44 protein-coding genes, 4 tRNA genes and 1 pseudogene (2 of these 49 only partly in view) are annotated in these 57,671 nt (G+C 55.7%); 25 read left to right on the top strand and 24 right to left on the bottom strand.

The window, feature by feature from the left end; all coding sequences use genetic code 11:
• A protein-coding gene (ribD, locus tag FEF65_RS01070) for a bifunctional diaminohydroxyphosphoribosylaminopyrimidine deaminase/5-amino-6-(5-phosphoribosylamino)uracil reductase RibD (protein ID WP_238701095.1) crosses the window boundary here: on the bottom strand, nucleotides 1-904 show its 5' portion. 194 nt of this gene lie to the left of the window's left edge; 904 of the gene's 1,098 nt are visible here — the first part of the coding sequence; its start codon is at nucleotides 902-904; its stop codon lies beyond the left edge, outside the window.
• Between the two features lie 53 nt (nucleotides 905-957).
• Here ribD and yaaA point away from each other — a divergent pair, with 53 nt between their 5' ends.
• Nucleotides 958-1,725: a peroxide stress protein YaaA gene (yaaA, locus tag FEF65_RS01065; RefSeq protein ID WP_138237923.1), complete on the top strand. Its 768-nt coding sequence runs from the start codon at nucleotides 958-960 to the stop codon at nucleotides 1,723-1,725.
• 50 nt (nucleotides 1,726-1,775) lie between these two features.
• On the opposite strand, the gene FEF65_RS01060 is transcribed toward yaaA, so the two are convergent.
• Together FEF65_RS01060 and FEF65_RS01055 are read right to left on the bottom strand one after the other, a co-directional pair.
• Complete coding sequence (locus tag FEF65_RS01060) at nucleotides 1,776-3,422, bottom strand: tetratricopeptide repeat-containing sulfotransferase family protein (protein WP_138237922.1); 1,647 nt, start codon at nucleotides 3,420-3,422, stop codon at nucleotides 1,776-1,778.
• Between the two features lie 36 nt (nucleotides 3,423-3,458).
• Entirely contained in the window at nucleotides 3,459-4,166 is a 708-nt protein-coding gene (locus tag FEF65_RS01055; protein WP_138237921.1) for an SEC-C metal-binding domain-containing protein, read from the bottom strand.
• A gap of 338 nt (nucleotides 4,167-4,504) precedes the next feature.
• On the opposite strand from FEF65_RS01055, the gene polA reads away from it, so the two are divergent.
• The 4 genes from polA to FEF65_RS01035 all read left to right on the top strand — a co-directional run bounded on the left by polA (nucleotide 4,505) and on the right by FEF65_RS01035 (nucleotide 9,705).
• Nucleotides 4,505-7,261 (top strand): DNA polymerase I, encoded by a 2,757-nt coding sequence (gene polA / locus FEF65_RS01050; RefSeq protein WP_138237920.1) that lies wholly within the window; start codon nucleotides 4,505-4,507, stop codon nucleotides 7,259-7,261.
• Between the two features lie 95 nt (nucleotides 7,262-7,356).
• Nucleotides 7,357-7,743, top strand: coding sequence for a cupin domain-containing protein (locus tag FEF65_RS01045; RefSeq protein ID WP_138237919.1), 387 nt, complete (start codon nucleotides 7,357-7,359; stop codon nucleotides 7,741-7,743).
• 76 nt (nucleotides 7,744-7,819) lie between these two features.
• Nucleotides 7,820-8,500: a histidine phosphatase family protein gene (locus FEF65_RS01040; RefSeq protein ID WP_138237918.1), complete on the top strand. Its 681-nt coding sequence runs from the start codon at nucleotides 7,820-7,822 to the stop codon at nucleotides 8,498-8,500.
• A 14-nt stretch (nucleotides 8,501-8,514) separates the two neighbouring features.
• Complete coding sequence (locus FEF65_RS01035) at nucleotides 8,515-9,705, top strand: SEL1-like repeat protein (RefSeq protein WP_138237917.1); 1,191 nt, start codon at nucleotides 8,515-8,517, stop codon at nucleotides 9,703-9,705.
• 63 nt (nucleotides 9,706-9,768) lie between these two features.
• Here the strand turns inward: FEF65_RS01035 and FEF65_RS01030 are convergent, their stop codons facing one another.
• From FEF65_RS01030 to FEF65_RS00980, 11 genes are all read right to left on the bottom strand, one after another.
• Nucleotides 9,769-10,392: a DUF4126 domain-containing protein gene (locus tag FEF65_RS01030; protein WP_138237916.1), complete on the bottom strand. Its 624-nt coding sequence runs from the start codon at nucleotides 10,390-10,392 to the stop codon at nucleotides 9,769-9,771.
• A 192-nt stretch (nucleotides 10,393-10,584) separates the two neighbouring features.
• Nucleotides 10,585-12,288 carry a 2,3-bisphosphoglycerate-independent phosphoglycerate mutase gene (gene gpmI / locus FEF65_RS01025; protein ID WP_238701094.1) on the bottom strand — a complete coding sequence of 568 codons (1,704 nt, stop codon included), beginning with the start codon at nucleotides 12,286-12,288 and terminating at the stop codon, nucleotides 10,585-10,587.
• Nucleotides 12,272-13,639, bottom strand: a complete 1,368-nt coding sequence (locus tag FEF65_RS01020; protein ID WP_138237915.1) for an MFS transporter — start codon at nucleotides 13,637-13,639, stop codon at nucleotides 12,272-12,274. Before FEF65_RS01020 ends, gpmI begins: the two co-directional genes overlap by 17 nt.
• A gap of 225 nt (nucleotides 13,640-13,864) precedes the next feature.
• Nucleotides 13,865-13,941 (bottom strand) — tRNA-Asp (locus tag FEF65_RS01015).
• Nucleotides 13,942-14,060: 119 nt separating this feature from the next.
• Nucleotides 14,061-14,136 (bottom strand) — tRNA-Val (locus FEF65_RS01010).
• A gap of 56 nt (nucleotides 14,137-14,192) precedes the next feature.
• Nucleotides 14,193-14,465, bottom strand: a complete 273-nt coding sequence (locus FEF65_RS01005; protein WP_138237914.1) for an HU family DNA-binding protein — start codon at nucleotides 14,463-14,465, stop codon at nucleotides 14,193-14,195.
• Nucleotides 14,466-14,547: 82 nt separating this feature from the next.
• On the bottom strand, nucleotides 14,548-16,986 hold the full coding sequence (lon, locus tag FEF65_RS01000; RefSeq protein WP_138237913.1) for an endopeptidase La: 2,439 nt from the start codon (nucleotides 16,984-16,986) through the stop codon (nucleotides 14,548-14,550).
• Between the two features lie 93 nt (nucleotides 16,987-17,079).
• Nucleotides 17,080-18,348, bottom strand: a complete 1,269-nt coding sequence (gene clpX / locus FEF65_RS00995) for an ATP-dependent Clp protease ATP-binding subunit ClpX (RefSeq protein ID WP_138237912.1) — start codon at nucleotides 18,346-18,348, stop codon at nucleotides 17,080-17,082.
• Nucleotides 18,332-18,955 (bottom strand): ATP-dependent Clp endopeptidase proteolytic subunit ClpP, encoded by a 624-nt coding sequence (gene clpP / locus FEF65_RS00990; RefSeq protein ID WP_138237911.1) that lies wholly within the window; start codon nucleotides 18,953-18,955, stop codon nucleotides 18,332-18,334. The genes clpX and clpP overlap by 17 nt, the downstream gene beginning before the upstream one ends.
• Nucleotides 18,956-19,039: 84 nt before the next feature.
• Entirely contained in the window at nucleotides 19,040-20,365 is a 1,326-nt protein-coding gene (gene tig / locus FEF65_RS00985; protein WP_138237910.1) for a trigger factor, read from the bottom strand.
• A 100-nt stretch (nucleotides 20,366-20,465) separates the two neighbouring features.
• Nucleotides 20,466-20,549: transfer RNA gene (locus tag FEF65_RS00980), tRNA-Leu, on the bottom strand.
• A 192-nt stretch (nucleotides 20,550-20,741) separates the two neighbouring features.
• On the opposite strand from FEF65_RS00980, the gene purB reads away from it, so the two are divergent.
• Together purB and FEF65_RS00970 are read left to right on the top strand one after the other, a co-directional pair.
• Complete coding sequence (gene purB, locus FEF65_RS00975; RefSeq protein ID WP_138237909.1) at nucleotides 20,742-22,127, top strand: adenylosuccinate lyase; 1,386 nt, start codon at nucleotides 20,742-20,744, stop codon at nucleotides 22,125-22,127.
• Between the two features lie 66 nt (nucleotides 22,128-22,193).
• Nucleotides 22,194-22,269, top strand: a tRNA-Val gene (locus FEF65_RS00970).
• 73 nt (nucleotides 22,270-22,342) lie between these two features.
• Here FEF65_RS00970 and rfbD read toward each other — a convergent pair.
• Both rfbD and rfbC read right to left on the bottom strand, forming a co-directional pair.
• Nucleotides 22,343-23,215, bottom strand: a complete 873-nt coding sequence (gene rfbD, locus FEF65_RS00965; protein WP_138237908.1) for a dTDP-4-dehydrorhamnose reductase — start codon at nucleotides 23,213-23,215, stop codon at nucleotides 22,343-22,345.
• A 2-nt stretch (nucleotides 23,216-23,217) separates the two neighbouring features.
• The gene (gene rfbC, locus FEF65_RS00960) at nucleotides 23,218-23,769 is read right to left on the bottom strand and encodes a dTDP-4-dehydrorhamnose 3,5-epimerase (RefSeq protein ID WP_138237907.1); all 552 of its coding nucleotides are present in this window, start codon (nucleotides 23,767-23,769) and stop codon (nucleotides 23,218-23,220) included.
• Between the two features lie 433 nt (nucleotides 23,770-24,202).
• On the opposite strand from rfbC, the gene glgX reads away from it, so the two are divergent.
• From glgX to vapC, 8 genes are all read left to right on the top strand, one after another.
• Nucleotides 24,203-26,287: a glycogen debranching protein GlgX gene (gene glgX / locus FEF65_RS00955; protein WP_138237906.1), complete on the top strand. Its 2,085-nt coding sequence runs from the start codon at nucleotides 24,203-24,205 to the stop codon at nucleotides 26,285-26,287.
• A 47-nt stretch (nucleotides 26,288-26,334) separates the two neighbouring features.
• The gene (locus tag FEF65_RS00950; protein WP_138237905.1) at nucleotides 26,335-26,802 is read left to right on the top strand and encodes an LEA/WHy family protein; all 468 of its coding nucleotides are present in this window, start codon (nucleotides 26,335-26,337) and stop codon (nucleotides 26,800-26,802) included.
• Nucleotides 26,803-26,969: 167 nt separating this feature from the next.
• Entirely contained in the window at nucleotides 26,970-29,258 is a 2,289-nt protein-coding gene (locus tag FEF65_RS00945) for a PAS domain S-box protein (protein WP_138237904.1), read from the top strand.
• Nucleotides 29,251-30,306, top strand: coding sequence for a sensor histidine kinase (locus FEF65_RS00940; RefSeq protein ID WP_161595145.1), 1,056 nt, complete (start codon nucleotides 29,251-29,253; stop codon nucleotides 30,304-30,306). The genes FEF65_RS00945 and FEF65_RS00940 overlap by 8 nt, the downstream gene beginning before the upstream one ends.
• A 2-nt stretch (nucleotides 30,307-30,308) precedes the next feature.
• Entirely contained in the window at nucleotides 30,309-30,773 is a 465-nt protein-coding gene (locus tag FEF65_RS00935) for a response regulator (RefSeq protein WP_138238089.1), read from the top strand.
• A 92-nt stretch (nucleotides 30,774-30,865) separates the two neighbouring features.
• On the top strand, nucleotides 30,866-33,919 hold the full coding sequence (locus tag FEF65_RS00930) for a response regulator (RefSeq protein WP_138237902.1): 3,054 nt from the start codon (nucleotides 30,866-30,868) through the stop codon (nucleotides 33,917-33,919).
• A gap of 204 nt (nucleotides 33,920-34,123) precedes the next feature.
• Nucleotides 34,124-34,360 (top strand): type II toxin-antitoxin system VapB family antitoxin, encoded by a 237-nt coding sequence (vapB, locus tag FEF65_RS00925; protein ID WP_138237901.1) that lies wholly within the window; start codon nucleotides 34,124-34,126, stop codon nucleotides 34,358-34,360.
• 3 nt (nucleotides 34,361-34,363) lie between these two features.
• A complete protein-coding gene (gene vapC / locus FEF65_RS00920; RefSeq protein WP_170304399.1) occupies nucleotides 34,364-34,762 on the top strand; it encodes a type II toxin-antitoxin system tRNA(fMet)-specific endonuclease VapC in 399 nt (132 codons plus the stop codon).
• 80 nt (nucleotides 34,763-34,842) lie between these two features.
• Here the strand turns inward: vapC and FEF65_RS00915 are convergent, their stop codons facing one another.
• From FEF65_RS00915 to FEF65_RS00905, 3 genes are all read right to left on the bottom strand, one after another.
• The gene (locus tag FEF65_RS00915; protein ID WP_138237900.1) at nucleotides 34,843-35,919 is read right to left on the bottom strand and encodes an alpha/beta fold hydrolase; all 1,077 of its coding nucleotides are present in this window, start codon (nucleotides 35,917-35,919) and stop codon (nucleotides 34,843-34,845) included.
• 252 nt (nucleotides 35,920-36,171) lie between these two features.
• Nucleotides 36,172-37,050: a BLUF domain-containing protein gene (locus FEF65_RS00910; protein WP_138237899.1), complete on the bottom strand. Its 879-nt coding sequence runs from the start codon at nucleotides 37,048-37,050 to the stop codon at nucleotides 36,172-36,174.
• A gap of 57 nt (nucleotides 37,051-37,107) precedes the next feature.
• Complete coding sequence (locus tag FEF65_RS00905) at nucleotides 37,108-37,647, bottom strand: glutathione peroxidase (protein WP_238701093.1); 540 nt, start codon at nucleotides 37,645-37,647, stop codon at nucleotides 37,108-37,110.
• Between the two features lie 96 nt (nucleotides 37,648-37,743).
• Here FEF65_RS00905 and FEF65_RS00900 point away from each other — a divergent pair, with 96 nt between their 5' ends.
• Genes FEF65_RS00900 through FEF65_RS00890 form a run of 3 tightly spaced genes read left to right on the top strand, consistent with a single transcriptional unit; the run spans nucleotide 37,744 to nucleotide 39,528 of the window.
• Nucleotides 37,744-38,637, top strand: coding sequence for a MerR family transcriptional regulator (locus tag FEF65_RS00900; protein ID WP_138237898.1), 894 nt, complete (start codon nucleotides 37,744-37,746; stop codon nucleotides 38,635-38,637).
• 11 nt (nucleotides 38,638-38,648) lie between these two features.
• Nucleotides 38,649-38,945: a hypothetical protein gene (locus FEF65_RS00895; RefSeq protein ID WP_138237897.1), complete on the top strand. Its 297-nt coding sequence runs from the start codon at nucleotides 38,649-38,651 to the stop codon at nucleotides 38,943-38,945.
• The gene (locus FEF65_RS00890) at nucleotides 38,926-39,528 is read left to right on the top strand and encodes a lipocalin family protein (RefSeq protein WP_420813923.1); all 603 of its coding nucleotides are present in this window, start codon (nucleotides 38,926-38,928) and stop codon (nucleotides 39,526-39,528) included. Before FEF65_RS00895 ends, FEF65_RS00890 begins: the two co-directional genes overlap by 20 nt.
• A 74-nt stretch (nucleotides 39,529-39,602) precedes the next feature.
• Here the strand turns inward: FEF65_RS00890 and FEF65_RS00885 are convergent, their stop codons facing one another.
• From FEF65_RS00885 to ppsA, 5 genes and pseudogenes are all read right to left on the bottom strand, one after another.
• Nucleotides 39,603-40,559, bottom strand: coding sequence for a transposase (locus tag FEF65_RS00885; protein ID WP_138237896.1), 957 nt, complete (start codon nucleotides 40,557-40,559; stop codon nucleotides 39,603-39,605).
• 31 nt (nucleotides 40,560-40,590) lie between these two features.
• Nucleotides 40,591-41,082, bottom strand: a complete 492-nt coding sequence (locus FEF65_RS00880; protein WP_138237895.1) for a superinfection exclusion B family protein — start codon at nucleotides 41,080-41,082, stop codon at nucleotides 40,591-40,593.
• A gap of 87 nt (nucleotides 41,083-41,169) precedes the next feature.
• The gene (locus FEF65_RS00875) at nucleotides 41,170-42,231 is read right to left on the bottom strand and encodes a DUF4062 domain-containing protein (RefSeq protein ID WP_138237894.1); all 1,062 of its coding nucleotides are present in this window, start codon (nucleotides 42,229-42,231) and stop codon (nucleotides 41,170-41,172) included.
• A 180-nt stretch (nucleotides 42,232-42,411) separates the two neighbouring features.
• Nucleotides 42,412-42,561, bottom strand: a pseudogene (locus FEF65_RS13770) (IS30 family transposase); the annotation flags it as partial.
• 166 nt (nucleotides 42,562-42,727) lie between these two features.
• The gene (gene ppsA, locus FEF65_RS00865; RefSeq protein ID WP_138237893.1) at nucleotides 42,728-45,160 is read right to left on the bottom strand and encodes a phosphoenolpyruvate synthase; all 2,433 of its coding nucleotides are present in this window, start codon (nucleotides 45,158-45,160) and stop codon (nucleotides 42,728-42,730) included.
• A 586-nt stretch (nucleotides 45,161-45,746) separates the two neighbouring features.
• Here ppsA and FEF65_RS00860 point away from each other — a divergent pair.
• The 7 genes from FEF65_RS00860 to FEF65_RS00830 form a co-directional block, all read left to right on the top strand.
• Nucleotides 45,747-47,618, top strand: coding sequence for a hypothetical protein (locus FEF65_RS00860; RefSeq protein ID WP_138237892.1), 1,872 nt, complete (start codon nucleotides 45,747-45,749; stop codon nucleotides 47,616-47,618).
• 122 nt (nucleotides 47,619-47,740) lie between these two features.
• The gene (gene ade, locus FEF65_RS00855; protein WP_138237891.1) at nucleotides 47,741-49,396 is read left to right on the top strand and encodes an adenine deaminase; all 1,656 of its coding nucleotides are present in this window, start codon (nucleotides 47,741-47,743) and stop codon (nucleotides 49,394-49,396) included.
• 128 nt (nucleotides 49,397-49,524) lie between these two features.
• Nucleotides 49,525-50,076 carry a hypoxanthine-guanine phosphoribosyltransferase gene (locus tag FEF65_RS00850; RefSeq protein WP_138238085.1) on the top strand — a complete coding sequence of 184 codons (552 nt, stop codon included), beginning with the start codon at nucleotides 49,525-49,527 and terminating at the stop codon, nucleotides 50,074-50,076.
• Between the two features lie 59 nt (nucleotides 50,077-50,135).
• On the top strand, nucleotides 50,136-52,664 hold the full coding sequence (locus FEF65_RS00845) for a PAS domain-containing hybrid sensor histidine kinase/response regulator (protein WP_138237890.1): 2,529 nt from the start codon (nucleotides 50,136-50,138) through the stop codon (nucleotides 52,662-52,664).
• Nucleotides 52,665-52,734: 70 nt separating this feature from the next.
• Nucleotides 52,735-55,509, top strand: a complete 2,775-nt coding sequence (ileS, locus tag FEF65_RS00840) for an isoleucine--tRNA ligase (protein WP_138237889.1) — start codon at nucleotides 52,735-52,737, stop codon at nucleotides 55,507-55,509.
• The gene (locus tag FEF65_RS00835; protein WP_176582333.1) at nucleotides 55,509-56,924 is read left to right on the top strand and encodes a hypothetical protein; all 1,416 of its coding nucleotides are present in this window, start codon (nucleotides 55,509-55,511) and stop codon (nucleotides 56,922-56,924) included. The genes ileS and FEF65_RS00835 overlap by 1 nt, the downstream gene beginning before the upstream one ends.
• Nucleotides 56,921-57,671, top strand: the 5' portion of a protein-coding gene (locus FEF65_RS00830; protein ID WP_138237888.1) for a DNA repair helicase XPB. Its footprint extends 914 nt past the window's final position; the window shows 751 of its 1,665 coding nt (coding positions 1-751); it begins with the start codon at nucleotides 56,921-56,923; the stop codon falls past the right edge of the window. Before FEF65_RS00835 ends, FEF65_RS00830 begins: the two co-directional genes overlap by 4 nt.

Raw genomic sequence — 57,671 nt, 5'->3', positions numbered from 1 at the left:
AAAACGAGGCATGCAGATCCCCGCCCCCCTCCAGCAACAACTGCAGGCGGCCATCCTCAGCCAGATGCGACAGCGTTTCGGCAAGACTTGTCACCTGCACCACATCAACCCCGGCCTGACGCCAGGCATCCGTATGCTGGTTCACGCTGCGCACATAAAAACGTGTCGGAGCATCACCGGCAAGCAACTTGCAGTCGGCAAAAAATGATGGCGTCTGCAGCGCAATCACAACACGCAACGGGGTATCGCCGACCACAGGCACATCCCGCACCGTCAGCGACGGGTTGTCACGCCGCAATGTGCCTGCCCCCACCAGCACGGCATCGCATGCAGCCCGCAAATGATGTGCATGCAGGCGTGAAGCCTCACCACTGATCCACTGTGAATGATGGGTACGCGTTGCCAGCCTGCCATCGAGTGAAATCGCGGCCTTGGCAATCACATATGGACGCCCCGTACGTACATAGTGAAAAAATGCGGTATTGAGTGCATCGGCCTCCGCCTTTAATACACCCGCCGTCACTGTGATACCTGCTGCTTCCAGAACACGATGGCCGCCGGCCATTTTCGGATTCGGATCAGACGATGCATAGACGACATGACGAATTCCGGCGCGCTGAATCGCATCGGTACATGCCGGTGTGCGCCCGTGTGCAGCACATGGTTCCAGCGTCACATAAAGCACGCCGTCCCGGGCTCTGTCACCCGCCTCCTGCAGTGCAACCACCTCGGCATGCGGACCACCCGCCCGCTGATGCCAGCCGGTCCCGACCACAGCACCATGATTGACCACCAGCGCCCCGACCCGCGGGTTGGGGTGGGTCGTACCCGTCCCTTTTGCAGCCAGGCCGATTGCCTGCCGCATCAGTGTTTCGCCATATCCAGAGATCTCTTCCGCCATCATTCCATCAGGATGGCGCCTTCCTTTCTGTAAATCAAGCCATAGCATAAGGGACCATGTTGATACTCATTTCCCCTGCAAAAAAACTGGATACGGCCACTGCAGCGACTACCGCATTCGCCACCATGCCTGAGCTGCTGCCGCATGCGTCGACGCTGATCACCATCGCGCGCCAGCTCGACAGCTTCGCACTCTCGGAACTGATGAAGCTATCCATGCCGCTGGCCAGCCTGAACATGCAGCGCTTTCAGCAATGGCATACACCATTTACCACTGACAATGCCCGCGAAGCCATTTTCAGTTTTCGCGGCGACGTCTATCAGGGTATGGATGCCGACAGCTTCAGCCGGGAAGAGCTTGAGTTTGCCCAGCAACACCTGCGTATTCTCTCAGGGCTGTACGGGGTATTGCGGCCGCTCGACCTGATACAACCCTATCGACTGGAGATGGGGACCAGGCTGGCCAATCACAGAGGTAGCGATCTTTACAGCTTCTGGAAGGGCATTATCAGCGACACATTGAACAGAGCGCTTGATATGCAAGCGGAACGGGTACTGATCAACCTGGCATCGGAAGAGTACTTCAGGACCGTTCAGCCGAAGGCCATTCAGGGACGTATCGTCACACCTGTTTTCAGGGAGAACAGGAACGGCACATACAAAATCATCAGCTTCAATGCCAAGAAAGCACGCGGGCTGATGAGCCGCTTTATCATTCAGAACCGGCTAAATCAACCGGAGGAGATCAAGACATTTGATCTGGCAGATTACCGTTTTTCGGAAACCATGAGCACCGAGGACAACTGGGTCTTTATTCGCGGCTGAACAGAAGCGTGACTGTCACAGCGCGAATAAAGACCCGTCATCAGAGCTGATCAGGCAGCTGCTGCGAGAATCGCCGCCAGTGGCTGCAACTGCGTTGCATACTGGGCCGCTGACACGACCGCATCAGCACGGATTGCGCGAATCACCGGCAATACCGCATCACTCCACTCCAGACCACAGGCGGCAAGAAGCTTGCGCGCCTCATCTTCGGGTGCAGCCAGCAGCTTCTCATAATCAACTTCATACATCACACCGGCGGGCAACACCTCACGCCAGTGCTGCATCACCTGCTGATAGTGGCGATAGTAATGCCCCAACTGCTCAAGATCGCAGGCAAAATCCAGTTGCCCCGCCTCGAGATTATGCTTGTAGATCGACAGACAATGATCCAGCGGCTGACGACGCACATGAATCATACGTGCATGCGGCAGCGCGCAATGGATGGCACCAACAAGGCGGAAATTTGCCAGTGTGTTATCCACCACCCGTACTGCATCACCTGCATCAAGCTTTGCAAGGTAAGAGTGGCCGACCTCCTGCCACTGCTGCGATGAAAAAGTGGCGATATCCTCGAATGTCAGTCGCTGATTGGGCGGTCTCTGCTCAAACATGGACTGTTCAAAGCCATTCGCTGCACCCGATCCACCTGCATCCGGGTGAACGGCGAGGATTTGCTCAACCAGTGTACTGCCACAATGGGGAAGGCCGACAATAAATAGCGGCCGCTGATCTTCCAGCCCGCTGCTGCCGCCCAATACCTCCGGCGTATAAAACGCCGTCACCGCCTGGAGATGGGCAATCTCGGCATCCGCATGATAGCCGGACATACGCTGCCTCAGGGCATTGCCCTCCCGGGTAAAGGCAAAGGCTTTCTCAAACTGCTGCAGCTCCTCATTCGCCTTGCCAAGTGCAAAGCAGAGTGGAATTCGCTCAGGCGCATCTTCAGGACACTGGTTATACAGTGCCTCTATCGCCAGCTTGTCGGCATCATCATCACAGGTAAATGTCTTCAGGCCGGCCAGCATGGCCCATGCCCGGATATCACCCGGGTTGAGTGACAGCGCCTCTCGCAGCACGGACTCTGCCGAACTGCCTGCGCCCTGTTGCAGCAGTAATTGAGCCATCTGGATACGTGCATCAAAATAACCGGGAGCAGCTGCTATGACATGCTCCAGACAGGATTTCGCCTCATCCAGACGTTGAGCCTGATGCAATGCGCTATAGCGGGCCATGACCACATTCAGATCATCCGCATACTGCGCCTGCAGCTCCTGCAGCAGCGACAATGCCCTGTCATGATCACCCAGACCGCTCAGCGCAGCACAATATCCAAGTTGCACATCCAGAACGGCCTGAGGGTTCAGCGCCAGTGCACTGTTAAAACGCTCGAGTGCATCGCTATACAACCGCTGTCTCAGATACAGACGGGCCAGGTTGGCATGCAGATCGGCTCTTTGCGGAGCTGCATTGATCGCCTTGACGAACAACTGCTCGGCATACACCAGCTGACCCGATTGAGCACTGACAATGGCCAGAATATTGGCCACATCGGGATGGCCCGGCTGCAGTGCTTCAATATCGACACAGAGCCGCTCACAGACGTCGAACTGTCCCTCGGCAAAGGCCCGGGTCGCTTGCTCGACCATCTCATGAAGCTTCTGTTCTTTCTTATCGGCTATGGGTGTGACTACCGCCATTCAACCTTCCTCCAGATTTGTTGCAGAGTTTGTGCATCAAACGTGACGAGCCACCAGCTGCAGCCAGTAATTGGTCAGGATTGCGCTATATTTGTCGCCGGCAGCTTCAAGCTGAGGTTGCAGCTCTGCCACATAAGGCTCGGGAATATGATAAATGGCACCGGATGTTTCCCAACCACCTTCGGTCTGCATCATACGCAGACCTACCACATCACCCGGGTCGAACATACGGCTGGCCCAGCGATCCTCAACACGATACGGCTCGGCAGTGATGCAATCTTCCACCGTAAAGTTTTCACTGACCTGGCAGGCTGTCACACGATACAGCCGCAATGGACGCCGCTGCAGCTGTTCAATGTAGTCACGCTGACCGGCATCAAGCTGAAGGTCGGCAGCAGAGAGAATCAGCTGCAACGGACGATTTTCACCCTCAAGACCGGCAAAGCGCCCCTCGGCAACCAGCTGCTCAAGCAGATTCACATCATGAATACCGCGAATTTTCGGATCCGCCTGGGCAATACCCTGACGTTCTGCCGCATTAATATGGCCCAGCCACTCTTCTTCCACCCACTGGTCAATCTGACTCCGGTAGTGGCTGCTGATCCACATCAGTGCCTTCTGGATACCCTCGCGCCGATCGGCCCGCGCCGCTTCCTGTTGGCGAACCTGCTCCATACAGCATTTCTTATACTTCTTGCCACTACCGCATGGACACGGCTCATTGCGCTGAACTTTGTGACTCACGAAAACTCCCTCTTTTACACACCTGGTATTCCTGCCGGATAACCCTGGACCGGCACAAAAACTAACCGGATCACGCTTTAAAGCATGCGGTGATCACCCCTTATACACATACGATGACAACTTTCCGGCCAATCAGGCCGAATTGCCCGAGCGCCATGTACGAACTGCCGAATCCATTGAAAATAAAAGGATATCAGTACCATTTCAACGCTGCACAAAGCATCAGGGGCTGCAGCTGTGCAGCGATCAGGGAAGCGATCATAGTGATCTTTTCAAAATTGCCAACCTGCACCCGCGATCTTCTGTGCAAATACGATGGAATCAGGCATGCTGCGCCGATGCCCCATCTTGTCCTGATTGATGGCCCGAACTATGTATTCAGGGCCTTTCACGCCGTCCGCCACAACCTCACCAACTCAAAGGGTGAACCGACCAATGCTGTTTTCGGCTACGTGCAGATGCTTCGCAGCATTCTCAAGGAGCTCACCCCGACCCATGTAGCCGTTGCCTTTGATCCGAAAGGCGGAACGTTCCGCAACCGGATCTACCCGGACTACAAGGCCCATCGCCCGCCCATGCCGGAAGATCTGGCAGCGCAGTGGCCGGCCATTTTTGAAGTGACCGATGCCTACCGTCTCAATCGTATCTGCATGGATGATTTCGAAGCGGATGATGTGATCGCCACACTGGCGCGACAGGCTGAAAAAAGAGGATGGGATGTCACCATTGTCTCTACCGACAAGGACCTGATGCAGCTTGTCGGGGCACGCACGTGGATGCTCGATACCATGAAGCGTAAGGATTATGGCCCTGAAGAGGTGAAGGAGCGCTGGGGCGTCGGTCCGGATCGCATTCACGATCTGCTGGCACTGACCGGTGACACGGCCGACAACATTCCCGGCATCCCGGGTATCGGCCCGAAAACAGCCGTTCAGCTGCTGGAAATCTATGGTGACCTTGAGAGTGTGCTCATGCGTGCCGGTGAAATCACGCAAAAGAAACGTCGTGAAAACCTGATCGAATTTGCTGACAAGGCCCGACTCGCCTACCGGCTGGTGGCACTGGATGAGCAGGTTCCGCTTGCCGTGGAGCTGGATGATCTCGCCGTCAGGGAAGCGGATCAGGAACAACTTGCCACATTGTTCAGACGACTGGAATTTCGTCGAATGCTGTCAGAACCGGGACCGACAGCAGCGACGGTACCGGATGAGGAAACAGCTGCCCCTGCCGATGAATCGTCCGCAGTCGTTGCTATGGAAGCGGTGCCGGCAAACAACCCGCGCATCGACCACCTGGTCGATGACGAGGAGAAGCTGCAGGCACTGATCGCCACCCTGAACCAGGCTGAACTGATTGCGGTGGATACCGAAACAACATCGCTGCACACGCACGATGCAGATCTCGTCGGCCTCTCCTTTGCCACCAGAAGCGGTGAAGCATGGTATGTACCGGTTGGCCACCGCAGCAGCGACCTGTTAACAGCGGCACCGAAACAGCTGCCGAAACAGCTGGTACTGGATGCACTCCGGCCACTGCTGGAGGACCCTCTCCGTCTGAAATGCGGCCATAATCTCAAATATGATGTGCAGGTCCTGCGCCGGGCAGGCATCCGTCTTGCGGGCATTACGGCCGACTCGATGCTGCTGGCCTATTGCCTCTACCCCGGCAAATACCCGCCCAAACTGGATACGGTCGCGGAAGAACAGCTCCATCATCACTGCATCAGCTATGAAGAGGTTGCCGGTAAAGGGGCAAAACAGATCGGTTTCGATCAGGTCGCCATCGACATAGCCACCCCCTATGCCTGCGAGGATGCAGAGATTGCACTGCGTCTGACCCGCCATTTAAGCGCACAACTTATCGATCGGCTGGCACGCCACAATGATATCGAGCTGCCACTGTCGACCGTGCTGGCCGATATGGAGTGGAAAGGTGCGCAGGTGGATGCCGCCATGCTGGCGCAGCTTTCCGGCCGTTTCGGACGCAGAATCAATGAGCTTGAAGCACAAATTCATGCTGCTGCCGGAGAAACATTTAATATTCAGTCCCCCAAACAGCTCGGCACCCTGCTGTTTGAAACACTGGGCATTGCCGGTGGCAAGAAAACCAAATCAGGCCAGTGGGCAACCGGTCAGGAGGTGCTGGAAGAGCTGGCCGATGAACATGAGGTACCACGCCTGATTCTGCTGGTTCGCCAGCTCAGCAAGCTGAAATCGACCTATACCGATGCCCTGCAAAAACTGATCCACCCTGTCACCGGGCGCGTTCATACCTCCTTCAACCAGGCGATTACATCAACCGGGCGCCTCTCCTCATCCGAACCCAATCTGCAGAATATCCCTATTCGCAGCGATGAGGGGCGCGAGATTCGCAAAGCCTTTATTGCTGCACCGGGCCACACACTGATTTCAGCCGACTACTCACAAATTGAACTGCGGCTGATGGCTCATTTCTCAGGCGATGGCGCACTGTGTCAGGCATTTGCCAATCATGAAGACATCCACGCCACCACCGCTGCCGCCGTCAATGGCATCCGGCTTGATGCCGTCAGTGGTGAAATGCGCCGGCGTGCCAAAGCAATCAATTTCGGCATTCTTTACGGCATGAGCGCCTTCGGACTGGCCAAACAACTGCATATTGCACGCGGAGAGGCGCAGGCCTTTATCGACACTTATTTTGAGCGTTACCCGTCCGTACGCGGCTTCATGGACGAGACGCTGGTACGCGCACGCCAGCAGGGATTTGTCGAAACACTGCTCGGGCACCGGGTCTATGTGGATGAAATCAACAGCAGCAATGGTATGCGCAGGGCCTATGCCGAACGCACGGCCATCAACGCACCACTGCAAGGCTCGGCTGCCGACATCATCAAGGTGGCCATGATCAACCTGCACCACCAGCTGCAACAGCAACTACCACAGGCCGCCATCATTCTGCAGGTACATGATGAGCTGATTGTCGAAGCACCGACCCATCTGGCGGATAGCGTGTCGGCCATGATGAAACAGACGATGGAAGAGGCCGCCACCCTGCGGGTACCGCTGACAGTGGAGATCGGATCGGGTTCCAACTGGTATGAAGCCCATGGCCTGTAAACACCCTGCGCACAGGGAGCACTGACGATGCGGCTGCCACTCCGGCAAACTGAAAAAGTGCCGACCGTTTGGGAGCAGAAAATCCGGAGTACGTCATGCCGCATTCGATAGCGGCTGATGCCCGCCATGAGACAGGCCATATATTTGCACCATCCGGCCATGCCACAGATCAGGAGCTGATCGAAATACTGGCCAGTCATGACGGGATGCGTATTGAGCGCATCGTTTCACATGGTCAGTGCTCTCCGGATGGCTTCTGGTATGATCAGGATGAAGATGAATGGGTACTGCTGCTCTCCGGTGCTGCTGCCATCGCCTTTGCATGTGACGAGTCACTGCAAGAGCTGAAACCCGGGGACTACCTGCTTATCCCGGCCGGAAAGCGCCACAGGGTTGCCTGGACAAGCCCGCAAGAGGCTACGGTCTGGCTCGCCATCTTCTCCTCACAACCGCTGATTGCGACAAAACAGGCGGAAAAATAAAGCGCCATCTTTGCCTTCCCCACGTGATACGAATATTGTTCCCGGCTATCATCGCAAAATCTGACCGGAGGCTCTCATGTTTATAAGATATGCTATTGCATTGGCACTGTTTCTGGCTGCCACGGCTCAGGCAGTGGCAGCTGAAACAGAGATCTATTTTGTCCGTCATGCCGAAACCATGGGCAACATCACCCAAAGCCATCAAAAGAAAGACGATCAAACCCTTTCGCCCAATGGCATCCGGCAGGTTGAAACATTAACAGGCAAGCTGAACAAACTGCATTTTGATGCCATTGTGGTCAGCCCCAAGGTACGCGTACTGAAAACCATTCTGCCATACCTGAAAGCACACAAAATGAAGGCTGAAATCTGGCCGGAACTGGCTGAATGCTGCTGGCAAAAAGAGGGGCGCGAGGACTCCGCCTTTGATCTGCAGCGCGGTGAATCCATCTCGCTCGATAAAGAGATGCAGCCGTGGTTCACTTTTCCCGACAGCGCCTCGCATACCAGTTACGACAGTCGCAGTTATGCGGATGGCATGTTGCAAACATTTCTGGCTGTCGACCGCCTGCAAAAGCGCTTCGCCCACTCCGGAAAAACTGTACTGGTTGTCGGCCACTATCATGCCGGCTCCCGCCTGATGGAGATCCTGCAGGGCATTGAGCCGAATGGACGCTATAACCTCCCCAACACCAGCATCAGCCACCTTGTTGAAAAGCCGGATGGCTCTTTTCAGTTAATCGACAAGCCTGAATAGGAGCCGATGTAGCCTTGAACCCCCGCCTTATTCCGGGCGTCCTTCTGTGTCTGCCTGCCATTGCCCTGGCAGATGAGGTAAGGCCGGCCGACACATGCCTGCAACAATATTATATCCACGCCTATGAGCAGGCACTGCCGGCCTGCAACCTTGCCGCCAACGAAGGGGATGGTCATGCCCGCTACATACTGGGAATGATGTACCTGCATGGTCGGGGCGTTGAGGCCAACCGCAATCAGGCAATCGACTGGTTCAGCAAATCTGCCGAGCTCGGCTATGAGCCGGCTCAGTACAAAATGCACTTTATGCGCAAGGAAAAACAGAACGCCCGTCCCTTGCTGCCGGCAAAACAACATCAACCTGTTGCACAACCGATACACAGAACAGCCATCCTTCCCCCGCTCTCAACCGCCACCTCAGCTTCCTCTCCGCAGACAGGCTCCGCTCCGCCGCCTTCGGCAGAGAGTCAGCTATTCCGCGAGTATCTCGAAAAAGCACTGGCCGGCGACAGTTATGCCCGCTATCTGCTGGGGCTGATGTATTATGAGGGGAGGGGCATCGCCAAAGATGAGATGCTGGCAGCCAATATGTTCATGCTCAGTGCCAAACAGGGACTCACTGAAGCACAACATGCCATCGGCCTGATGTATTATCAGGGCAGCGGGCTCCCTCAGGATACCGGCAAGGCCATGCAGTGGCTGGAAAAGGCCGCCCGCCATGGTCATGCCGATGCAGCCTATTGTCTCGGTCAGCTGTATGCAGCCGGAGAGAGCAGGAAAGACAAGCTGGCAGCAGCATCATGGTGGCAAACCGCCGCCCGGGAAGGGCATCCGCTGGCCCAGCACAACCTGGCCGTCCTCTACCTGAAAGGTGAAGCCGGACTGGAAAAAGACCCGGACAAAGCTCTGGAATGGTTTATCCGGGAGGCGGAGCAGGGAGAGCCGGCAGCGCAGTTCAACCTTGCCCATATGTACCGTATCGGAACCTGGGGCAGCAACCACAACAATGAAGCCGCCAACTGGTATTATCGTGCTGGCGAATCGTGGGTACGCCGGGGAGATACGATACAGGCAAGAAAATCCATGGAAAACATCCGCGCACTGAAAAGCAGCCAGCACGGCCCGATTGCCAATGCTTTTCTCGCCGATGCACTGAGCAAACAGATCACACAGGCAGAGAAAAAAAACGGGACAGCGACCAGGTAGCGGCACACCACTTCAGCCCTGTTGCCGTTGCTCGCTGATCAAACACCGGCAGTAAGCGCAATCTCAGTCGGAGTGATCTTTTTTACCACCGAACCACTCGCCCAGCTTGCGGAAAATGGCGTGAATTCCGCGCCACAAACGAGGCAACAACCAGATCATCAACAGAATAAAGACAAACAGAAGCAGCAGATAAAGCGTCGGGTGATTGAGCGCCGTCCACAGACCGGCAATCACCATTACATCCTCCCCGACTGATGCGGCCCAATTGGTGAATGGTTCGGGAGAGGTATTAATCAGCACCCTGGAGCCTGCTTTGGTGGCATGGGTTCCGGCGGCAAGCCCTCCCCCCATGATACCGGCCGCCAGCATCAGGGCAGGAGAAACATCGCCAACTGCACCGGCAGCAAGCATCGCACCGGCCGGGATACGGATAAATGTATGCAAGCCATCCCAACCGGTATCCACACCTGGAATTTTATCAGCGACAAACTCGGTCAGATACATCGCCCCTGCCGCAAACAACACCATCGGATCGGTCAGGATCTCAAGACCCGGCGGCAGCTGAATATTGCCCGTAGCCCCCATAAGCCCGAGCATCAGGATAGCCGCATAGAGGTTTATGCCACTCGCCCACGCGGCTCCCATCGACATTGCCAGAGTCTGGGAAATCTGGTCAAGCTGCTCCATAGTCTTCTCCTTAAGGAGGTGCTGATTGATTGCCTTCCCGGCAAAAATCAGCTCGCAAAGGCAAAAGCATGGATTTGCCTTTAGCTACCAATCACCCACATGATAGGATAATCATCATAAACAGGCTAAGCGCATATTCTGCACCCTCGCGGCAACAGGACCTCCCTGCCACCACAGAAAGACGGAGATTCCCTACGATAAAAAGGAGACCGGCTCAATCAGCGAAGGGTTGAAATCTGCCGGCGGCAATTGCCCCATCATGGCATAAAGTGTCGCTGCCAGATGTGAAAGTCCGGGGCGAATGGCGGTAGTGTCGCCATCACGAGGCTGACGCAGGCTGTAGCTGCCATCAAATGTCGGATCAAAAAGAATGCATGGAACCGGATTAATGGAATGCTTGGTTGAGGCTTCGGCATGCCCCGCCTTATCAAACACCTGCATCTCTTCGGCATTGCCATGGTCAGCAGTAATCAGCGCACGGCCACCGCACTTCTGCAGGGCATCGATGATCCGCCCTACCGCCTCATCCACCGCCTCAATGGCTGCGATCGCAGGCTCAATCTTGCCGCAATGGCCCACCATATCGGCGTTGGCAAAATTGATCAGACCAAAGCCATAGCGCCCCGACTCAATCAGTTCCACCGCCTTATCCGCGATTTCAGCCGACTTCATCTGCGGTGCATCCGCAAACGATACCCCGCGATCCGACTGAATCAGAATGTAATCCTCCATGGCAGGATCAAGCGGCTGGCGATAACCGCCATTAAAAAAGAAGGTCACATGAGGGTATTTCTGGGTTTCGGTCAGTCGAAACTGCCTGATTCCCATCTCAAGCACACGTTTACCAAATGGCTCTGCCACCTTGGTCGGCCCCATCAGCTGCAGGTCGGGAAGATTGCGGTCCTCATCATAGACCATCATACCGGCATAGATCACATCGGGCCGCACACCACGATCAAATCCATCGAAATCATCCAGCTCAAAGGCCTCGGTCACCTCAATCGCACGATCACCGCGGAAATTGACCATCACCACGGCATCACCATCGCGAATGGTACCGACCGGCACATCATCCGAGCCGACAATCACAAAGCCTGGCATATCCTGATCCACCAGCCCTGCATCCTGCGCTCTGAAATAGGCAATCGCCGCCATCATGGAAGGGAAACGGGCCTCACCACAGCCATGCACCATCAGGTTCCAGCCCGCCTCCACCTTCGACCAGTCACGATCACGATCCATGATGATCCGCTCGCGCCCGCCACCGGAGGCAAAAGCATAATGGAAGCCCTCATGGCTGTTAATGGTGGCAAAAACCGACTCAAGCACTGCCACATAGTTTTGCGCCGACTGAATCGCCACATCGCGCCCATCAAGCAGCGCGTGCACATAGAGGCGACGAATACCACGCTCAAAAGCGATATCAATCAGCGCTTTAAAGTGGTCCAGATGCGAGTGAATGTTTCCGTCGGACAACAGACCGAGCAAATGTAGCGCCGCCCCCTGCTCAATGGAGAGCACCTGCTGCAACGCTTCAGAGTGATAGAAGGAACCGTCAGCGATTGCTTTATTGATACGGGTTGGCCCCTGATCAAGAATCTGACCGGCCCCCATCGTCAAATGTCCTACTTCCGAGCCGCCCATATCCTTGCCGGATGGAAGTCCGACATAGTGGCCATGCGTCATCAGCTCCGTATGGGCATAATCGCGCCACAGACGATCAAAAACCGGTGTATTGGCACGGGCAATGGCGTCTTCAGGACCACCGGAGCCGACGCCCCAGCCATCCATAATCAACAGCAGCACAGGCCCCGGGCAGCTGCCCAGAATGGCGTGATTGGTTTCTACAGGGGGGTGTTGCATATTCAATGAAAGCTCCTCAGTCATCCTGACCATTCACCGTTACTCCGAGCAGCGCATCCACTGCCGCCCGGTCAAACAGTTTCTTATCCACACGTAAAAAAGCCACGTTCTCTTCCGGTACCACCCTGGCCTCATAGATGCCGGCCACCTGCAGCAGCGCCGCCTCGAGGGCCGGGCCATCTGCGTCCGAGGCAACATGCAGCATCATCGCCGAGCGCATCACCGGCATGCGCATACCGAGGGCAACAACCAGCCAGAGCAGTGCTATCGCTGCGGCAGAGAAAAACACACCCTGCACATCATAATGGCCATAACACCAGCCTCCACCGGCGCCACCGAGAAAGGCGCCAAAGAACTGGGAGGTCGAATATACGCCCATCGCCGTTCCCTTGGCGTCGATCGGTGCCATCCTCGAAATCAGAGATGGCAGCGTCGCTTCCAGCACATTATATGCAACAAAAAACAGAAACAGACCGGCGATCACACTGGTTAAAGAATCATGCAGCAAGCCCAGCATGCCACAGGCAAGTGCAATCATCGTAATACAGGCGAGGAAAACCTGTTTCATTTTCCCCTTTTTCTCAGCCATGATGATCAGTGGCACCATCACGCCCATGGCAACCACCAGCACCGGCAGATAGACCCAGGGATGGCTGGCGGATGCAATCGACAGATGGTCCCGCAACACAAACGGCAACGCGATAAACATGGCTGTCATAATGCCGTGCAGCAGCATGATACCGAGATCAAGGCGCAGCAGCTGGGGATTGGAAAGGATCCGTCCGAACTCTCCCGGCCTTGAAACCACATCCCGATGCAACGAGCTGTGATCAGGATTGGGAACCATCCAGTAGAGTACTGCAATTCCCAACAGAGCAAACAAACCGGTGAGCCAGAAGATACCCGGCACACCAATCCAGTGATCGAGCAACGGCCCCGCAATCAGTGCCACGGTAAACGACATACCGATGGTCATGCCAATCACCGCCATCGCCTTGCTGCGAATCTCTTCACGGGTCAGATCAGCAAGCAGCGCCATCATCGCTGCAGCAATCGCACCTGCTCCCTGCAGCGCCCGGCCGATAATCACGCCCCAGATAGAGTCAGCCATCGCTGCCACAACGCTACCCACAGCAAAGATCAGCAGTCCGGCGGTAATGACCGGCTTGCGACCGATGCGGTCGGACATCCAGCCAAAAGGAATTTGAAACATGGCCATGGTAAAGCCATATGCACCGAGCGCCAGACCGATCAGGGTCGGGGTAACGCCATCAAGACCATCTGCATACAGGGAAAAAACAGGAAGGATAAGAAACAGACCGAGCATACGCAGGCCGTAAATCCCTGCGAGAGGAATTACCGCCTTCCGTTCCAAAGCATTCATCATAACCTCCAGTCGGGACTTATGAGCGTGTGCTGCCAGTCCACCTGTACTGATCCGGCTTCCGGCCTTGCAGAAGCGGCATCATAGCAGCGACATGCAGCAGAAGCATGTTACATGCGGCGCTGGCGGAAACGTTAACGGACTGACATCAGAATAGGAAACCCAAAAAAAGTGTCCCCAAACAAAAAAGCCCCGCGCTACCATCAGGTAACGCGGGGCTTGGTGTGGCGGAGCGGACGGGACTCGAACCCGCGACCTCCGGCGTGACAGGCCGGCATTCTAACCAACTGAACTACCGCTCCAGTGAGTTACTGCGTTAGCAGCTTCTCGTTTCAACGGGGCGCACTATAATCAGGCGTTCCCGACAAATCAACCATTATTTTGACTGATTTGATTTAAGACGCTTTCACAAGTGTCTTAATGGTGGGCGAAACAGGGATCGAACCTGTGACCTACGGTTTGTAAGACCGTTGCTCTCCCAGCTGAGCTATTCGCCCTTAACAAAACAGGAATGGACTTCCTGTTTCAGATGACGGGGAACCCCGCCACCGTGTTACTTAACTGCGTCTTTCAGTGCCTTGCCAGCCTTGAACTTCGGCGCCTTGGAGGCACCTACTTCAATAGCATCACCGGTACGAGGATTACGCGCTGTACGAGCAGCCCGCTCTGCAACCGAGAATGTACCAAAGCCTACGAGGCTTACAGTATTTCCATTGGCCAACGCACCAGAGATTCCACCCAGCACAGCTTCAACAGCTTCACCAGCTGCAGCTTTGCTAAGGTTAGCTGATTCGGCTACATGATTAATCAAATCTGCTTTATTCAATTATTCCTCCCGCTGCGTTCAATGGGTGGCGAACTATACGCAGTGCACCCCATATCCTGTCAACCGATTTTTTTGTTTATATTCAGTGTGCCACCGTTGCACTGTCATCCAGATAGATGTCGGCAACGCTCCCCGGCACAAAACTTGCGGGGATACTCATACCAGCAGGAAGCCTAGTCAAGGCATGCTCGAGCACAGCGTCCATATGGCTTACTGCATGGATCGTCAGATTACCCAGAACATCGGCATGAATATCCTTCAGATCCTTCACATTTTCTTCAGGGATGATCGCCACTGTCAGACCGCCACGATGGGCCGCCAGCAACTTCTCCTTAAGACCACCAATAGGCAAGGCCTTACCCCTGAGCGTAATTTCACCGGTCATGCAAACATCACGACGCACGGGAATACCGGTCAATGCCGAAACGATCGAGGTTGCCATACCAAGACCGGCAGATGGACCATCCTTGGGAATCGCCCCTTCCGGCACGTGCACATGAATATCGACCTTCTGATGAAAGTCGGGCTTCAAGCCAAGCTGTGACGCTCGTGAACGCACATAGGTCAGTGCCGCCTGAATCGATTCCTGCATCACATCGCCGAGTTGCCCGGTCACCGTCAGCTTACCTTTACCAGGCATCAGGGCAGTCTCGATCTGCAACAGCTCGCCCCCGACTTCCGTCCAGGCAAGTCCGGTAACCACACCGATCTGATCCTCTGTTTCAGCAAGACCAAAGCGATATTTATGCACACCGAGGTATGCCTCTATATCGGCGGCGGCAAGCTGAATCGCCTGATCCTCGCCGGAGTGGACCAGCTTGTGGGCCACCTTCCGGCACAGACGGGCCAGCTCGCGTGAAAGACCTCGCACACCGGCTTCGCGGGTGTAGTAACGAATCACCTCAAGCAGCGCATCGTCACCCAGCTGCAGCTGGCGCTCTTTCAAACCGTGGTTTTCCCGCTGTTTCTTCAACAGATAACGGCGGGCGATCTCCAGCTTTTCCTGCTCTGTATAGCCGGAGATGCGAATAATCTCCATACGGTCCAGCAACGGACCCGGTATATTCAGACTGTTTGCCGTGGTAATAAACATCACTTCAGAGAGGTCATAGTCGACCTCCATATAGTGATCGTTAAATGAATGATTCTGCTCGGGATCAAGCACCTCAAGCAGCGCAGCTGACGGATCGCCGCGGAAATCAGCGCCCAGTTTGTCGATCTCATCGAGAAGAATCAGCGGGTTCTTTGTGCCCGCCTTCTTCATCGACTGAATCACCTTGCCCGGCATCGAGCCGATATAGGTACGGCGATGACCGCGAATTTCCGCCTCATCACGCACACCACCCAGACTCATACGCACATATTTACGCTTGGTCGCCCGTGCAATCGAGCAGGCGAGCGATGTTTTTCCGACACCCGGAGGGCCGACAAAACAGAGGATGGGTCCCTTCATATTGCGCACCAGCCGCAATACGGCCAGATGCTCAAGAATGCGCTCTTTCACTTTTTCCAGGCCATAATGATCGGCTTCAAGCACGGCCTCGGCCACCGACAGATCACGACTGACCCGGCTGCGCTTGCTCCACGGGATATCAACCAGCCAGTCGAGGTAGTTGCGCACCACTGTTGCCTCGGCACTCATGCCCGGCATCATCTTCAGGCGTTTGAGCTCGGCTTCAGCCTTCGCTGCAGCCTCGGCATTCATACCGGCCGAGCGTATACGCTCTTCCAGACGCTGCAGGTCGCCTTCGCCATCCTCATCGCCAAGCTCTTTCTGGATCGCCTTCATCTGTTCGGAGAGGTAATACTCACGCTGACTCTTTTCCATCTGCCGTTTAACCCGGCCACGGATGCGCTTGTCGACCTGCAACAGCTCCATCTCGTCTTCCATATGGATGAACAGCTGTTCCAGTCGATCAATCACCGCCGGCATTTCAAGCAGAGCCTGCTTGTCTTCAATTTTCAGATTCAGATGGGAGGCAATGGTATCGGCCAGCTTATCCGGCTCTTCAACTGCGGAAACGGCCACCATGACTTCCGGCGGCAGCTTCTTGTTCAGCTTCACATAGGCATCAAACTGCTGAATGATCGACTGGGCAACAGCATCAAGCTCACGCGGCTGCACATCGGATTCAGGCATACGGTCATAATGAGCCACCAGACATTCGCCATCGGCATTCATGTCGCGGACAACCACACGCTCGCCACCCTCAACCAGCACCTTGATGGTGCCATCAGGCAGCTTCAGCAACTGCAGAATATTGCCGATGGTACCCACCGTATAGAGATCATCCGCCTTCGGATCATCGAGGGCCGCATCCTTCTGGGCCAGCAACAGGACCTTTTTACCGGAAGCCATCACCTGCTCCAGTGCCCTGACCGACTTTTCCCGCCCGACAAACAGCGGTACAATCATATATGGGAAAACGACAATATCTCTTAATGGCAATACCGGCAATGCACCGGCTGAAGCCTGACCCCCGTCGTTCACATCACGTCCTTCGTTGGTCCATTCAGCCACGTAATTCTCCTGGTAGATAAGATGCAGTCGACAATTCGAAGGCTGCCCGCACTACAAACGGGCAGCCCGGCAGTAACTGCCGGGCGACGTAACTCAGGAAGCAGCCTCGGCCCTTACTGCGTCATCACCCTGCAGCACCAATATCGGTTTTCCGCGCCCGGCAATGGCATCGCCATTCACAAGACACTTTTCAACATGGGTCATGCTCGGCACATCGTACATGGTATCCAGCATGACCGATTCCATAATGGCACGCAGACCGCGGGCACCTGTTTTGCGCGCCAGTGCTTTTTCAGCAATTGCCTCCAGCGCGTCATCGGTAAAGCTCAGCTCTACACCGTCATATTTCATCAGAGCCTGATACTGCTTGATCAGGGCGTTTTTGGGCTCTTTAAGAATCCGCAACAGCGCCGCTTTATCAAGATGCGTCAGGGTTGCAACGGCAGGCAAACGCCCGACCAGCTCGGGAATCAGACCGAATTTAATCAGATCTTCCGGCTCCACATGGCTGAGAATCTCGCCAATATCCTTTTCATCTTCGGAGCTGACGCTGGCACCGAACCCGATCGAACGCTGTTTACCCTTGCTTTCGATCAGCTTCTCAAGCCCGGAAAAAGCACCACCGAGAACAAACAGAATATTGGTCGTATCCACCTGCAGGAACTCCTGCTGCGGATGCTTGCGCCCGCCCTGTGGCGGTACCGCTGCTACCGTACCTTCGATCAGCTTCAGCAGCGCCTGCTGTACACCCTCACCGGATACGTCACGGGTAATCGATGGCCCTTCCGCCTTGCGTGAAAGCTTGTCGACCTCGTCGATATAGACAATGCCGCGCTGGGCCTTCTCCACATCGTAATCGGCCGCCTGCAACAGCTTGAGAATGATATTTTCAACATCCTCACCGACATAACCGGCCTCGGTCAGCGTGGTAGCATCCGCCATCACAAACGGCACATCAAACACGCGTGCCAGCGTCTGTGCCAGCAGGGTCTTGCCGCAACCGGTCGGCCCGAGCAGAAGCACATTACTCTTGGAGATTTCCACTTCATCCTTCCGGTTGTGAGCCAGGCGTTTGTAGTGGTTATATACAGCCACGGAGAGAAGGCGCTTGGGCCCCTCCTGACCAATCACATAGTCATCAAGGTAGGCCTTGATTTCAGCAGGCTTGGGCAGTCCCTTGTCAGACTTTTCCTCTTTCTGATTACCGGCAAGCTCTTCAACGATAATCTCATTGCACAGCTCAATACATTCATCACAGATAAATACGGTCGGACCGGCAATCAGTTTTTTCACATCATGCTGGGACTTGCCACAGAACGAACAGTACAAGGTATTGTCACCACTATTATTTTGCGTCGACATCGGCACCTCCGGCTGTGGCCAGCTGCTCACGGGAGGAAAGCACCTTATCCACCAGACCATATGCACAGGCTTCATCAGCAGTCAGGAAATAGTCGCGCTCCACATCATCCGCCAGCTTCTCAAGCGGCTGACCGGTATGCTCGGCCATCATCTCGTTCAGGCGATCCTTCAGCTTGAGGATTTCACGGGCATGAATCTCGATATCGGTAGCCTGCCCCTGGAAACCACCCAGTGGCTGATGGATCATGATACGGGCATTCGGCAGTGCAAAGCGCTTGCCGCGCTTGCCGGCTGCCAGCAGATGCGCCCCCATACTGGCCGCCTGACCAATACAGAGAGTCGACACATCGCAGCGGATGTATTGCATGGTATCGTAAATCGCCAGCCCGGCGGTCACCAGACCACCGGGGCTGTTGATATAAAGATAGATATCCTTGTCCGGTCCCTCTGATTCGAGGAACAGCAACTGGGCAACAATCAGGTTGGCAACATGATCATTCACCGGACCGTTCAGGAAGATGATTCGCTCCTTGAGAAGGCGGGAAAAAATATCAAACGCCCGTTCCCCCCGAGAGGTCTGTTCAACAACTGTCGGCACCAGATTCATGTACACTCCTTTTTTGCCCGCCTTGCGCGGACGATCCGTGGTTCAAAGCTTACGCAAAAAAACATGCCTGTGTACAAGGCTGTTTTACTGCTCCTGCTCCTGCTGCCATACAGACAGAGGCTTGCTCACCGGTGAGGTGGTTGCCTGCGCAACCACATACTCGATGCAGGTACGCTCCAGCAAACGCTCACGCAGCGATGCCATCTGCTCTTTCTGGCTGTGAACCCAGGCCTTGAACTGATCACGCTGTGCTTCCGGATACTGGGTGGACTGACGATCGATCTCGGCATCAATCTCGGCATCACTGACACTCAGATCACCGGCCTCACGAATACGCTGCAACAGCACGGAAAGCTTCAAGCCCTTTTCTGAACGGCTGCGGACTTCGTTACGGAACTCTTCGTTATCGAACAGCTCGGCACCCATCTGAACACCCTGCTGCTTCATGTTTTCAAGCACACGACGGGTGGTGGCACGCATATCCTCTTCGATCAGCGCCTCCGGCAACTCCATCTCATTGGCTGCCAGCAGAGCATCAAATGCTGCTTCACGGGTGGAAGCACGGGAGGCCTCTACCGCTTCCTGCTCAAGACGGGTCTGCGCATCGGCACGCAGTGCCGCCGCGTCAGCAAAACCGAGCATTTCAGCCAGCGCATCCTCGCTTTCCGCCGTCACAGGACGACCCACTGATTTCACTGTAGAAGCAAAGCTTGCCGCCTTGCCTGCCAGGTGGGCAGCCTGATAATCAGCTGGGAAGGTCACTTCAATGGTCACATCCTCACCGGCCTTCTTGCCGATCAGCTGATCCTCGAAACCGGGAATAAAGCGTCCTTCACCAAGCACCAGGGGCACATCCTCACCCTTGCCGCCATCGAACTCTTCGCCATCAATGGAACCGCAGAAGTCGATATGCAGCTGATCACCCTTCTCGGCGGCACGCTCTGCATCCAGTTCATACTTCACCTGCGATGCCTGCAAACGATCAATCACAGCCTGAATATCAGCATCTTCAACATTGACCGTGGTCTTATCAAAGGAGAGCTCGTTGAGCGGCTTGAGCTCAACTTCCGGCCAGGTGGTCACCTTCATGGTGAACTCAAAACCGCTTGCCGGCTGTGCTGCAGGTACGTCCAGCATAGGCTGAACAGCCGGGGTCAGGCCGGATGACTCGATCGCAGTCACATAATGGGTCTGAATCAGCTCGGAAATGGTGTCTTCATGCAGCTTGGCACCGAACTGCTTTTTAATCACATGTGATGGAGTTTTTCCAGGTCTGAAGCCTGGCAGCTTTGCCTGCATGGTGAGCTTGTTCACCATAGCGCCATAGATGCGGTCATACTCACCCTGCGCAACAGTTACATGCACCTGATGCTCATTGCGGCCCAGTGACTTCACTTCTGTCTGAATCATTCGTATCTCCATCTGTCATTTCGAACTATGTATATAAAGGCACACGCATATGCCGGGGTCCAACATCACCGTCTTACCGGCTGCGCCGAACGTCATCAAGTGGTACGAGAGGGGGGACTCGAACCCCCACACCAAAGGTACTGGAACCTAAATCCAGCGCGTCTACCAATTCCGCCACCCTCGCGTGCTTACAATCCGCCTGAACAAAAAAGGAGCAAGGGCAAACCTTACTCCCGTCATTGTAAAACGGCGGCGAATAATGCCACTGCCATGTCTTAAATCAAGAATACCTGCTGCGGGCGTGCAGTTGCCCTTTGGAAAATTGCGTCTGCAGGTGTAACTTTCGCCGCCATTTCGATGCTGTACTGGAGTCTTTATGCAAGTTACCCCCCTGACCGCCCTCTCCCCGCTGGATGGCCGTTACGCCTCAAAAACCGGCGACCTGCGCCCTGTTTTCAGTGAATACGGGCTGATCAAGGCGCGCGTAACCGTAGAGGTTCGCTGGCTGCAAATGCTGGCCGAGAACGCCGACATCACCGAAGTCCCCGCCTTCTCATCACAAGCCAATGCCCTGCTTGATGCCATCATCACCGACTTCAGTGAAGCCGATGCAATGCGGGTCAAGGAGATTGAACGCACCACCAATCATGATGTTAAAGCGGTTGAATACCTGCTGAAAGAGAAGGTTGCCGGCCATCCCGAACTCGCAGCCATTGCCGAATTCTTTCACTTTGCCTGCACATCCGAAGACATCAACAATCTCTCCTATGCCCTGATGCTGAGCGAAGCACGCACAACGGTACTGGTCCCGGGCATGGATGCTGTGATTGACGACATCCGCAAAGGTGCCCACGCCTATGCTGCACAGCCGATGCTCGCCCGCACCCATGGACAGCCGGCCAGCCCGACCACCATGGGCAAGGAGTGGGCCAATGTGGCCTACCGCCTGCAGCGCAGCCGCAATCAGGTCACTGCCGTAGAGATCCTTGGCAAGATCAATGGCGCCGTCGGCAATTACAACGCCCACCTGGCCGCCTATCCGGCTCTCGACTGGGCCGCTATCGCCAAAGGCTTTGTCGAGTCGCTCGGCCTGTGCTGGAACCCATATACCATCCAGATCGAACCACACGACTATATCGCCGAGCTGAATCAGGCCGTCGCCCGCTTCAACACCATACTGATCGACTTCTGCCGTGATATCTGGGGCTATATTTCACAGGGTTACTTCAAACAGCGCGTCATTGCCGGTGAAGTGGGCTCATCCACCATGCCACACAAGGTCAATCCGATCGACTTCGAAAATGCCGAGGGCAACCTGGGACTGGCCAACGCGGTACTGCAACATCTGGCCGAAAAACTGCCAATCTCCCGCTGGCAGCGCGACCTCACCGATTCTACCGTTCTGCGCAACCTCGGTGTCGGCTTCGGCTATACCATACTGGCCTTCTCCTCTGCCCAACGCGGCATCTCCAAGCTTGAAATCAATGCGGCAGCACTTGATGCCGATCTTGATGCGACCTGGGAAGTATTGGGTGAAGCCGTACAAACCGTCATGCGCCGTTACGGACTGGAAAACCCGTATGAGCAGATGAAAGCGCTAACCCGTGGCAAAGGCATCACACCGGAAGGACTGCGCGCCTTTGTTGCGGAGCTCGCCATCCCTGATGAGGCCAAACAGCTGCTACTGGAGATGACACCGGCCAGCTACATCGGCAATGCGGTTGAACAGGCCCGGGCCATCGACGATTTTCTTGGCGCCTAAACATTCCCATCCACTTTCTTCTTGACTTGCGCGGGGCCGCTGATAGAAAGCGCCCCGCAACACAAAGGGCGAATAGCTCAGCTGGGAGAGCAACGGTCTTACAAACCGTAGGTCACAGGTTCGATCCCTGTTTCGCCCACCATTCATGAAGTCAAAAAAAGCAGCCCTCACAGGTTGCTTTTTTTGTTTGTCCGCTCAGGGAAACGCTGAATCAATCAGCTCCCCTGAAGCTCCAGCGCATCCATCACCTCTGCCAGCGATACCGACCATGGGCGTATTTGAAACGCAAACGTATTTTCAAATCGATGACAATCGAGCACTGCGTTGGCCGGGCGCATCGCTGGCAACGGATACGCCGCACTCACAATCGGCCGAATACGCTCCACCATAAGCCGGTGATGGCGTCTTTCAGATTCAGCCACAATCGCACAGGCAAAACCATACCAGGTGGTCGCTCCGGGCTGACAAAAATGATACGTCCCCCACGCACTCGTCCCGCTCTCCAGCAGATGCATCACAGCGCGTGCAAGCTCCGCTGCTGCCGTCGGACATCCCTGCTGATCAGCCACCACGCACAGCTCCTTACGCTCAGCCGCCAGCCGCAAAATCGTCCTGACAAAATTATGCCCGGAAGCGGAAAACAGCCAGCTTGTGCGCAAAATAACATACTTGCCGCCTATCGACCTTATCGCCTCTTCGCCGGCCAGTTTGCTTTGACCGTAGACATTGAGAGGCAACGCGGCGTCCTCCTCCCGATACCCATCCGGCCTCAGGCCATCAAAGACATAATCGGTTGAGATATGGATCAGCGGCACTGATAGCGTCGCACAGGCGAGCGCAAGGTGAGCCGGACCATCACGATTTACGGCAAACGCCCGTGCCGGACTGGATTCAGCCGCATCCACCGCCGTAAAGGCGGCTGCATTGACGACAACATCCGGACGCAAGTCTCTGACAACATTCATCACGTTGCCCGCATTGGTGATATCCATCTGACTACGATTCAGAGCCAGCACATCATGCCCGCTTGCAGATCGTTGCAGCTCGCGCCCCAGCTGCCCGCCCGCTCCGGCAAGCAATATCCTCATGATCAGCGATCACCCTTCGCGATCACGGCCAGGCTCGGCAGCGCCAGGTCCCTGGCTGACAACAGGGGCCGGGCAACCGGCCAGCTGATGGCAAGGTCAGGGTCATTCCAGACCACACCGCTCTCGTCCTCCGGTGCATACAACGCCGTACACTTGTAGTGCACATCGGCCAGCTCCGACAACACACAATAACCATGCGCATACCCCGGTGGCACCCACAGCTGATGGCGATTCTCGCCCGAAAGCGTGACACCCAGCCATTGACCGAAGCAGGGGGAGTGCGGCCGCACATCAGCCACCACATCAAACACTGTGCCGCTGGTGACACTGAACAGCTTGCCCTGCGGCTGCCGCTTCTGAAAGTGCAGCCCGCGCAACACACCCTTGCGGGAGCGACTGCAGTTATCCTGCACAAAACCAGTCCCCGCTGCCGGAATTGCGAAAGCAGCATAGCGCAGCTGCTGGTAACTCTCAAAAAAGTCACCACGGGCATCGCTGAACACCTGCGGCTCGATCAGCAGCACCCCCGGCAATGCCGTCTCCATCACTTTCATCCTCGACCACCTCGTTCATTTTAAACAAGAAATTTAAATCACTGATTGATCTTCAGCGCTTGCGAGCAAGCCATGCGCAGCCGCCCGGTGAGCTGCAGGATGCAGCGAGTCAAATCAGACGCATACGTGCCTGATTTGCAAGCAAAGACAAAATGACTCGGGCATCATGCCCTCGCCCTGCGGGCGGCCCTTGGCCGTCCAATCGGCTTCCTGCCTCCTTGTCACGATTTTGTCTTTACGAACTGATTTTTGCCAGGAGAGCAATCAACCAGCATCTCCTTAAATAAAATCACGCAACATCAGTCGAAGCGCACCAGACATCGACACACCACCCTAGCAAGTCCGCGACACCCTGCAGGCCTCAGGCTACTATAAGGCGCAAACCGGAAACACAGTCGTGATCGTCCAGTCACACCGCAGAGAGGCAAACGCCATGCAAGCAGTTACCACAAGTGCGGGCAGCCCCCTGCCCCTCGGATCACGCCAGTTTTCTGAGGGCATCAACTTTTCACTGTTCAGCCGACATGCCTCAGCCGTCTCCCTGCTGTTATTCAACAGCGTCGATGATGTACTTCCAGCCCTCACATTGCCACTTCACTCCTGCATCCATCGCACCGGTGATATCTGGCATATCATGGTGCATGGCATCCAGGGCATCACGCTCTATGCCTGGCAGGCAGACGGACCGGATGAACCCGACAACGGCCACCGGTTTGCCCCCGATAAAATACTTCTCGACCCCTATACCCAGGCACTGGCGGGGACGGATCACCTGGACTTCAGCCATGGCAGCGACACATCCGAACGACTCCACAGCGATGCCGGGCGCAGAGCCAGGTGCCTGTTGACCGATAACAGTTTCGACTGGCAGGGAGACTGCCCGCCGGCCCACCCATGGTGCGATACCATCATTTATGAAACCCATGTCAGGGGGCTGACCATTCACCCCTCCGCCATGGCCCGCTGCCCCGGCACATTTTCCGGCGTCATCGAGAAGATCCCCTACCTCAAAGAGCTCGGTATCACCGCCATTGAACTGTTGCCGGTACAGGAGTTCTATGAGCATGAGCTGATTATCCGCAACCCTGAAAGCGGAGAGCATCTGCGCAACTACTGGGGCTACAGCACGGTCGCCTTCTTTGCACCGAAGGAGAGCTATGGCAGTCGTCATCATCCCGGTTGCCAGGTTGATGAATTCAAAACCATGGTCAGAGCCCTGCATCAGGCAGGCATCGAGATTATTCTCGATATCGTATTCAATCACACCGCCGAAGGGGACCACACCGGTCCGACGCTGAACTTCAGAGGACTCGACAACAGCATCTATTATCTGCTTGAAGAGGATCTTCGCTTTTACAAAAACTACTCGGGCACAGGCAATACGCTTAACTGCAATCATCCGGTGGTGCGCGACTATATCCTCGACTGCCTGCGCCACTGGGTTATCGATATGCATGTGGATGGATTCCGCTTCGATCTGGCCTCGGTATTGGGGCGTGATGCCCATGGTAACCTGCTTGCCAACCCGCCACTGCTTGAGCGCATCGCCGAAGATCCCATTCTCAGCCGGGTCAAACTGATTGCCGAAGCATGGGATGCAGCCGGCGCCTATCAGGTCGGCAGTTTTCCCGGCATGCGCTGGTCGGAGTGGAACGGACAATACCGCGATGACGTACGCCGTTTCTGGCGTGGCGATGCGGGAGTCACCCATGCCTTCGCCAGCAGGCTTTGCGGCAGCTCCGATATCTATATGCACAGTGGCAAATCACCGCTGCACAGCATCAACTTCATCACCTGCCACGATGGTTTTACCCTGAACGACCTGGTCTGCTATGCGCAAAAACACAATGAAGCCAATGCCGAGGAGAACCGGGATGGCGCCCACGATAATTACAGCTGCAACTATGGCAGCGAAGGACCGGATGAGGCACTGGAAGGCGTACGACTGAGGCAGATCAAAAACATGCTGACCACACTGTTTCTGTCGCGCGGCGTACCGATGCTGCTCGGGGGCGATGAATTCCGCCGCAGTCAGCAAGGCAACAACAATGCCTATTGCCAGGACAACGAGATCAGCTGGTATAACTGGGAGCTATTGCAACAGCATGAAGAATTGCATCGCTTTGTGCGCCACCTCATCACCCTGCGTCGCCGCCTGCCGGTGCTGTGCAGCGAACACTTTTACAGCAATGAAGACATCCTGTGGTTCGGTCCGGATCTGGCCGCACCCGACTGGCATGGCCCGCGCAGCCTGCTTGGCTGCACCATCCATGCAGCAGATACACCGCCACTCTGCCTGCTGTTCAATGCCACGGCTGACCCTGTAGTTTTCAACATCCCCCCTACTGAAACCGGCAACGGATGGCGCATTCTTATCGATACCGCCCGACCCGCCCCCAAAATACCGGGGGAATCATCACGCTGGCTAAAAAAGAAGCAGCAGAGCCTGCTGCCACCCTACTCCCTGCAACTGCTCCGCAGTGAACAAAAGAGCAGAGGCGTCAGCCCGCAGAGGTAAACAATGCCGGCGGGGATTTTTGTCACCAACCGGCTATACTGTAGCGCATGAAGCAATTACGCCGCCTCCTTCTGTGCATCATGCTGCTGCCCCTCTTCAGCGCATGCGCCACCATACTGCCCCATATGGAGGCGCCCGAAATCAATGTCATCGATATCACGCCACTACCGGCGGAGGGACTGCTTGAGCAGCGCATACAGGTCGATCTGCGCATCATCAACCCGAACAATATCGATCTGGCCATGACCGGCATGAGCTTTCAGCTGGACCTCAATGAAGCGCGCCTTGCACGCGGAGTCAGCCATCAGGCGATCCAAATCCCCCGCCTTGGCGAAGCAAGGACATCCGTCATCGTCAGCACCACTATCACCGACATCTTCCGTCAGGCCATGATATTAAGCGAAAAAAGCGGACTTAAATATCACATCAGTGGCACCGTTTACCTGGATGGCCTGATGCGCAGCATCACATTTACCCATCAGGGTGATTTGATAAACGAGCACCCCGCCCGCTGATCCCGCCGCGCCGCGCCCCCGGCAGCCATGCCTTGCCCGCATATTTCATACACTCCTCACACCTCATGACAGCTGGAGAGATCCTCCCTTTTGCTTTAAGATACCTTGCTCAACAGGCTTTGATGATACAGTAGACCGGCGGGAGACAGAAACCATGCAGATGTGTCATGACAAGTAATCAGCCCCGGCAAGAGACCGAACACGCCGGCCCGGAAAAGAGTCTCAAGATGCGTGTGCTTGGCGCACTCGGGTTTTCCCTGATCCTGCTGCTGGTCATGGGTATTTATGCCATCGATCGCACCAATCAACAGCATATGGTCAGCGATATCCAGTCGACAGTCGACGGGGCCATCAACCTCTATCAGATGAAGCTCCAAAGTGATGCCCTGCAAATGGCCTCACTGATCGATGTCATCAGCCGTGATAAATCATTGATGGACTGCCTCGCCCGCAAGGACAGGGATGCACTATTGCAAAAGAGCACCCCGCTCTTCCGGCAACTGAAGGAGGAGTCCCATATCACCCATTTCTATTTCACCGGTCCGGACCGGGTGAATATCGTTCGCATACACAACCCTCCCGAGTCAGGTGATACCATCAACCGTTACACCACCATGGAAGCGCTGCGCACCGGCAAACTTTTCTACGGTGTGGAGCTGGGCAGATACGGACTATTTACCCTGCGTGTGGTCAAACCGATTTTCAGTGATGGCAAACTGATCGGATTTATCGAGCTGGGCCGTGAAATCGAATATATCATGAGCGAGATCAAAAAGGTGATGGGTGTCGATCTCTACGTCACCTACTTCAAATCACTGATCAATCGCGAGCAGTGGGAAAAAGGGATGCGCCTGATGGGACGCAGCCCCGACTGGAACGGCTTTGAGAAAGTGATTCTGGCCGAGGCGACCGCCACCCCGTCGGCAGATGAAATCAGGCTGCTGCAGGGTGCCGAATCGAGAAAACATATTGGTGACATGAAGCAGACGGAATACGTCGAGGGCAATGGCGACACCTTCACGTTTGCCACGCCCCTGAAAGATGTTGCCGGCAAAGAGGTGGGAGATCTCTGGATCCACATCGATTTCTCAACCACCTCACAGGTGGCCCGTGACTATATCCGCACCATTTCGATGGCCGGTGCACTGCTGGTGATGCTGCTGATGGGATTTCTTTACCTGATTCTGGACCGTGTACAGCGCGCCATACGCAATTATCGTGACCTCAACCTCGAAGAGGCGCGCCAGCGTGAAGATATCAAGCAACGCCATCTCGATCAGATGACAGCCAGGAAACGGGAAATTGAAGAGCAGGCGGAACGTATGGAGGCCATCCTCGACACCGCGATGGATGGCATTATATCCATCGATGTGAACGGCAACATACTCACATTCAACCAGGCCGCATCCGCCATCTTTGGCTACAGCGAGGAGGAGGTACGCGGTGAAAGTGTCAAACTGCTGATGCCCGAGCCGTACCGGAACCGGTTTGATGCATGGCTTGCAACCTGCCTTGTCGAGGGCGACGATCGGATCATCGGCAAGAGCCTTGAGAGTACCGCCCTGAACAGACGCGGACGCGAGGTACCGATCAACCTGGCGGTCAATGAGGTCAGACTGCACGGTGAGCGCAGCTTTACAGCGGTCATCCATGACATCAGCGACAGAAAACGGGCCGAGATCGCCATGCAGCAGCGCAATACCGCACTGGAGATCAGTAATCGCGAACTGCAGGACTTTGCCTATGTCGCTTCGCACGATCTGCAGGAACCACTGCGCAAAATTCGCGCCTTTGGCGATCGCCTGAAGAGCCGCGCAGATACATCACTCGACGATAAAGGCAGGGATTATCTTGCCCGCATGCTTGATGCCGCCGAACGCATGCAGGTGCTTATCAGCAGCCTGCTGAGCTACTCCCGCATCACCACCCAGGCCAAACCGTTCGACCGGGTGAACCTCAATGAGGTAGTTACCGGCGTCATCTCAGATCTGGAGACCCGTATCGAAGCCGTCAACGGCAGGGTTGAGGTCGCTCCCCTTCCCGAGCTTGATGTCGACAGCCTGCAAATGCGCCAGTTATTTCAGAATCTGATCGGTAATGCGCTAAAATTCAGGCGCCCTGATGTGGCGCCGTTGGTACGTATTTCCGCCCATACGGTTGCCGGACAGCGCCCGGCCATGTGGGAAATCCAGGTTGCGGACAACGGCATCGGCTTTGAAGAGAAGTATGCCCCCCGTGTCTTTGAGGTCTTTGAGCGACTGCACAGTCGTGCCGACTATGAAGGCACCGGCATTGGCCTGGCCGTTTGCCGCAAGATCGCCGAACGCCACGGTGGAACGATTTCGGTGCGCAGCAAGCCCGGCGAAGGTTCCACATTCAGCGTCATACTTCCCGAAAAGCAGAAGAAAAAAGTCGATGATTCGATTTCATACCTGACCGAGGATGCGCATGACTAACCCGGAAAAGATGCAGACGCTTTTACAGCTGGCTCCGGTCATCCTCGTGCGGTGGCGAGCGGATGGCCGTATATTGACCATGTCCGGTGCAGCGGAGCACTGCACCCGTCTTGCTCTTGCCCCGGGTGACAACTACTTCGAACATATTCATCCGTCCGACCGGGATGCCGTGATCACCCGCTTCGGCGAGCTGGAAACCGGCAGAAGTGAGGCATCCTACAGGCTGCTGGGCGAATCCGCCGCGATGTATCACATCCGGGAATACTCAACCCTGAGCAACGATCAGGCCGGTGAACGGGATGGCGTACTGATCATTGAACAGCCGGAGCAACATCTGCAGCAGCAACTTGCCCGTTGTGAAAAGGAGTTGCAGGAGTTTGCCTACATCGCCTCGCACGACCTGATGGAGCCACTGCGCAAGGTGCAGGCATTCGGCGAACGACTGCAGCAGAAATACAGCCATGATCTCGATGAAAAAGGCCAGGACTACCTGGAACGGATGCTGCATGCGAGCGCTCGCATGCAGGAGTTTCTCAACGGGCTGCTTGAATACTCGCGCGTCAACACCCGGGGCAAACCACCCGCCAGCTGTGACCTGAAGCTGATCTGTCTTGAGCAGGTTGAGCGCCTGCATAAATTGACCACACCGACAGAGGCACGCATCGCCGTTGGCGATTTACCCGTGATTGAGGCTGATTGCGACCAGATCCGTCAGCTGCTGCAACACCTGCTGACCAATGCACTGAAATTTCACCATGAAGGCGTACGGCCGATCATTGCTGTTTCAGCCAAAGTCGAAGGCAATCAGCTGACGATGAAAGTCAAGGACAATGGCATGGGCTTTGCTCAGGAACATGCTGAAAAGGTATTTCAGTTGTTTCAGCGATTACACGGCCGTACTCAATACCCCGGGGCAGGTATCGGGCTCGCTGTTTGTCGCCGGATTGCCGAACGCCATGGCGGTGAAATACGTGCGTTCGCAACACCGGGCAGCGGTGCTGAATTTATAGTGACCCTGCCAGTTTGTCACAACCGAGGAGGAGAGTAATGATGAAATTCAAGCCCGGCGAACCGATTACCATCCTGATGGCGGATGATGATCCGGAAGATCGCATGCTGGCCGAGGAGGCGCTGGAGGAAGCGCGACTGGCCAACGATTTGCGCTTTGTTGAAGATGGCGAGGAGCTGATCGATTATCTGAAACGGCGAGGCAAATTTGCCGACCCGAAAGACTCGCCCAGACCGGGGCTGATCCTTCTTGACCTGAACATGCCACGCAAGGATGGCCGGGAGGCTCTGGAGGAGATCAAAGCCGATCCAATGCTTAAAACCCTGCCGGTGGTTATACTGACCACATCGGAAGCCGATGAGGATATTCTTCGCAGCTACGATCTCGGCGCCAGCTCCTATATCACCAAACCGGTCACTTTCGATGGTCTGGTCAATATCATGCGGGCACTGAAGGTATACTGGTTTGAAATTGTCGAGTTACCTGAAAATAACAATGGCGCCTGAGGCCATGATCGGCAAAAATAGCGAAATGACAGGGAGCATTGAAGGCGCCGGAACTCAGTCACAGCAACAGGGCCATGTAAGGTGCAAAGCATATGAATGATAGACATTCCTTGTCCGGCAAACCGGTCAGGGTGTTGCTGGTCGACGATGATGAGGAAGATTACCTCATCACCCGTGATCTGCTGGACGACATTGCAGACAGAAGCTTCGACCTTGAGTGGGTCGATAATTATGAAGATGGCCTGAAGGGTCTGCAGCTTCAGGCCCATGATGTTTATCTGCTCGACTACCGTCTCAATGCCCGATCAGGCATCGAACTTCTCAATAACGCGCGCGCGGCCGGCAGTCTGGCTCCGATTATTATGCTGACCGGTCAGGGAGACCCTGAGGTGGATCAGGCGGCACTGGCCGCAGGAGCCTCCGATTATCTGGTCAAAAACGGCCTTGAAGCAGCAACCCTCGGCCGCTCCATTCGCTATTCACTCGAACAGTCACGCATGCTTGAGACACTTGCTGGTGAACGATCCGGCCTTGCCCTGCGTGTGGAGGAGCGGACACGGGAGCTGGCAAGCAGCAATGCCAAACTTGAGCAAACCGTCGACTCGCTGACCGCCTCTGAAGAGTGGTTCAGATCGCTCGTACAGGCAGTACCCGATGTGGTGTACAAAATCGATACCCATGGCTGTTTCACCTTCCTGAATGATGCCATTCATCAGTATGGCTACGACAAGTCAGATCTGCTGGGCAAACATTTCAGCGAGATTATCTACCCTGAGGATATCAACAATGTCAGCCGTGAGGCTGTCGTCCGCAAGGCCTGCCTGCTGAAAAAGTCCGACCATCAGAGCGGCCCTTTCAACTTCAAGGTATTCGATGAACGGCGCCGGGGGGAACGCTCGACCAATGGTTTGCAGCTACGCATCAGAACCAAGGCAGGCACGCCAGCCGACCATGTTGAACTCAAACCGCTGGGCAACGATATCGCCTACGTCGAGGTCAACAGCATCGGCATGTACGATTCGAACAACAACCAGCGCGAGTATATCGGCACGGTCGGTGTCATCCGCAGTGTCGAGGAGCGCATCAAGGCCGAACAGGAGATCCTGAAGGCCAAGGAGGCAGCCGAATCAGCCAACCAGTCGAAGTCGGAGTTTCTGGCCAATATGAGCCATGAAATTCGCACCCCGATGAATGGCATTATCGGCATGACCCATCTGGCTCTGGAGACGGAGCTTGATGAAAAGCAGCGCAACTATATCAGCAAGGCGCACCAGTCGGCCGAATACCTGTTAGGCATCATCAACGATGTTCTCGACTTCTCGAAAATTGAAGCGGGCAAGATGAGCATCGAGAGCATTCCGTTCCACCTCTCCGATGTCATCGATAACATGGTGAATCTGATCTCCATACGCGCCGCCGAGAGAGGTATCAGGGTTACCACGGATGTATCTGCCGATGTACCCGACTGGCTGATCGGCGATCCGCTTCGTTTGGGCCAGGTGATCATCAATCTGGTCAGCAATGCTGTAAAATTCAGCCACGACGGTGGCGAGGTATCGCTGCAGGTGTCGCTTGCCGGTCGTGATGATGTCGAAACCCTGCTGCTTTTTTCCGTCACTGATACAGGCATTGGTATGAATGCGCAGGAGCAGAAACGGCTGTTCCAGTCGTTTAGTCAGGTCGACAGCTCAACCACGCGCAAGTATGGCGGCAGCGGCCTTGGCCTGGCCGTATCCAAAAAAATCGTCGATATGATGGGTGGCGACATCTGGGTTGAAAGCGAAAAAGGAGTGGGCAGCCGTTTCAACTTTACCGCCCGCCTGAAGGTGCAACCGCTCGATGCGCCGGAGCTGGCAGGCAGTGAAAAAAGTCGTCAGGAGCACATGGCAAAATCCATTGCCAGCCTGCGTGGTGCCCGGGTTCTGCTGGTTGAGGACAATGAGATCAATCAGGAGCTGGCAACTGAACTGCTCACCTCCCATGGTCTGATCGTCACCGCCGCCAGTGACGGGCGCGAAGCGATGAATCTGCTGGCCCGACAAGCCTTTGATGGCGTGCTGATGGATTGCCAGATGCCCGTGATGGATGGCTATGAGGCAACCCGCCAGATCCGCCAGACGCTTCAGCTTCGGGGCCTGCCGGTCATTGCCATGACCGCCAATGCACTGGCCGATGAGCGTGAAAAAGTGATTGAGGCTGGTATGAACGACTACATCGCCAAGCCGATTAATGTCAAAGTCATGCTGGAAACCATCGCCAAATGGGTGGTACCGGGAAGCGGCGATCAGCCTGCCCGTAGCGCGCAAAGAGTGCTGCCGAACAGGCAGGACAACAGCGCCGCTGAACAGAACAGTCAGGAAGAGTCGGTCAGGGGCCTCGCCGGTCTGCGTGGTGCCAGGGTGTTGCTGGTTGAGGATAATGACATCAATCAGGAACTGCTGGTTGAGATTCTCTCCTCCTATGGCCTGATCGTGATGGCGGCCAACGATGGCCGGGAAGCACTTGATATGCTTGCACAGCACAACTTTGATGGCGTATTGATGGATTGCCAGATGCCGGTCATGGATGGCTATGAAGCAACCCTGCAGATTCGCCGGAATGCTCAAACCAGGGAGCTGCCGGTGATTGCCCTGACCGCCAACATCCTGGCTGAAGAGCACGATAAAATGGTTCATGTCGGCATGAATGACTACATCGCCAAGCCGGTTAACGTGAAACTGATGCTGGAAACCATCGCCAAATGGATTGCTCCGGGTGGTGGCAACCAGAACGGCCAGGAAGAGAAGGCAGCGGTGATCCCCGCTATTCCCGGCATTGATGTCGAACGCGGCCTGGCCATGATGGTATTCCCCAAAACCTATCGCAAACTGCTGATCAACTTCAGGGATCGCTATGGTGATGTGGAAGCACAGTTCCGGGCAGCTCAGGCAGACAAGAGTGATCCCGATGCCCCGTTTCGTCTGGCCCACTCGCTCAAGGGTATTGCAGGCAGCGTATGTGCCGATGCTGTGGAGCGTGCTGCCAAAGAGCTGGAGTCAGCATGCGAAGCCGGTGCACCGGAGGAGATGATGGATGCGCTGCTGGCCAATGTGGTTATGTCCATCAAACCGGTCATCAAGGAGCTGGCTGTATTGGGAGAGCTGTAAGCACAGGCTGCATGATCCGGTCACATCAGTGATGCACATGCACCGCACTACCTGTTTGCGCAGATCAGCCGCATATGCTGTGCTGCGACGCCATCCCAACCTGTCCACCTGCGAAAACTAGCCAATCAAGACCTGACCCCGGCGCGTGGATATACCATTGATATATCCACGAAGCTAGCATAGGCATTGCCTTTGGAGGATGCTATGAAAGTTGCACATACCACCATATTCAAGTCCAACAAGACTCAGGCTGTTCGACTGCCAAAAGCGATTGCCCTGCCCGACTCGATTCGAGATGTCGATATTATTGCAATTGGCAACACCCGCATCATTACACCTGCCGGAGAGTCATGGGATCAATGGTTTGCCGGCACAGGCGTTTCCAATGACTTTATGACAGAGCGCGAACAGGGGCCCGATCAGCAGAGAGAAGCGCTGTAAACCATGCTTAAATACATGCTCGATACCAATATCGTGATTTACACAATCAAAAATCGTCCGGCGCATGTCCGCGATACGTTCAAATTGCATGACGGGCAAATGTGCATCTCTTCTGTCACGTTCGGCGAGCTTGTTTATGGTGCTGAGCGCTCCTCACAGCCGGAAAGAAACCTCGCTGATATTCAAGGGCTTGTCGCCCGCCTGGAAATCGTACCTTTCGATGAACACGCCACAGAACACTTCGGTCAGCTTCGTGCGGAACTCTACAATATTGGCCAGCCAATCGGCCCGTATGACATGATGATCGCCGGACATGCCCGCTCCATGGGCCTCATCCTCGTCACCAATAACGAAAAAGAATTTGCTCGCGTGCCAGGACTCCGTTTACAAAACTGGATCTGAATTTCGCCAGGGCGAGCCATGGACCGCCCCCTGTTGAATGTTAATCCGCAACCGTCGGCTCCCTTCCGGAACTGCGTAAATCAAGAGCTGCCACCGGCCTGTGTATCCGATTTAATCCTGAGCAACTCAGACCGGAATTTTGCCGGCTCTTCATAGAACGGAAAATGGGCCGAGTGCTCAAAGCGAATGTACTGCTTGCGGGAGTGGATCAAGGGGTAATATGTCTCAAAGAGATTGACCGGGGTGTCGTAATCGTACTGCCCCATGAAGAAATAGACCGGCACCCTGAAAGATTGGAAGCCCTGACTTTCATCAGTGGCATCAAATCGCCACACATCGGGATCATTAAACAGGGATTGTGAAAACTTCCAGCGCTTGAGCCAGTCATTTTTATCGTAAAGGCCGGAATCAAGAATCAACGCATCGATCTCATCGGACGACTCAGAGCCATAAACCTCGCCGCCATCATGGCCGACATAAAACATCGTCACCTCCGAAGGATCATCAAAGGTATCGGCGTATTGATCCGGTATCTTTCCGGGATACTCCCCGTCGTTACCCGGCCGACCGATGGCATGCAGCAGCTGTATCGCCTCTGTATCGGCATGGTTCTTCGCCTGCTGACTGACCCGGTCGTAACTGTATTGCTCATTTTTGATCACACTGATCGTTTGCCCTGCCCCGATGAAAGCGAAATAATCATCGGGATACTGCTTGATCAGCTTAAGTCCGATGACGGTTCCGAATGAGTGCCCCAGAAGATAAATTTTTCGCTGGCCAAATCGCGCCATCAACCATCGGCTCAATGCGTGAGCGTCCTCTACCAGCTGATGCAATGTTAAGCGGGCCGGATCGCTCTCCGGCGACAGGCCGGCCCCGCGCTGATCCCAGTTGACGACGGTGAATGCGTCCTCCAGTTGCGGATGAAGTCGATGCATCAATGGAAGCATGGCATAACCAGGGCCACCATGAAGTACGAGCAAAACCGGATTGGCGCTGTTGTTGGCGTGAATCAGAATGGTTTGCCTGAGTCCATTAAGAGATAGCTGATACGGCTTGCCAGGGACCAGCCCCTCTCCTCCCCACGCCTGCTGCCCGCCCGCTGCTGCAAAGAACAGCGAAACCATCACCGGAATCATGAAGAGGTATTTTCTCACCGCCGACTCGCCACCATCCGCAACCGGAACGATCCCATTAAACCGCTTATATTGTTGATCAATGCATCAAGCACGACCTGACTCCGATCCCGTTAAAACACCAAATTATCAAGCATGCCCCCGTAACCGCAAATGCGCCAGGCGAGACCTGACCCTGGACTCCATTGCGATGCCGTTTGAGGAGCGGGACGAACCATCCCATTAAGCCAGACCCCGTAATATAGAAGGAGTCTGAGTCGGGGCATAGGACAGCTAAGATGGCTCAAGATTACCGAGTCTGGATAAAAAATAGTAACTGAAACCGAGGGCTGCGACCAGCAGCGCCATAGCGAAAATATAGATCGGCTCAATATCGGTGAATTCGAGCACCACGATCTTTCTCGCGATCGCCATCAGCGCGGTTGCAACCACCAGGCGCACAGCCAGCACATGCTTGCGCACATAGAGCGAGATATTGATGAAAATATCGACCGCGATCAGCACGGCCAGAAACGAAGCAAATGTACTGGTGATACCGCTCATGGTCATCAGTTGTTCGGGCCGATTCAGCATGATCTCGTACAGGCCGTAGCCGACATCGGCTACTCCATACAAAACCACCACCGCCATCAGGATCGCCAGCAGCATGACCGAGTAGCGCACCAGTTGATTGAGCCAGTAGATCAGTGATTTATCGTCCCGATCCATCTCCAGCACGTCCCTGGCCAGTTCCGAGACATGCTGCTTTTTGACATATTTCATCAGCTGCGTGACGAACAGGCGATCATGAAGCCGCCGATTGCCACTGACATCCTCGGCAAACTGGTAGCCCATCTCGTCAAATGCATCGAGCTCTTCCCTGCTCATGGATTTGAAGCCCATACTCCATTCCGGGAATTCACGCTGGTCGATCGTGCTGCGCTCGATCAGGTTGATATGCTGATGGCGGGTATCTTTTTTGATGCGCTCAAAGGTGGCGTCGACTGCGTCAGCCGGCCCCTCGAGCACCTGCATAAAGGTGCCTTCGCTGTAAATCAGCTGGCCGCTGATACCAAGCCTTGTGTTATTGGCTCTCGATTTGGCAAGCAGCTGCAGCAGCTTCTGCTCATCGAACGGCTCACTGGCAACGCTGACATAGACCAGCCGGATCATGGCTGATCACCTGCCCTGCAACCGAATGCGCAGGTTAACGCGATCATGTCAGGCGGCTCATTGTGCCAGTGCCTGCCGGATGGCCGACTGCAGTTGTTCGCTCTGCGGTTTGATGTTGCTGGCAAAGCTGTCAATCAGGCGGCCATCCCTGCCGATCAGATATTTGTGAAAGTTCCAGCCGGGAGCCTCACCGGCCGCGGCTGCGAGTTCCCTGTACAATGGCGAGGCACTGTTGCCGATGACCGTGGTTTTGGAAAACATCGGGAACTTCACTTCATAGGTCAGGCTGCAGAACTGTTTGACCTCGGCTTCCGAACCCGGCTCCTGATTACCGAAGTCGTTGGAGGGAAACCCGAGCACCACCAGCCCCTCTTCGCGATATTGCTCATAGAGGCTTTCCAGTCCTTCATATTGGGGCGTAAACATGCAGCGGCTGGCCGTATTCACAATCAACAGCACTTTTCCCGCATATCGCTCGCACAGTTGTACAGGCTCGTGCTCATCGAGTGTTTCCACCCGCTGATCGAGCAGTGGCGGACATGCCTGTGCACAGGCCAGCGCAGGGAGCATCAGTAACAGTAACAGAAGGCTTTTCATCGTCATCCTCCTTGAATTGATGGGCCCACAATAGCAGCCGTATAACTATTGTACAATAAATTTGAAATAATTGTACAATACTGTTACCGTTGGCGCATGAATGACTCAACCGACAACCTCTTTCCCATTCGCCATGTCGCACAGCAAACCGGCGTGCTGCCCGTTACCCTCAGGGCATGGGAGCGCCGTTACGGGCTGATCAAGCCAACACGCACAGACAAGGGTCACCGCCTCTACTCCGATGAGGATATTCGCAGGGTGCGGCAAATCGTGGCCCTGATCGACACCGGCATCCCCGTCGGCCAGGTCAAATCAGCACTGGCCAGCAAGGCGGCAACACCCGCCTCTGTGGCGACATCAGACTGGCCGGGATTTCAGGAACGGCTTCTCAAGGCCGCCAGGTCACTCGATACGACATCAGCTATTACGACGCTGCGCGATGCAGGCGGCATCTATCCACTGCATCTGCTGGCAGATGAACTGCTTCGCCCCTGCCTGATGGCGATCGCGACCACTGAAGACGAGGGCCGCTGGGCATATCGGCATGTGCTGACCCAGGCGATCGCTGTTTACCTTGAACAACGCAGCCGTGGTCTGGAACCGGAACGCTCCGGGCAAACCCTGCTGATTGTCTCCATGCCGAATGTATACGGCGGCGAAGCCACGGAGCGAAACCTGATGGCCCACATCTTTGAAATCATGGCACGCGAAGCTGGCCTGGACATGCGCTGGCTGGGACAACTCCCGGGCCTGCCGGCACTGGCGGAGCTAATCAGCCACGGCAATATCAGAGGCGTGGTGTTATGGGAAGATGGTGAACCGCTCGGTGACTGGCAATCGCAGCTCTACCGTTTCGGGCTGGCCTGCGACGGCCCGTTTGCCATGGCCGGAGAATTTTCACTGCGCCATCAAAGGCAGCTTGAGCAGCTACAGATCCAGTGTCTGCCGGCTGCATTTCAGGATGCAATCGAGTTGCTTCGAAGCTGGTAAAGGAGATTCACATGCATAAGAAAAAACTGTTACTGATCATTACCCTGTCGCTGTTTCCGGTTTTGCAGATGATCCCGGAGGCCGCAGCAACACCTGCGTTCAGCCGCCAGACCGGAGCTGATTGCCGCAGTTGTCATTTCATGGATATGCATGGCCTGAATGCCTTCGGTCGAGCCTTCAAACAGAACGCTTTCAATCTCAGCGAACATATGAAAGAGCAGCTGCAGCAACAGAAACAGTCCGAACACGAAGCCAAAGCCCCGGAACATAACGAAAGTGATCAAGAGCATGGTTGTGCCAGCTGCTAGCCTGCGGGCTGCCAGTTTGCGGGCTGCCAGCTTGCGGGCTATTGGTCTGCTGGCCGTTACCGTGCTGGTATCCGCATGCGTTGCTGCACCATCCGGCATCACCCCGGTGTCCGGCTTCGAGCTGAACCGATATCTCGGCAAGTGGTATGAAATAGCCCGCCTGGATCACAGTTTCGAGCGCGATCTGGAAGCGGTAACGGCCGAATACTCGATGCGGGAAGATGGCGGCGTCAGGGTCATCAACCGCGGCTACTCGCAGCAGGATCAGGCGTGGAAGCAAGCCGAAGGGCGCGCATATTTTGTCGATACCCCGGACACAGGCCATCTCAAGGTCTCCTTCTTCGGCCCGTTCTATGGCGCTTATGTCATTTTCGGGCTGGATCACGAGCAATACCGCTATTCATTTATCAGCGGGCCGAATCGCTCATTCCTGTGGTTACTGGCACGTACTCAGAGCGTGCCCGAACAGGTCATCACAGACTTCAGGCAGCAGGCCGCCTCACTTGGCTTTGATATCGGCCAATTGCACATGGTTCGCCACGAGCTGCCAATAACTGCCGGCAGCGCGGATGACGCTCAATGACGATAAACAACAGGCATGAAAAATCGCTGGAAACATCCGCATCCGGGTCATCCCATCCGGGTCATACATCCGGGTCAGGCTTGACATCTGGGTGTTTTTATTTCGTTTAAGATCGTCAGAAGTCGCTCCTGCAAATCATCGTGTGACCTGATGCGTTTACGAAGCCTGCCGGCAGATTGACTCAGCGAAGATAGTTCGCGCCCAAACTCTTTGGCCAGTGCGGTTAGCGTTACCCCTTCGATATGCTGCACAACCAATGCGGCCATCGCACGTGGCTCCGAGCTTTCCCGCCCCTTACCACTCTCGTACAAGGCTGATGGTTCCACTCCGTATTCGCTGCATACCGCCTGGATGATCCGGGCAATTGCAGGCGCCTTCGCCATCTCGTATCGACCTGAAGCCTGAATGGCCCTCTCTGCAAAATGATCGTCACCAAGAATACGCCCTAAATGCGATCCCTGATGAAACTCGGACCGCCGCGACTCTCCAACCCCTTGCTCGATATAATCCTGCCATAAGAATCTGGCTTTCGACTCTTCGCAAGAAAATCGGGACAGAACCTCCTCTGTATGCAGCCAGGGAAGCGTGACCATATTCATGTAAGCGTTCTGACTGCTCCACTCAAAATCCGCTGCACGCTCGCAGATTCCGGCACGCACCGGATTCAGATGAATGTAACGGGCGAGCTCCAGTAAATAGCGATCAGCATCGACAAGAATCGCTTTAAAGCGCCCCTGAAACAGATGACCAACCTCACCCTTCTGCCTGTTCACATAACGGGTATATCGAAAACAAAGATTCTGAATGATTTTTCCCAGAGGAATGGTTTCAACCTGAATCAGCAGATGGACATGATTGCGCATCAGACAAAACGCGTGGATTCGGTGGCCGTACCGCTCAACACCCTCTTGCATCAGCAGCATGAAATGCGTGCGATCAGCATCGGAAAAGAAGAGGTCACTACCAACGTTACCACGCATCATGACATGGTAATAGCCGCCGGGAAGATGAACTCTTGGTTTGCGTGCCATAGCTAACTATTCGCTTTAAAACACCCAGATGTCAAGCCAGACCCCGTATATTCGCTTTCCGTTTTGACAACCCAACATTAAACAGCGACGTATCAAGATTAAATGTTTCCCTCATTCCATCGGCAGTCATTGAAGTCCACATGGCCTCGCGTTGAATTAAGGACTCAATTCCGTTTGACGAAATTGGCAATTTGTTCGTTTGCGACCAAGTGAGTACACAACCGCCTGTTTCAACAAACGCTTGAACTACTGCCTTTTCTTCTTTGCTTAATTGCTCGTACGTTTGTTCGGCTTCTTCTGCTTCTATGCGCCGTTTTTTCTTACGCATGAATCTTTCATGCAATGCGGCCGATACTAGGCGGGAAACTGGGAAAGCGATGATCGCGGAGAATGCCGCAATAACGACATCGTTTGTTGTTAAGTACACGATGAGGCCGATAACACCGGACACGAACGTAGCGACACTGCGACCGAAATCAGTCTCGGTGTAAACACGCTCCGCCCATTTGTCGATTGCGTCCATTCTTACCCCTAACGTAGAGCTGACCGGCGCTGCGCGGCTTTATCGCGCAGCGTCCAGCGACCGAAGGGAGCGAGGTCGAGCGCCATGTTAGGTTTCTGCCGTTGATGACCGGGTTTCTGGTTTTCGAATTGCGCGCAGTTTTGTCATGACGTTATCTCCGTATGGAGTAAGCGTCCAGTAGGTTGCAGTGTCCTTAACGCTACGGCTCTTTGCGCTTTTTGTAATGAGTCCTAAGGCGCGTAGCTGAATCTTTATTGTCTGAAAGTCGTCTGAATCAGCCTTGAAGTTCATCAGGTTTAAGCCCTTGAACCCCTTGGACTCACTGAGATCATGCCAAGCGAAGTCTCGAACAAGATTGTTGAGCGCCTTCGCAAGATCACCTTCTACAGCCTCATGAATCATCAGCGGCGACAAAGCCGAGAAAATGTCGTCCCACTCAACGACGGTCGATGACTCGAAGGCTTTTCCGTTGTGCGCCCACTCATCGCGTGAAGCGACAAAAGAAAACCGTATCTCGAAGGCATCTTCACCTTGCGCCAAATCGGATGTTCCCGCGGGGCCACTCGTTCGGGTGGCCTGCAACTCAGCTTGGAGTTCTTCCACACGCCGACGCAAGCTTAGTATTTCTTCAGTTGCACTTTCATCTGGAACAAGGTTTCCACGAACCCAGCCGATCCCAGGGCTACTCTTGATTAGTTTGACTAAGCTTCGGCTCACTTGGCTGCCCAAGTCCGATGGACTTTCCCAAAAGCGGCACATCTTCTTCTGAACAAGCTCGCGGAATACCGCCAGCTTACCTTTGCCCTCATCGCTACTTTCACATCTGCTCGCGGCCAGCGCCCCAGGATCGCGATGAACAAACCCGAGCACGGGCTTTCCGGTTTCTAAAGCGTAGCGGTATTCCATTTCCGTGTAACTTAGGCCATCAGGGCCAATTGATCCGTAACGACCGGCGATGATGACCATGTAGTAGTCACAATCATCGATTACCTTTTTTATGAGCGTCCATTGGTCTTCATTGGCGGCGGGAAATAGCTCCATGCCCGCTGGGATGCAGTCGAGTTCAAGAAGTGCTTGCATTACCTCTTGGCGCTCATCTTGCAGGTCTGCATAAGTTGAACTGACAAATACTTGATAACGTTTATCCATGGCGAGTATGAAACCTAACTTATTAATAGGTATAAGTATCTTTTTGTCGGAAAAATCATCATGACTCCCTCCCCAGGTAGACCTTCTGAAGGTAGCAGGGCATTCGAGCATTGTCAAAAGGTTGAATGACAAGGGGTTTACTAATTAGCTATTGGATCACCCGTGTTAGGTATGGCGGTTTCAAACTCGAAGTGCAACAAGGTTTAATTTGTTAGCCCAGTAGGCATTAAAGTCGAAAGCACCTTCAGGCAGGAAGAGCTCTGCTGGGCATTTCCAGCCCAGTGACTTTCTGGGCCGAGTATTGAGCTTCCATGCGATATCGTCCATTTGGATGACATGGCCGGCCTGCGGACAGGCGCAACCGACTCGGAAAAGCGGTCTGGCGTTCATCATCCCCACTCCCGGCAATACCGAAGCCTGGCATGGCGGCATGGCATGGCGGCACCGCTGTTCACTATTTTTCAGCAAGCGCAGATTCTGCAGGCAGGCGGTACAATCACCCCTGCTTTTGTCGCCGCTTTTGTTCGGCTTGCAGCACATTCGGGATGGCGGCAAGCACGGTATCCGGGGTCAGGCTGATCGAGTCGATACCGATCTCCACCAGGAATTCGACCAGCTCCGGGTAATCGGATGGGGCCTGTCCGCAGATACCTGAATGGCGGCCATTGCGGCGGGCGCCTTCGACCGCCATGCGGATCATCTTAAGCATGCCGGGGTCGCGCTCATCGAAATCGAAGGCGACGATTTCCGAATCCCGATCCACGCCGAGCGTCAGCTGGGTCAGATCGTTGGAGCCGATGGAAAAGCCGTCGAACAGCTCGGCAAAGGCATCGATACTGATCACATTATTGGGAATCTCGCACATCACATAGATCTGCAGTCCGTTTTCACCACGCACCAGTCCGTTCGCGGCCATGGCTGCCAGCACCTTTTGGCCCTCCTCCACCCGGCGGCAAAACGGAATCATCAGCCGGACGTTGGTCAGCCCCATCTCATCGCGCACCCGTTTCATAGCCTGGCACTCCAGCGCGAAGCCATCGGCATAGGCCGGGTGGGCGTAACGGGAGGCACCGCGAAAACCGATCATCGGGTTGGCCTCCTCAAGCTCGAAAAACTGGCCGCCGAGCAGGGTGGCATATTCATTGGTTTTGAAATCGCTCATGCGCACCACGCACGGTTTCGGGTAGACAGAAGCCGCAATCGTCGCCACCCCTTCCGCCAGCGTCGTGACAAAGAAATCGGCCGGGCTGGCAAAGCCACGGCTCATGGCGGCGATGGCATCGCGCGTGGCCTGATCGACCCGTTCGGGATGCACAATCGCCATCGGATGGGCCTTGATATACTCATTGATAATAAATTCGAGTCGCGCCAGCCCAATACCGGCCACCGGCAGCGAGGCCACACTGAAGGCCTGATCCGGATTACCCAGATTCATCATGATCGCGGTTTGCGGCGTTGCCAGCTGCCCCAGATCGGTATGCTGAATCTCAAACGGCAGCATACCGGCATGAATATTGCCGACCTCCCCTTCCGCACAGCAGACGGTCACCGCCGCCCCGTTGGCCAATACTTCGGTGGCATTGCCGGTACCGACGATCGCCGGTACTCCCAGCTCACGCGCCACAATCGCCGCATGGCAGGTGCGGCCGCCCCGGTTGGTGACAATAGCGGCCGCCATCTTCATCACCGGCTCCCAGTCCGGTGTGGTCATCTCGGCCACCAGCACCTCACCCGGCTGAAATGCTGCGAGATGCGCCGCATCGGCAATCAGCCGCACACGCCCTGCGCCAATACGGGTGCCGATCGCCTTACCCTGGGCCAGAACAGCCGAGCGCGATTTGAGGTGGTAGATCTCAAGCACACTGCCCCGCTTCTGTGACTCCACCGTTTCAGGACGGGCCTGCACCATATAGAGGCGACCATCGACCCCATCCCTGGCCCACTCCATATCCATCGGCCGGCTGACGCCGGCCACCTCCGAATAGTGGCGTTCGACCTTGATGGCGTAGTCGGCCAGCGTCATCACATCCGCATCGCTGATACAAAAACGCCCCTGCTCATCGGCGGTGCTGTCGATATTTTCGGTATATTCGGCCACAATCGATCCGCTCGACTCAGTCGCGGCAAAGATCATCTTCTTCTCTTTCTGACCGAGCCGCCGTTTCAGCACACGACGGAATCCCTGATTGAATGTCGGCTTGTGCACATAAAAACTGTCCGGGTCGATGCTGCCCTGGACGATGTTTTCACCCAGCCCCCAGGCGGCATTGATAAAAACGACATCCTTGAACCCCGTCTCGGTGTCGAGTGAAAACATCACGCCACTGGCACCGATATCGCTGCGCACCATCTTCATCACCACCACGGCGAGATAGACCTTGTAGAGGTCAAAATGGTTGTCGTACTTATAATGAATGGAACGATCGGTGAAGTTGGAGGCAAGACAGCGTTTATAAGCCTCAATCAGGGCCTCCTCGCCGCGCACATTGAGGTAGGACTCATTCTGGCCGGCAAACGAGGCCTCGGGCGAGTCCTCGGCTGTGGCGGATGAGCGTACAGCCAGCGAAATATCCTCACCGTACTCGGCCTTCAGCTTTGCATAAGCCGCCACGATTTCCCGGCGCAGGCCGTCCGGAAGCTCACAGGCATAGACAATCGCCCGTGCCTTTGCACCGCGCAGCTGCAGATCCGTGACATCATCCGGATCAAGGCCGTCCAGCACCGCATGCAGTGCGTCGATGGCACCGGCATGCTCCAGTGCATCCCGATAGGCCGATGCGGTCACGGCAAAGCCATCGGGAACGAGCACCCCCGCCGCCGTGAGATGCCGGTACATCTCGCCAAGGCTGGCATTTTTACCTCCCACTTCAGGTACATCGGCCATGCCGATTTCGTTAAACCAGCGGATATAGCGCGGTGCGGTACTCATTTTTGCTGTGCTCCTTCGCACGGAAACAGGGGCCTCTTTCGCCCCTGTAATCGTCTCATCCATGCCGTCCCAGCATAGCAGATTTATCGTCTGTTTTCCTGTCTGCCACGCGGCTGAAATCAGCCCGAAGGAAATGGCGATGGATGGCATCCGGGCAACCACGTGGCTTCGATGTTACCTGTCAATCAGGCATGCGGCATAGAGATAGAGGTGCAAAGCTGCTAAAATGGAAATCGCCGCCACAGGCGAGGGAGAGTGATATGCAACCGGATACACGACTCACCACACAGATACGGCTTCACGGGTGCCCCCATCACGATCCATATCTCCGCGCAATCACGCATGGCCGAAAAGCCGTAAAGCTGATGTGAAACAGCGCTCAGGCAAGGAGTCTCCGATGCACACGTTCCTCATCAGGCGGTTGCCCCATCCTGTCTCCGGAGAGGCCCGGATTCACACAACAGCAAACACATCCTCAGCCCTGTCCATCATCCTTTTCACCTGCTTCCTGCTTGTCTTTTGCGCACCATGGGAACCCTTTAATGCCTATGGCCAACAGGAGTGGGAGAGCAATTACTTACAGCATATGGGGAGCAGCGGATACGGTTTTATATCCGTTGCCAACACCTCTTCCGAGTCCAATACGGTCACCGTCAAATTCCTGGATACCGCCAAAACCGTAATTGCAAGCGAATCAAGCAATATAACTCCCGGGGAGGTCTGGGCTCTCAATACAGCCGACCTGGCACACGGTACCTCCAACGGTTACGTACAGGTCTCCGCAAGCAAAGGCGAGGAAAGTATCATGCCGTGGGGAGCAATGGTCTTTAATACCGGAGGCAAACTTTCAGGGTTCCCTTTCACGTGGAACTCTTCATCCGGCATTCCCTATCAACCTGAAAAAGCACGCCCGTTGAGTTTGTATCAGCTGCTCTCCGTCACCTTTAAGGAAGATGATCCTGAAGCACTGAAAGCCGCCTGCCCTTCCTGTGATGCCCTGGTCAGCCGGGCCAACAAAGCACGGGATGGCTATATCGAATTAAAGAGTAAATGGGACGTGGATGCGTTAAAGCAGGCCATAGCGACATTGCAAAGCTTCGAAAAAATGACGCGTGAACAATGGGACCAGGCGATGGTGGATGGAGAAGTGATTTCGGCGGACTCGGCTGTTTCCATCAACGAATATATGACGCGTGTCGACCTGGAACTGGCGCAAAAGGAACGCAAGCAAGGGAATGACTCGATGGCATCGCTTTTCCAGGAGGAAGCCAATGCGCGCATTGAGAAAAGCATCAAATTGAAACAACGGCTGAAGAGGCTCGAGAAAAAACAGAAAGAGAGAATCAAAGCATTAGATAAGGAGCTGGGAAAGTGGCGGGCAAAGCTGGAGAAACGTGAGGCGGTTTTAAGAAAAATATGGAAGGCAAAGACAGAAATGGCGGCGGCAATGGCCTCGGCAGAGAAATGCCTGCAGCAGTTTTGCAGACCAAAAACCGAACGGCCCGCAAAAGAGGGGGTCCCGGCAACAACATCCGCAGCACTTACCGGCAATGCCGGCAGCAATGCCGTTGGCGCGGCCCGGATCACGCAGGATGGCGCCACTAGCGGCGAAGATCTGCTTCCCGGTGCAGCAGACATCACCCGGCCGTTGATCCGCGATATGCCCGTCAAAGAAGCAGCGGCAAACAAGGCGGCAGCGTCCGCCACGGACCTGGCCAAAGGAGCTCTCGGCAGCTTGATCGGAGGGGGCTCCGGCATGTTCGGCGGGGGCGGCAACACCTTCGGCGGCGGCCAGGGTAACGGCGCAAAACTGGTGAAACAGCCCAAAGGGCCCTGGGACGTGGTCAAAAGCGGCCGCACCGGGCTTGAGCTCGGAGGCTGGGAATTCGTACCGCGCAGCAACCAGAAACAGGCGGAAATACGCATCGCCCAGCGCATCGCGGATTCGCCGGACAACGGGGCGCCGGACAGCATGTGGCTGCAGGATGCCAACGGCAACATTCTGCAACCCATCGGTTTCATGGTCTTCGAACTGTGGCGTCACTGGCGACTCACCGTCACCGTCACACGCGAAACCTACGTCAACGGCGAGCTTGTCAGCCGCAGCGTGACGCGCAACTCCACCGGGTGGAAGGAACTCGTGGATCGCTACACAGCCCTGCTGGAGGCGCCCCCCATCTGGAAGCGGCTCGGTGGCACCGCCTTCGACAAACTGAAAGGCGTGATTATGGAGTTTCCTTTGCCCGAACATTTCGATCCGGCTCAATGGAGCCTGATCACGCATGTTACCGCCAGAGCGAAGATCAATGGCAAAGAGGTGATCCAAACCATTCCTTTCGCGCTGGATATCGTAAAGGGTGAAGGTAACCGCTTGCGCTTTAAGCCTGCTCCGGACGGGCTGACACAGTTTCAGCGCGCACATGCCGGCTCGGACTACCGGGTCATCATGCACCCATGAACTGAACAGGACGGTTTGATTGGTTGCCCACCTGGCAAACATCCATCCGCAACGGTTAAAACGTGGAGGTACAGCCCAAAGCTGCTACAATCAGAATCGCAGCCACGGGCGGGGGGAGTGATATGCAACCGGCTACACAGCTCAGCGGACAGACACGGTTTCACGGACACATCGTCGATGTGGTGGCAGGCGAGATCTTCCCCGGTTTGATCGAGATATGTGACGGAAACATCGCCTCGATACAGAGAACCCCGACCGCCCCGCCGCAATGGATCATGCCAGGCCTGATTGATGCACATATTCATATTGAAAGCACCATGCTACCTCCTTCCGAATTTTCCCGGCTGGCCACCGTGCATGGCACCGTAGCCACCATCTCGGACCCGCATGAAATCGCCAATGTGCTGGGGATGGAGGGCATACGCTATATGATCGAGGATGGTCAGCGGGGAGCCGTGAAATTTTACTTCGGTGCCCCATCATGTGTACCGGCCACCTGTTTTGAAAGTGCCGGAGCCACCCTGGATGCGGGCCAGATCGGACAACTGCTGCAGAGCAGTGACATCCACTACCTCAGTGAGATGATGAACTTCCCCGGCGTCATTCACGGCGATGCGGAGGTGATGAAAAAAATTGCGCTGGCAGCAGCCAGCCAAAAACCGGTGGATGGTCATGCGCCCGGCTTGCGCGGCAAGGATGTGGCAACCTATATCGCGGCCGGTATCACCACCGACCATGAGTGCACGACGCTGGCTGAGGCACGTGAAAAGATGGCGCTCGGCATGCACATCCTGATCAGGGAGGGATCGGCCGCCAAAAACTTCAACGATCTCGCCCCGCTGATACAGGAAAACTACGCCCGCTGCATGTTGTGCAGTGATGATCTGCACCCGGATGATCTGGTCAAAGGCCATATCAATCTGCTGGTAAAACGGGCACTGGCACTGGGCTTTGAGCCGATGCATGTGCTGCGCTGCGCCAGCCTGCACCCTGTCCGCCACTACCATCTGGATGTCGGGCTGTTGCAAGCGGGCGATCCGGCTGACTTCATCATCGTCGATAACCTTGATGACTTCAACGTGCTCTCAACCTGTATCAATGGCACCATCGTGGCAGCCGGTGGCGCCAGCCTGCTCCCCTGTCAGCCGGCAACCACCATCAACCACTTTCTGGCCTGCGCCAGAACCGGCGCTGATTTCCGTATACCCGCTGCCGGCTCCCAGATAGAGGTCATGGTCGCCATGGATGGACAGGTGTTTACCCGCAGAGAGGTTGTCGAAGCAACGGTGGAACAGGGTGAGGTGGTCGCCGACATTCCCCGTGATCTGCTTAAAATTGCCGTCATCAACCGTTACCAGAGCGATGCGAAACCGGCTGTCGCCATCATCCGTGGCTTCGGGCTGCGCCGGGGGGCCATCGCCTCAACCGTTGCCCATGACTCGCATCATATCATTGCCACAGGAACCAGCGATGCGGCCATCTGCAAGGCCGTCAATATGCTGATCAGGGAAAAGGGAGGCATCTGTGCCGTGGATGATGACAGCAGCATGCAGTTGCCACTGCCCATTGCCGGCCTGATGAGTGACCGGGATGGCTATCAGGTAGCCCGCCGCTATGCCGGGCTGAACCGCTTTGTGCATGACCTCGGCTGCCCGCTGAGTGCGCCCTTTATGACGCTCTCCTTTATGGCGCTGCTGGTGATTCCCGCCCTTAAACTCAGCGACAAGGGGCTGTTTGACAGCGAGCACTTTGCCTTCACCCCGCTGTGGAGATGCTGACCACCGTCAGACTGACCATGATCAGCAAGCAAAGGCAAAGCATGTTTTTTTCCTTTGTCTGCAAGTTTTCGGCAGCATAAGCCGCACCGGACACTTTACCACCGACTGATGATTCAGGAGCATCGATGATGAAATCACTACTCGAAGAGGTTCGCCGCGTTGAACAGGAGGCTGAGCTGCTGATCCGGCCGGAAGAGTTGGAAGCCGCACTGGATCTCATGGCAACCGAGATCAGCCACCGTCTGGGCGATACCACACCCATCATTCTCTGCATCATGACCGGAGGCCTGGTGACCTGCGGCAAACTGCTGACACGTCTGCATTTTCCGCTGCAGCTGGACTACCTGCACGTCAGCCGCTACCGCAATCAGACCGCCGGCAGCGACGACATCGCCTGGCTGGGGAAAAGGCCCGAACACCTTGCCGGCCGCCACATCCTCATCGTCGATGATATCCTTGATGAGGGCTATACCATGCAGGCGATTGTTGCGTTCTGCCGGCAGGCAGGAGCCGCTTCCGTCTCAACGTCGGTGCTGCTCGACAAGGCCAGCGCCCGAAAAACAGCGATCACCCCGGACTTCTGCGCCTTTACCATTCCGGATCGCTATGTCTTCGGCTATGGCATGGATTACAAGTCGTTCCTGCGCAATGCCGCAGGCATTTATGCTGTCAGCCGCTAGGCCGACACGATTGCCCTTGGCAAGCGCTGCCGACACACTACATTTGCGCCATACACGCTATGAATACGTCCGCTAAAACCGAGCGCGACCTGATGGCCGCACCGAAGGTGCTCTTTCTGAACACGGTGTTTCTGTTTGCCGGTATCGTGGCCTTCGGCATGAGTTTCATTCGCTGGCAAACCAGTCCGCTCATGGGCTCGATTGATCTGCTTTTTGCCTGCTGTAACGGTGCGCTGATTTATTACCTCAACCGTCACCGGGAGAAGATAGAAGCCATCAGTACGGTGGCGCTGTGGCTGGCGTATAGCCTGTTCACCACCATCCTCATACTGGCGCATGAAAACTCGACCCGCATCTCCCTCTTTTTTCTGCTTGCCGCTTCCGCCTTTTTTCTCAAAGGGAGGAAAAGCGGGCTGGTCTGGCTGCTGCTTATTCTGCTTACCATCGTCAGTGTCTATCTGCTTGAAGGCAACCGGATCGGATATTCACAGCTGGATATAGTCACCGGCTGCCTCTACCTGATTGCCCTCTATTTCATTTTCCGCAACTACGAAACGTTCAAGGAAACCGTCAGCGAACAGGACCGGGACAAGGAAATCCTTCGCCTCAGCGAGGAGCGATTCCGCACCCTGGCCGAAAATGGCAACGACATTATTGCCATTGTCACCAACAAGGGGGTTGTGCAGTTTATCTCGCCATCGATCCAGTCCATCCTGGGCCATTCGCCTGCCGCTATCATTCACACCCTGCTCAGCGAACTGATTCATCCCTTTGACCGCCCCGGAGCCGCTGTGGCGCTGGCCAATGTGCTGGATGCACAGGAAGAACAGGCAACGGAGCACTATGAGTGCCGCATGCGCCACCGGGATGGCAGCTATCGCGATTTTGAACTGATCAGCCGCAATCTGATGAATCATCCGGTCATTGGCGGCATCGTTATCAACGGCCGTGATGTGACCGCCCGCAAACAGGCTGAAGCACAGCTCTATCAGCTCTCCCAGGCCATCGAGCAGACCGGTGAATCCATTCTTCTCACCAACCGCTATGGCGTCATCGAATACGTCAACAGCGCCTTTACAAAACTCACCGGCTATAGCGCCGAGGAGGTCATCGGACATCTTCCTGCCATTCTGGGCAGCGGTGAAAACACGCAACCGTTTTATGAGGAGATGTGGAAAACCATCAACCAGGGCCGCACATGGCAGGGCAAAATCATCGACCGCAAGAAAAACGGCCAACTCTTCCCGGCGGTGCTGAGCATCTCTCCCATCCGCGACAAACACGGGGTCATCACCCATTTTGTCGGATCACACACCAACCTGACCGAACTTGATAAAATGGAGCAGCAGTTCCGCCAGGCCCAGAAGATGGAAGCGCTCGGCACCCTCGTTGGCGGCATTGCCCATGACTTCAACAATATTCTGGCCGGTATGACCGGCAACCTCTACCTGGCCAAACGCGCGACCCGTCAGATGCCTGATGTGCAGCAGAAACTTGCAACGGTGGACCAGCTCTCGTTCAGGGCGGCCGACCTGATCAAGCAGCTGCTGACCTTCGCCCGCAAGGATATGGTCAACATGCAACCGTTATCGCTCGCCCCGTTTATCCACGATGCGCTGCGACTGTGTCGCACCTCGATCCCTGAAAATATCACCATCAGCCATCACACCCACTGTGACGAGTCGCTGCAGATAGAGGGTAACAGCACGCAGTTGCACCAGGTGTTGATGAACCTGATCAACAATGCGCGCGATGCTGTTGAAGAGAGCCATGAACCGGCGATCAGCATCAGTCTCACCATTGTCGCGGCTGATCAGCTCCACGCCCGTCCGGACATCGTGGCCAGTCGCTATGCGCGGCTGAGTGTCAGTGATAACGGCTGCGGCATTGCCGCTGATCAACAGGCCCACCTGTTTGAGCCCTTTTACACCACCAAGGAGCAGGGCAAAGGGACCGGCCTTGGCCTTGCCATGGTCTTTGGTGCGGTGCAAACCCACCATGGCTTTATCGAGGTGGAAAGCACACCGCATCAGGGGGCCACATTCCACATCTTTTTACCCCTGCTCGAGCAGCAGCCCTGCCCTGCCACGCAGCCTGCCCAGCAGAAACAACCTGCCAAACCGGGGCACGGCGAACTGATTCTGCTGGTCGACGATGAGCGCAGCATCATCGATATGGGCAGGGATGTACTGGAGAGCCTCGGCTATCGGGTCATCTGTGCGGCCAATGGCATCGAAGCCGTCGAACTGTTCCGGGCCCGCCGGCATGAGGTAGCACTGATCATCATGGACATCGTCATGCCAAAACTGGGGGGCGTGCAGGCGGCTGAACGTATCCGGGCCATCGCTCCGGAGGTCAGGGTGATCTTTGCCACCGGTTATGACCGGGAAACAGCTCTGCCCGATGCCCTGACCGTCAGCGATGCCATCGTGCTCTCCAAGCCATACAATATTGACCAGATGCATCAATTGATTCAGCAGCAGCTGACCCTCTCCCCGCCGGATACAGCGGTGCCGCAAGACAGCCTTTCAGCCGCAAGATCGAACATCGCCGGCCCGAAAGCGGAATCAGCGCCACCCCCGGCATAGTTACGCTGAGACAAACGGCTCTCTTTTGCCTAGGATGCGGCTCTTTTGAACTTGCGAGTGGAGCGTAGCTGTGGCTGAACCAACCCCTTTTGATTACCGACCAACTGTTTTCCTGCCGAAAACCGATTTTCCGATGCGTGGCGGTTTACCGCAGAGCGAGCCGAAACGGCTGGCGGCATGGGATGAACAGAAGCTCTATCAACAGCTGCGTGAGGCACGCAAGGATGCGCCAAAATTTATTCTGCACGACGGCCCTCCCTACGCCAATGGCAGCATTCATATTGGTCATGCCGTCAACAAGGTTCTGAAAGATATCGTCATCCGCTCACGCAGCATGATGGGCTTTGATGCCCCGTATGTACCGGGATGGGATTGCCATGGTCTGCCGATTGAGCTGAAGGTGGAGGAAGCGTTCAAGAAGAAGAAACGCAGCAAGGAAGATATCAGCGATTCCGAGTTCCGTGCCGAGTGCCGGACTTATGCCAAAGGGCAGATCGATATCCAGCGTGAAGAGTTCAAGCGTCTTGGCATCACCGGCGACTGGGACAATCCGTATATCACCATGGATTATGCCTTCGAAGCCAACACCGTACGTGAAATCGGCCGTTTCCTTGCCAACGGCGGTCTCTATAAAGGCGCCAAACCGGTGCACTGGTGCGTCTCCTGCGCCACCGCGCTGGCAGAGGCCGAGGTCGAATATGAAGACCACACGTCCCACTCCATCTATGTGAAATTCCCGGCCGGTGAATCACTTGCCGATATCGATGCGGCACTGACCGGCGACGTATCCATCGTCATCTGGACCACCACCCCGTGGACCATCCCCGCCAACCTGGCCGTATCGGTCGGTCCGGCCATCGAATATTCAGCGGTAAAAATCAACAGCGCCGGCGACAACGGCAACCTGAAAGCAGGTGAGATCATCATTCTGGCTGAAGAGCTGCGCGACAGCGTCATGGCAGCAATCGGCGCTGAAGGTGAAACCATCGCCCGCTTCAACGGTGCACAACTTGACCGTCGCATCTTCCGTCACCCCTATCTGGACCAGAATGCACCGATTCTGGTCGGTGATCATGTCACCCTTGATGCCGGTACCGGCTCGGTGCATACCGCTCCCGGCCACGGCCAGGAAGACTATGAAATCGGTCTGAAGTATGGCCTGCCCGCCTTTAATCCGGTCGATAACACCGGTATTTTCCATCCGGGCACACCGGTGGTGGAAGGACGCCACGTCTATCAGGCCAATGCAATTATGGTGGAGCACCTGCAAAACTGCGGTGCCCTGCTGGAAACATCTGAAATCCGCCACTCCTATCCGCACTGCTGGCGCTGCCACAAGCCGCTGATTTTCCGTGCCACGCCGCAATGGTTCATCTCGATGGAGACCAATCAGCTGCGCGACAAGGCACTGGCCGAGATCAAAAAAACCCGCTGGACCCCTGAGTGGGGCGAAAATCGTATTCGCGGCATGGTAGAGCAGCGGCCGGACTGGTGTGTCTCCCGTCAGCGCAACTGGGGTGTACCGATCACCGTCATCCGCTGTGCCTGCGGCTCCTGCAAGGTCACCACGCCGGAAGTCATTGAAGGGATTGCCAAACAGGTCGAGGAAGGCGGCGCCGACGTATGGTTTGCCCGCGATATCAGTGCATTTCTGCCTGCAGGTGCCAGCTGCCCCGATTGCGGCGGCACTGATTTCACCAGAGAGACTGATATTCTCGATGTATGGTTCGACTCCGGCAGCACCCATGCCTGCGTACTCGAACAGCGTGATGAGCTGGCGACTCCGGCCGACCTCTACCTGGAAGGCTCCGATCAGCATCGCGGCTGGTTCCAGTCATCGCTGCTGGAGAGTGTCGGTACGCGCGGCGTGGCTCCGTTCAAAGGCGTGCTGACCCACGGCTTTGTCGTCGATAAAAACGGCAACAAAATGTCCAAGTCACGCGGCAATGTGGTGGCACCGCAAAAAGTGATTCAGCAGATGGGCGCCGATATCCTGCGTCTGTGGGTGGCCTCCTCGGATTATTCAGCCGACATCCGCATCTCCGATGAGATCCTCACCCAGCTCTCCGAGGCCTACCGCCGTATCCGCAATACCATCCGCTTCCTGCTCGGCAACCTCGACGGGTTCGATCCGGCGCACGATGCAGTCCCTTATAACCAGCGCGTCGCACTCGATCAGTGGGCCGGCCATCGCCTCTCCCTGCTTGAGAAGACGGTGCACAACGCCTATGAAAGCTATCAGTTCCACCGCATTCATCAGGAGATCCACAACTTCTGTGCTGTTGATCTCGGCGGCTTCTACCTGGATGTGATCAAGGATCGCCTCTACTGTGACGATGCAGATTCCGTCCGTCGTCGCTCTGCTCGCGCCACCCTCTACGATCTCGCCGATACCCTGATCCGCCTGATTGCGCCGGTGCTGCCATTCACGGCAGAAGAGGCATGGCAGTATATGCCTGCCTCTGCCAGCGAAAGCATTCACCTGCAAACCTTCCACCCGCTTGAAGATTGTCCGGTGGATGAGGCTGCCTGGGAACGCTTCTTCAGCATGCGTGAACAGGTCAATACCGCCATGGATCAGGCCAAGAAAGAGAAGGTGGTCGGCTCCTCTATTGCAGCCCGCGTCACCGTACCTGATCTGGATATCGCCTTTGCCTCCGCACTCGGTGAGAGCTATGAGCAACTGCTGAGCGCAGCCCGTGTTGAATCAGGTTCTGCGATCACGATCAGTCCGGCCGATGGCGTCAAATGTCCGCGCTGCTGGAATGTCGGAGCCCCGGCAGACCACAGCCACGCCGATCACAATGCACTCTGCCCACGCTGCTTTGATGTTATTGCAGGCTGATGGTCGAACGCCTCACTCTTTGGCGGCAACCATCTGACAGCGGGCCACACACTGCCCCATGCGAGCCGGAATATGCCTCCCCATGGTCGCCGGATCATCTGATCTGGCGACTGTGGGTGGTGCTCCACTTTCTGCCGGTGAGCATCACCCGCCTGGGAATACTGCGAAAGCATGATCTGAAAAAAATATCGGCGTTGCTGCACGAAAATCGCCCCCGCCATATCGAACTGCTGATTGCCGCCATGCTGCAAAGCGAACTGTTAAAGCAACAGGGCGACCGGCTGATCCCGACCGCCATTCACTGGCCAACCTGGGCCCGACGCCAGCGCCAATCGATGATCCGTATTCTCCGCAGCTGGGAGCAATGGAGTCAGGCCGATGAGGAACGCGCCATATCCCTGTTAAGTCAGCTGCCTGCAGACAGGTGGTTGCACCTTGATGCGGTGGTGGACTGGCTGCGCTCCCGTTCGGAGGGCAGGCTGGCGACCGCCCAGTGGCTGCCACTGTTCCGCAATCATCAGGCCACCGCCCTGCATCACCTCAATGGCAGCAGGGATGCCATTTACCTGCCACCCCTGTTTCAACACGTACTGCAACAGCAGCCGGTCAACTTTACTGCTCCCGGCTGGCTGGGTGCCAATACTTCAGCACCGGTCTATGGCTACATCTCGGCCGCAGGCGAGATTCAGCTGCCACCGGACTGCAATCACCGCGTATTGGCCGGACTGGCCTCTTGCTGCGCCCCCACCTCTGTCGAACAGATGATCACACTGCAACTGGATCTGCACGCCATCCGGCGCATGGGCACTGACAGGCCGCGACTGCAACAAACAAGAGCTCTGCTGGAATCGCTGCAATCGCCCTTGCCGCAGGCTTTAAGCTATCTGTTTGAACGACAGGAGCAGCAGCAGCCGATTGCCTCGGTGGCTGCCACCTCGATGGTAGTGCTACTGCACGATGCGGCTGCCATCCAGCCATTGCGCACCATTGGCATCCCGTTCACACAACCCTTCCGGGATAAACCGGAGCTGGTACTGCTGGATGCATCGGCCGATGCCCATGCCTTTATCCATCGCTGCCACGAAGAGGGGATACTGCTCGATCACCTCATCGCCCCCGTTCGGTGGATCAATGGTCCGGCATCCATCCGGGCATGGATGGAACTGAACGAGGATCGTGAAGGGCAGTGGCTGGAAATCTGTTATCAGAAAACGGCAAACAGCACGCCGAAACAGCTTATGGCCTGCATCAAGGCTGACTACTATGACCGCATGGTCATCCACCCGGCAACTCAGACCAAACAGCGCTACGCCTGGTCAAAATCGATGATCACGCTGGAACCCGATCATATCCTGCGCCTGCGACAGCTGGATCAGGATGAAGTCCACAAGCTCGGACTGGACCGTCTGGCATGAGCTACCATCCCGAACGACCGCTCATCGTCCAGGGTGATCACTCATTGCTACTGGAAACGCATAACAGGTATTTTTCCGATGCACGCGATGCTATCGCCCCGTTTGCAGAGCTGGAAAAATCACCTGAACATATTCACACCTATCGGTTGCACCCGTTAAGCCTGTGGAATGCCGCGGCAGCCGGCTACACGCTGGAACAGGCTGAAGCGGCCCTGCACCGCTTCAGCAAATATGCGATCCCGGCCAATGTGCTGGAAGAGATGCGCAGCAGCTTTGCCCGTTACGGTCAGCTGGTCTTAAGCAAGGATGATGAACAGACCCTGCGCCTGACCGTTCATGATCCCTATATCGCCGCCCGTATCGTCCATGAAAAGTCGGTCGTGGCGCATATCAGGCAACAGCTGGCCGATCACCTCTTTCTTGTCGATCCCGATCAGCGTGGACCACTGAAGCATGCGCTGATCAAGCTGGGATTTCCGGTCGATGATCAGGCCGGCTTTCACGATGCGCCCGTGTTTCATATCACCCTGCGCAAACAAACACTGAGCAGCAACCAGCCGCTTGCTCTGCGCCATTACCAGCAGAGTGCCGTCGATGCCTTTGTGGCCGGAGGCAGCCATGGTGTGGTTGTACTGGCCTGTGGCGCCGGAAAAACGCTGGTCGGCATGGCGGCCATGGCACGCATCGGCATGCAGACCCTGATCATCACCCCGAATACGGCCGCCGCACATCAGTGGCGAGCCGAGC

Origin of the sequence: Mariprofundus erugo, from assembly GCF_005818865.1 — a bacterium.
Taxonomy (GTDB): domain Bacteria; phylum Pseudomonadota; class Zetaproteobacteria; order Mariprofundales; family Mariprofundaceae; genus Mariprofundus; species Mariprofundus erugo.
The sequence above is the reverse complement of the archived record's forward strand: the minus strand, read 5'-3'. Positions and strand labels throughout refer to the sequence as shown.

What these genes read in the sequence shown, in the direction of transcription:
- yaaA (WP_138237923.1), top strand. Translation starts at nt 958, where the DNA reads ATGTTGATACTCATTTCCCCTGCAAAAAAACTGGATACGGCCACTGCA.
- FEF65_RS01060 (WP_138237922.1), bottom strand. Translation starts at nt 3,422, where the DNA reads ATGGCGGTAGTCACACCCATAGCCGATAAGAAAGAACAGAAGCTTCAT.
- polA (WP_138237920.1), top strand. Translation starts at nt 4,505, where the DNA reads ATGCCCCATCTTGTCCTGATTGATGGCCCGAACTATGTATTCAGGGCC.
- FEF65_RS01045 (WP_138237919.1), top strand. Translation starts at nt 7,357, where the DNA reads ATGCCGCATTCGATAGCGGCTGATGCCCGCCATGAGACAGGCCATATA.
- FEF65_RS01040 (WP_138237918.1), top strand. Translation starts at nt 7,820, where the DNA reads ATGTTTATAAGATATGCTATTGCATTGGCACTGTTTCTGGCTGCCACG.
- FEF65_RS01030 (WP_138237916.1), bottom strand. Translation starts at nt 10,392, where the DNA reads ATGGAGCAGCTTGACCAGATTTCCCAGACTCTGGCAATGTCGATGGGA.
- gpmI (WP_238701094.1), bottom strand. Translation starts at nt 12,288, where the DNA reads ATGGTCAGGATGACTGAGGAGCTTTCATTGAATATGCAACACCCCCCT.
- FEF65_RS01020 (WP_138237915.1), bottom strand. Translation starts at nt 13,639, where the DNA reads ATGAATGCTTTGGAACGGAAGGCGGTAATTCCTCTCGCAGGGATTTAC.
- clpX (WP_138237912.1), bottom strand. Translation starts at nt 18,348, where the DNA reads ATGTCGACGCAAAATAATAGTGGTGACAATACCTTGTACTGTTCGTTC.
- clpP (WP_138237911.1), bottom strand. Translation starts at nt 18,955, where the DNA reads ATGAATCTGGTGCCGACAGTTGTTGAACAGACCTCTCGGGGGGAACGG.
- tig (WP_138237910.1), bottom strand. Translation starts at nt 20,365, where the DNA reads ATGATTCAGACAGAAGTGAAGTCACTGGGCCGCAATGAGCATCAGGTG.
- purB (WP_138237909.1), top strand. Translation starts at nt 20,742, where the DNA reads ATGCAAGTTACCCCCCTGACCGCCCTCTCCCCGCTGGATGGCCGTTAC.
- rfbD (WP_138237908.1), bottom strand. Translation starts at nt 23,215, where the DNA reads ATGAGGATATTGCTTGCCGGAGCGGGCGGGCAGCTGGGGCGCGAGCTG.
- rfbC (WP_138237907.1), bottom strand. Translation starts at nt 23,769, where the DNA reads ATGAAAGTGATGGAGACGGCATTGCCGGGGGTGCTGCTGATCGAGCCG.
- glgX (WP_138237906.1), top strand. Translation starts at nt 24,203, where the DNA reads ATGCAAGCAGTTACCACAAGTGCGGGCAGCCCCCTGCCCCTCGGATCA.
- FEF65_RS00950 (WP_138237905.1), top strand. Translation starts at nt 26,335, where the DNA reads ATGAAGCAATTACGCCGCCTCCTTCTGTGCATCATGCTGCTGCCCCTC.
- FEF65_RS00945 (WP_138237904.1), top strand. Translation starts at nt 26,970, where the DNA reads ATGACAAGTAATCAGCCCCGGCAAGAGACCGAACACGCCGGCCCGGAA.
- FEF65_RS00940 (WP_161595145.1), top strand. Translation starts at nt 29,251, where the DNA reads ATGACTAACCCGGAAAAGATGCAGACGCTTTTACAGCTGGCTCCGGTC.
- FEF65_RS00935 (WP_138238089.1), top strand. Translation starts at nt 30,309, where the DNA reads ATGAAATTCAAGCCCGGCGAACCGATTACCATCCTGATGGCGGATGAT.
- FEF65_RS00930 (WP_138237902.1), top strand. Translation starts at nt 30,866, where the DNA reads ATGAATGATAGACATTCCTTGTCCGGCAAACCGGTCAGGGTGTTGCTG.
- vapB (WP_138237901.1), top strand. Translation starts at nt 34,124, where the DNA reads ATGAAAGTTGCACATACCACCATATTCAAGTCCAACAAGACTCAGGCT.
- vapC (WP_170304399.1), top strand. Translation starts at nt 34,364, where the DNA reads ATGCTTAAATACATGCTCGATACCAATATCGTGATTTACACAATCAAA.
- FEF65_RS00910 (WP_138237899.1), bottom strand. Translation starts at nt 37,050, where the DNA reads ATGATCCGGCTGGTCTATGTCAGCGTTGCCAGTGAGCCGTTCGATGAG.
- FEF65_RS00905 (WP_238701093.1), bottom strand. Translation starts at nt 37,647, where the DNA reads ATGAAAAGCCTTCTGTTACTGTTACTGATGCTCCCTGCGCTGGCCTGT.
- FEF65_RS00900 (WP_138237898.1), top strand. Translation starts at nt 37,744, where the DNA reads ATGAATGACTCAACCGACAACCTCTTTCCCATTCGCCATGTCGCACAG.
- FEF65_RS00895 (WP_138237897.1), top strand. Translation starts at nt 38,649, where the DNA reads ATGCATAAGAAAAAACTGTTACTGATCATTACCCTGTCGCTGTTTCCG.
- FEF65_RS00890 (WP_420813923.1), top strand. Translation starts at nt 38,926, where the DNA reads ATGGTTGTGCCAGCTGCTAGCCTGCGGGCTGCCAGTTTGCGGGCTGCC.
- FEF65_RS00885 (WP_138237896.1), bottom strand. Translation starts at nt 40,559, where the DNA reads ATGGCACGCAAACCAAGAGTTCATCTTCCCGGCGGCTATTACCATGTC.
- FEF65_RS00880 (WP_138237895.1), bottom strand. Translation starts at nt 41,082, where the DNA reads ATGGACGCAATCGACAAATGGGCGGAGCGTGTTTACACCGAGACTGAT.
- FEF65_RS00875 (WP_138237894.1), bottom strand. Translation starts at nt 42,231, where the DNA reads ATGGATAAACGTTATCAAGTATTTGTCAGTTCAACTTATGCAGACCTG.
- ppsA (WP_138237893.1), bottom strand. Translation starts at nt 45,160, where the DNA reads ATGAGTACCGCACCGCGCTATATCCGCTGGTTTAACGAAATCGGCATG.
- FEF65_RS00860 (WP_138237892.1), top strand. Translation starts at nt 45,747, where the DNA reads ATGGGGAGCAGCGGATACGGTTTTATATCCGTTGCCAACACCTCTTCC.
- ade (WP_138237891.1), top strand. Translation starts at nt 47,741, where the DNA reads ATGCAACCGGCTACACAGCTCAGCGGACAGACACGGTTTCACGGACAC.
- FEF65_RS00850 (WP_138238085.1), top strand. Translation starts at nt 49,525, where the DNA reads ATGAAATCACTACTCGAAGAGGTTCGCCGCGTTGAACAGGAGGCTGAG.
- FEF65_RS00845 (WP_138237890.1), top strand. Translation starts at nt 50,136, where the DNA reads ATGAATACGTCCGCTAAAACCGAGCGCGACCTGATGGCCGCACCGAAG.
- FEF65_RS00835 (WP_176582333.1), top strand. Translation starts at nt 55,509, where the DNA reads ATGGTCGAACGCCTCACTCTTTGGCGGCAACCATCTGACAGCGGGCCA.